The 57,671-nt window shown below is 36.9% G+C and carries 42 protein-coding genes, 1 tRNA gene, 1 pseudogene and 1 other annotated feature (1 of these 45 running past the window's edge); of the genes and pseudogenes, 20 read left to right on the top strand and 24 right to left on the bottom strand.

Translation table 11 applies throughout. The features are described from left to right. Nucleotides 1-823: the 5' portion of a diguanylate cyclase gene (locus tag XM47_RS09540; protein ID WP_048692007.1), read on the bottom strand. 122 nt of this gene lie to the left of the window's left edge; only the first 823 of its 945 coding nucleotides appear in the window; the start codon lies at nt 821-823; its stop codon lies off the left edge, out of view. Beyond that, nucleotides 813-5,261 carry a response regulator gene (locus XM47_RS09535; RefSeq protein WP_172656516.1) on the bottom strand — a complete coding sequence of 1,483 codons (4,449 nt, stop codon included), beginning with the start codon at nt 5,259-5,261 and terminating at the stop codon, nt 813-815. Before XM47_RS09535 ends, XM47_RS09540 begins: the two co-directional genes overlap by 11 nt. Nucleotides 5,262-5,562: 301 nt before the next feature. Here XM47_RS09535 and XM47_RS09530 point away from each other — a divergent pair, with 301 nt between their 5' ends. The 4 genes from XM47_RS09530 to XM47_RS09515 all read left to right on the top strand — a co-directional run bounded on the left by XM47_RS09530 (nt 5,563) and on the right by XM47_RS09515 (nt 14,566). Continuing rightward, nucleotides 5,563-8,589: an ATP-binding protein gene (locus XM47_RS09530; protein ID WP_048691995.1), complete on the top strand. Its 3,027-nt coding sequence runs from the start codon at nt 5,563-5,565 to the stop codon at nt 8,587-8,589. A 205-nt stretch (nt 8,590-8,794) separates the two neighbouring features. Next, nucleotides 8,795-10,891, top strand: coding sequence for an endonuclease/exonuclease/phosphatase family protein (locus XM47_RS09525; protein ID WP_048691993.1), 2,097 nt, complete (start codon nt 8,795-8,797; stop codon nt 10,889-10,891). Nucleotides 10,892-10,928: 37 nt separating this feature from the next. Continuing rightward, on the top strand, nt 10,929-12,776 hold the full coding sequence (locus tag XM47_RS09520) for a PhoX family protein (protein ID WP_048691990.1): 1,848 nt from the start codon (nt 10,929-10,931) through the stop codon (nt 12,774-12,776). 77 nt (nt 12,777-12,853) lie between these two features. After that, on the top strand, nt 12,854-14,566 hold the full coding sequence (locus XM47_RS09515; RefSeq protein WP_053084536.1) for a hypothetical protein: 1,713 nt from the start codon (nt 12,854-12,856) through the stop codon (nt 14,564-14,566). A 130-nt stretch (nt 14,567-14,696) separates the two neighbouring features. On the opposite strand, the gene XM47_RS09510 is transcribed toward XM47_RS09515, so the two are convergent. Beyond that, nucleotides 14,697-16,994 carry an acyl-CoA dehydrogenase gene (locus tag XM47_RS09510; protein ID WP_048691988.1) on the bottom strand — a complete coding sequence of 766 codons (2,298 nt, stop codon included), beginning with the start codon at nt 16,992-16,994 and terminating at the stop codon, nt 14,697-14,699. Nucleotide 16,995: 1 nt separating this feature from the next. Continuing rightward, nucleotides 16,996-17,637, bottom strand: a complete 642-nt coding sequence (locus XM47_RS09505; protein ID WP_048692205.1) for a TetR/AcrR family transcriptional regulator — start codon at nt 17,635-17,637, stop codon at nt 16,996-16,998. 362 nt (nt 17,638-17,999) lie between these two features. On the opposite strand from XM47_RS09505, the gene XM47_RS09500 reads away from it, so the two are divergent. The 5 genes from XM47_RS09500 (at nt 18,000) to XM47_RS09480 (ending at nt 23,384) form a co-directional block, all read left to right on the top strand. Continuing rightward, nucleotides 18,000-20,177, top strand: coding sequence for a putative bifunctional diguanylate cyclase/phosphodiesterase (locus XM47_RS09500; protein WP_048691986.1), 2,178 nt, complete (start codon nt 18,000-18,002; stop codon nt 20,175-20,177). A 135-nt stretch (nt 20,178-20,312) separates the two neighbouring features. Beyond that, a complete protein-coding gene (locus tag XM47_RS09495; protein ID WP_048691985.1) occupies nt 20,313-21,536 on the top strand; it encodes an aminotransferase class V-fold PLP-dependent enzyme in 1,224 nt (407 codons plus the stop codon). Continuing rightward, nucleotides 21,533-21,943 carry a SufE family protein gene (locus XM47_RS09490; protein ID WP_048691982.1) on the top strand — a complete coding sequence of 137 codons (411 nt, stop codon included), beginning with the start codon at nt 21,533-21,535 and terminating at the stop codon, nt 21,941-21,943. Before XM47_RS09495 ends, XM47_RS09490 begins: the two co-directional genes overlap by 4 nt. Before the next feature lie 90 nt (nt 21,944-22,033). After that, nucleotides 22,034-22,897 carry a fructosamine kinase family protein gene (locus tag XM47_RS09485; RefSeq protein WP_048691980.1) on the top strand — a complete coding sequence of 288 codons (864 nt, stop codon included), beginning with the start codon at nt 22,034-22,036 and terminating at the stop codon, nt 22,895-22,897. A gap of 301 nt (nt 22,898-23,198) precedes the next feature. After that, on the top strand, nt 23,199-23,384 hold the full coding sequence (locus tag XM47_RS09480) for a CPXCG motif-containing cysteine-rich protein (RefSeq protein WP_048691978.1): 186 nt from the start codon (nt 23,199-23,201) through the stop codon (nt 23,382-23,384). 75 nt (nt 23,385-23,459) lie between these two features. Here XM47_RS09480 and radA read toward each other — a convergent pair whose 3' ends face one another. After that, on the bottom strand, nt 23,460-24,818 hold the full coding sequence (gene radA / locus XM47_RS09475; protein WP_048691975.1) for a DNA repair protein RadA: 1,359 nt from the start codon (nt 24,816-24,818) through the stop codon (nt 23,460-23,462). A gap of 165 nt (nt 24,819-24,983) precedes the next feature. On the opposite strand from radA, the gene XM47_RS09470 reads away from it, so the two are divergent. Beyond that, nucleotides 24,984-27,485 carry a PilZ domain-containing protein gene (locus XM47_RS09470; protein WP_048691972.1) on the top strand — a complete coding sequence of 834 codons (2,502 nt, stop codon included), beginning with the start codon at nt 24,984-24,986 and terminating at the stop codon, nt 27,483-27,485. A 279-nt stretch (nt 27,486-27,764) separates the two neighbouring features. Here XM47_RS09470 and XM47_RS19120 read toward each other — a convergent pair whose 3' ends face one another. The 6 genes from XM47_RS19120 to XM47_RS09445 form a co-directional block, all read right to left on the bottom strand. Continuing rightward, complete coding sequence (locus XM47_RS19120) at nt 27,765-27,935, bottom strand: hypothetical protein (protein WP_154665750.1); 171 nt, start codon at nt 27,933-27,935, stop codon at nt 27,765-27,767. 76 nt (nt 27,936-28,011) lie between these two features. Continuing rightward, entirely contained in the window at nt 28,012-28,407 is a 396-nt protein-coding gene (locus XM47_RS09465; RefSeq protein ID WP_048691967.1) for a hypothetical protein, read from the bottom strand. Nucleotides 28,408-28,466: 59 nt separating this feature from the next. Further along, nucleotides 28,467-29,516: a 23S rRNA (cytidine(2498)-2'-O)-methyltransferase RlmM gene (gene rlmM / locus XM47_RS09460; protein ID WP_048691966.1), complete on the bottom strand. Its 1,050-nt coding sequence runs from the start codon at nt 29,514-29,516 to the stop codon at nt 28,467-28,469. A gap of 12 nt (nt 29,517-29,528) precedes the next feature. Then, a complete protein-coding gene (locus XM47_RS09455) occupies nt 29,529-29,915 on the bottom strand; it encodes a DUF423 domain-containing protein (protein ID WP_048692204.1) in 387 nt (128 codons plus the stop codon). Next, nucleotides 29,902-30,516, bottom strand: a complete 615-nt coding sequence (locus XM47_RS09450) for an alpha/beta family hydrolase (protein WP_048691962.1) — start codon at nt 30,514-30,516, stop codon at nt 29,902-29,904. Before XM47_RS09450 ends, XM47_RS09455 begins: the two co-directional genes overlap by 14 nt. Beyond that, nucleotides 30,513-31,406 (bottom strand): transcriptional regulator GcvA, encoded by an 894-nt coding sequence (locus tag XM47_RS09445; protein WP_048691959.1) that lies wholly within the window; start codon nt 31,404-31,406, stop codon nt 30,513-30,515. The genes XM47_RS09450 and XM47_RS09445 overlap by 4 nt, the downstream gene beginning before the upstream one ends. Before the next feature lie 200 nt (nt 31,407-31,606). Here XM47_RS09445 and XM47_RS09440 point away from each other — a divergent pair, with 200 nt between their 5' ends. Beyond that, nucleotides 31,607-31,858, top strand: a complete 252-nt coding sequence (locus tag XM47_RS09440; protein WP_048691957.1) for a hypothetical protein — start codon at nt 31,607-31,609, stop codon at nt 31,856-31,858. Nucleotides 31,859-31,876: 18 nt separating this feature from the next. Here XM47_RS09440 and kdsA read toward each other — a convergent pair whose 3' ends face one another. The 9 genes from kdsA to XM47_RS09395 form a co-directional block, all read right to left on the bottom strand. Continuing rightward, complete coding sequence (gene kdsA, locus XM47_RS09435; protein WP_216595980.1) at nt 31,877-32,731, bottom strand: 3-deoxy-8-phosphooctulonate synthase; 855 nt, start codon at nt 32,729-32,731, stop codon at nt 31,877-31,879. Nucleotides 32,732-32,838: 107 nt separating this feature from the next. Further along, nucleotides 32,839-33,627, bottom strand: a complete 789-nt coding sequence (locus XM47_RS09430; RefSeq protein ID WP_048691952.1) for a tetratricopeptide repeat protein — start codon at nt 33,625-33,627, stop codon at nt 32,839-32,841. A 108-nt stretch (nt 33,628-33,735) separates the two neighbouring features. Further along, complete coding sequence (locus XM47_RS09425) at nt 33,736-35,271, bottom strand: DUF3369 domain-containing protein (protein ID WP_048691950.1); 1,536 nt, start codon at nt 35,269-35,271, stop codon at nt 33,736-33,738. 167 nt (nt 35,272-35,438) lie between these two features. After that, the gene (gene csrA, locus XM47_RS09420; protein WP_035013353.1) at nt 35,439-35,633 is read right to left on the bottom strand and encodes a carbon storage regulator CsrA; all 195 of its coding nucleotides are present in this window, start codon (nt 35,631-35,633) and stop codon (nt 35,439-35,441) included. Nucleotides 35,634-35,787: 154 nt separating this feature from the next. Further along, nucleotides 35,788-38,412 (bottom strand): alanine--tRNA ligase, encoded by a 2,625-nt coding sequence (alaS, locus tag XM47_RS09415; protein ID WP_048691944.1) that lies wholly within the window; start codon nt 38,410-38,412, stop codon nt 35,788-35,790. A gap of 124 nt (nt 38,413-38,536) precedes the next feature. After that, the gene (locus tag XM47_RS09410) at nt 38,537-39,025 is read right to left on the bottom strand and encodes a regulatory protein RecX (protein ID WP_048691942.1); all 489 of its coding nucleotides are present in this window, start codon (nt 39,023-39,025) and stop codon (nt 38,537-38,539) included. Nucleotides 39,026-39,086: 61 nt separating this feature from the next. After that, nucleotides 39,087-39,971: a segregation and condensation protein A gene (locus XM47_RS09405; protein WP_342669142.1), complete on the bottom strand. Its 885-nt coding sequence runs from the start codon at nt 39,969-39,971 to the stop codon at nt 39,087-39,089. A 2-nt stretch (nt 39,972-39,973) separates the two neighbouring features. Continuing rightward, nucleotides 39,974-40,594, bottom strand: a complete 621-nt coding sequence (locus tag XM47_RS09400; protein WP_048691939.1) for an L-threonylcarbamoyladenylate synthase — start codon at nt 40,592-40,594, stop codon at nt 39,974-39,976. Nucleotides 40,595-40,664: 70 nt separating this feature from the next. Further along, nucleotides 40,665-41,513 carry a PHP domain-containing protein gene (locus XM47_RS09395; protein ID WP_048691938.1) on the bottom strand — a complete coding sequence of 283 codons (849 nt, stop codon included), beginning with the start codon at nt 41,511-41,513 and terminating at the stop codon, nt 40,665-40,667. Between the two features lie 138 nt (nt 41,514-41,651). Beyond that, nucleotides 41,652-41,745: a sequence feature (Trp leader region), on the top strand. A 289-nt stretch (nt 41,746-42,034) separates the two neighbouring features. Here XM47_RS09395 and XM47_RS09390 point away from each other — a divergent pair. Genes XM47_RS09390 through XM47_RS09355 form a run of 8 tightly spaced genes read left to right on the top strand, consistent with a single transcriptional unit; the run spans nt 42,035 to nt 49,539 of the window. After that, on the top strand, nt 42,035-43,582 hold the full coding sequence (locus XM47_RS09390) for an anthranilate synthase component 1 (RefSeq protein ID WP_048691935.1): 1,548 nt from the start codon (nt 42,035-42,037) through the stop codon (nt 43,580-43,582). Beyond that, complete coding sequence (locus XM47_RS09385; protein WP_048691933.1) at nt 43,582-44,211, top strand: aminodeoxychorismate/anthranilate synthase component II; 630 nt, start codon at nt 43,582-43,584, stop codon at nt 44,209-44,211. Before XM47_RS09390 ends, XM47_RS09385 begins: the two co-directional genes overlap by 1 nt. Before the next feature lie 2 nt (nt 44,212-44,213). Next, nucleotides 44,214-45,236: an anthranilate phosphoribosyltransferase gene (gene trpD, locus XM47_RS09380; RefSeq protein WP_078061876.1), complete on the top strand. Its 1,023-nt coding sequence runs from the start codon at nt 44,214-44,216 to the stop codon at nt 45,234-45,236. Next, nucleotides 45,229-46,614: a bifunctional indole-3-glycerol-phosphate synthase TrpC/phosphoribosylanthranilate isomerase TrpF gene (gene trpCF, locus XM47_RS09375; RefSeq protein WP_048691931.1), complete on the top strand. Its 1,386-nt coding sequence runs from the start codon at nt 45,229-45,231 to the stop codon at nt 46,612-46,614. Before trpD ends, trpCF begins: the two co-directional genes overlap by 8 nt. 38 nt (nt 46,615-46,652) lie before the next feature. Next, on the top strand, nt 46,653-47,849 hold the full coding sequence (gene trpB / locus XM47_RS09370) for a tryptophan synthase subunit beta (RefSeq protein WP_048692199.1): 1,197 nt from the start codon (nt 46,653-46,655) through the stop codon (nt 47,847-47,849). Further along, nucleotides 47,842-48,651, top strand: a complete 810-nt coding sequence (trpA, locus tag XM47_RS09365) for a tryptophan synthase subunit alpha (RefSeq protein ID WP_048691929.1) — start codon at nt 47,842-47,844, stop codon at nt 48,649-48,651. The genes trpB and trpA overlap by 8 nt, the downstream gene beginning before the upstream one ends. Before the next feature lie 37 nt (nt 48,652-48,688). Beyond that, a complete protein-coding gene (locus XM47_RS09360; RefSeq protein ID WP_048691927.1) occupies nt 48,689-49,243 on the top strand; it encodes a septation protein A in 555 nt (184 codons plus the stop codon). Continuing rightward, a complete protein-coding gene (locus XM47_RS09355) occupies nt 49,243-49,539 on the top strand; it encodes a YciI family protein (RefSeq protein ID WP_048691925.1) in 297 nt (98 codons plus the stop codon). Before XM47_RS09360 ends, XM47_RS09355 begins: the two co-directional genes overlap by 1 nt. A 150-nt stretch (nt 49,540-49,689) precedes the next feature. Here the strand turns inward: XM47_RS09355 and XM47_RS09350 are convergent, their stop codons facing one another. Then, nucleotides 49,690-50,406 carry a tRNA1(Val) (adenine(37)-N6)-methyltransferase gene (locus XM47_RS09350; RefSeq protein ID WP_048691921.1) on the bottom strand — a complete coding sequence of 239 codons (717 nt, stop codon included), beginning with the start codon at nt 50,404-50,406 and terminating at the stop codon, nt 49,690-49,692. A 4-nt stretch (nt 50,407-50,410) separates the two neighbouring features. After that, complete coding sequence (locus XM47_RS09345) at nt 50,411-54,013, bottom strand: hydantoinase B/oxoprolinase family protein (RefSeq protein ID WP_048691920.1); 3,603 nt, start codon at nt 54,011-54,013, stop codon at nt 50,411-50,413. Between the two features lie 196 nt (nt 54,014-54,209). Between XM47_RS09345 and XM47_RS09340 the strand changes: the two genes are divergently transcribed. Beyond that, a tRNA-Val gene (locus XM47_RS09340) sits at nt 54,210-54,286 on the top strand. Between the two features lie 764 nt (nt 54,287-55,050). Here the strand turns inward: XM47_RS09340 and XM47_RS09330 are convergent. Together XM47_RS09330 and XM47_RS09325 are read right to left on the bottom strand one after the other, a co-directional pair. After that, nucleotides 55,051-55,977 (bottom strand): annotated as a pseudogene (locus tag XM47_RS09330) (reverse transcriptase domain-containing protein); the annotation flags it as partial. Nucleotides 55,978-56,582: 605 nt separating this feature from the next. Continuing rightward, a complete protein-coding gene (locus XM47_RS09325; protein WP_077066525.1) occupies nt 56,583-57,647 on the bottom strand; it encodes a transposase in 1,065 nt (354 codons plus the stop codon). Nucleotides 57,648-57,671: the final 24 nt, after the last annotated feature.

The raw sequence follows: 57,671 nt of genomic DNA, 5'->3' as shown, positions 1-57,671 counted from the left end.
AAATACCAATACTCAGGCTTAATACTTTTTCTTTCGATTTGATGTGCTCAATATTTGCTAATTTAATATTTTCTTGTATCCGTTTAGCAACATAAAAGGCACCATCTAAATATGTTTCGGGTAACAAAATAACAAACTCTTCGCCGCCATATCTAGCAACAAAATCTGTCGGCCTTTTTAAGGCAGATTTGAGAATATTGGCGACTATTTTTAAAGCTTTATCCCCTGCTATATGACCATATGTATCATTGTATTGCTTGAAATGATCTATATCCATAATCAACAAAGCACTATCAGTGTGGGTTCGATTAATATGCTCTATTTCTTTAATTAAATGTTCATCAAAATAGCGACGATTATAAATACCTGTTAAACCGTCTATATAAGCCATATTCGCTAAAATGTCGGTTTGATATTTTAAGGTTAGATGCGCTTTAACCCGATTTTTTAAGGTTATAGGATTAACTGGTTTGGTTATAAAGTCTATACCACCATTTTCCCAACAAGCAGTTTCATCTTCTTGTTCCATGACAGAAGTTAAAAAGATAATTGGAATCCGTCTTGTTCCTTCATTTTGTTTTAAAATTCGGCAGGTTTCTAAACCACTCAACCCAGGCATAATCACATCTAATAAGATTAAATCGGGTGGCGTATCGTAGCAAAGGTCAATCGCATCCTCACCACTCGTAGTTGCTAGTATTTCATAATCATCCGACAGTAAGTTGTAAATTGTTTGAATGTGAACAGGCTTATCATCGACAACCAGTATTTGAGCTCTGCTCAAATCTAACTCGGCATTATCTAATAATAAATTAATCGGCATATTCTTTATTCCTAATGCTGACTAGAAATTCATCTACTATGACTTTAGCTTTTTTAAACTCTAATTTATTCAAACACTCTAGTAATACATCTGTCTGCGACATAGAAATCAATCTCAAATTAATACTCACTTGTTTATAAGTATCAATCGCGTGCATTTTTGAGTGGGATAATTCATCGGATAATATCTCCAATAACATTTGGAATTCTTCATTTGGCAAAGCAGGCTGTTCAGAGCTATCAGTTTCAATATTTTTAAGGCTCTCGACTAAGTGCTCAACTGCAGAGATTGACGCATTCAAAATAGGTAAAAATTGACTAAATTTGGCATCATTATCAAGTTCAACTAATCGAGTTTTGGATTTTTCAAACAATTCAGATTTTTCTGATAATTGAGTAAGGCCGAATGAAGCGGACGTGCCTTTTAATGTATGGAAAAACATTTTTAGTTCCGTTTCATCCCAAACTTTATTTTTATCTTGTATTTCATCTAAGCAAATATACAAATCAGTTAAAAATATCAGTAATGATTTTAATAATAATGGGTATGAATGATTAAAGCGTTCTAATGTTGTATCTAGATCTATTTGATATTTAGCCGCAATATCAGCTATGTGTCCCACTTTATTATGACGTTTATCTAAGGTATTTTCTGTGAATTGTAAAATCATAGAAACCAGCGTATTTAATTCATATGGTTTTGCTATATGACCATTCATACCAACTTCAAAACATTTTATTTTATCTGAATTCAATACATTAGAGGTTAAAGCTAAAATAGGTAAATCATAAAATTTGTAATTACTTCTAATTTTACGTGTTGTCTCATAGCCGTCCATATCAGGCATTTGTATATCCATTAGTACGAGATCAAATTCTATAATTGAGTTTTCGAGTTCCTCTATTGCTTGCAGACCACCAGATGAAACAACAACATGTGCACCCTCACTGCTAAGTAGGTTTTGTGCAATGGTTTGATTTATTGGGTTGTCTTCAACTAATAAAATTCGTTTATCAACCAGTCTTAAACCTAAATTCAAATCCGTAGGCTGAGTTATATTTTGTGCAAAAACAGCATCGCTCACTGCATCTAATAAACTCAGCTTAGTCACAGGCTTAGTTAAAAAACCATTTAACAACTTCTCCGGTTCTTGGGTATGTTTTTGCGCTAACATTTGTCGTGTATATGCCGTAATCATAATAACGAGTGGGATATCTGCCTGTAAGGCGTCTGAGCTTCTAAGCTGTTTGGCCAGTTGCCAGCCATCAGTTTCTGGCATATTCCAGTCAATCAGGGCAAGATCAAAATGCTTACCTGATTCTAATATTTGCATTGCTTCTGTTGCTGAGTTAGCCGTCGTCGCAACCCAATTTAATTGTTCAGCTAAAGTAGATATGATGCTTAAACAAGTTTTATTATCGTCTACGACTAGCACATTTAAATTTTTGTTATTTTTTAAGTTAATTAGGCTATCAGCATCGTCTTTAATTTTATTTATAATAATCGAGAAGCTAAATGTAGAACCTTCACCCTCTATGCTATCCGCTCTAATTTTGCCATGCATTAAATTAACCAACTCATTTGATAAGGTTAATCCGACACCCGAGTAATTACTACGATTTGATAATTGGTTTTGTGCGAAAAACTTATTAATTTGTTCCAATTTTTCGGGCGAAAGACCAACACCCGTATCCTGTATATCAAAACCTAATTCTAAAACATCCTCATATTCATTTAAGATTTTACACTTAATGACAATTTCGCCAGCTTCAGTAAATTTAATTGCATTTCCTGCAATATTTAGTAGAACCTGTTTTATTCTTTTTTCATCGCCACTGAGCTTTATAGGTAATTTTTCATCTATGTCATAATGAACTTCAACTTGCTTGCCCTCGGCCATAATGGTCAATACAGAGCCCAATTCAGAAAACAATTCAAAAATATCAAACTCCTTGGGTAATATTTCTAGATGGCCTTTTTCTGCTTGAGTCAAATCAAGTATGTCATCAATAATGTAAGTTACATTTTGCAGCGAATGTTTCGCATCGGTAACATAATTAAGCTGTTCAGGATCTAGCTCCGTCAACTCGATTAATTGCATCATGCCTGATGCTGCATGCAGTGGTGTTCTGATTTGATGGCTCATATTGGCCAAAAATTGAATTTTAGCTTCATTCGCATAAGTAGCTTCCGCTAATGCTTTATTTAGTAACGCTTCTTTTTCTATCCTATCTGCAATATTTTTAGCTGAAATATAAACGATCTCTTCAGCATTTATATTTAAGTAACAAATTGCCAACAGCATAGGTATTTTGTCAAGATTCGCCAGCTTGTAATTACACTCTATGCTAGCTCTATTTTTTAACGACAAGTTCAGCCATATCTTGTTCCAGTCTGATTCAGATATATCAATGATATCCCTAACACTTATGTTTTTAAGTTGGGCATCTGTATAACCTAATTTGACTAACGCATAAGGATTATACTTAAGGATTTGTCCAGCTCGACTGATCCAAAATAGAATATCTTCAGAATTATCGACTGAAGCTTGGATCATATTAAAACTTTGTTCTAACAGCTTATCTTTAGTTAAATCCTTAAGCTTGAAGACATAGCCTAGCAAATTTAAATTATCATCTTTAACTTCTGCCGAAGTTAAAATCAGCTCAATCGAATTGCCAGCTTTGTTTAGTAATTGCCACTCTGCTTGCCCATTAGTTTCATGATCAAAGACGGTCAGTAAAACATCAAATTTTGACTTAAAGCTGAGATTATACTGTTTTACAACACTGTCTTGTTTCATCAAAAAATAACTTGAATCAAATAGTGTTTCCACGATTGATTCCCCTAAGACTTCTTCGTGGTGATAACCTAAAATGTCTTCTGAACGTTTATTGAATAAATTAATATGACCCTGTGCGTTAGTGACTATTATGGCTTCTTCACTATTATTTAAAATGCAATGTTTTAAACTTAAAGCATGGCTTAATTGACTTGCTTGTTCATCAAATGAAGCTTCAAGCTTTTTATTTTTACACTGTAGCTCACTTTGCAACCCGACTAATTTGGTAACATCCACAATACTTAAGGTTGCGCCAATAAACTTACCATTTTGATTTAATGGCATAAAGTTAAGCTCTAAATGTAAGATTTTTTCTGCTAAGTTCATTTCAATAGAGAAATGCTGAACGGCTTCACCAGCCGTTACCTTTTTAAAAATATTTAATAGGTTTTCAGTTGAAGAGTTAGTTTTGATTAAATTTAAAATAGGTTTGTTGCGATCGCTAGTTTTGAGACCAATCAAACTAGCAGCTCTATCGTTCCAATTTTTAACACAAAAACTAGAATCCAAACCTATGATGCCTTCCATCGCATTTTTAACTATCGCGGCGAGCTCAATTTTGTCCCGATAGGTTTTATATTGTTTAATGAGATAAATACCGACAATGGTTACAAATAAGCAAATCAATACAGCAAAAGCCTGCATTTCGATAAATTTAGTATGGGGATTATTAAGATATAAGCTATCTATATAAGCTTGATTTGGATGAGCTGTCACTTGCCAAGAACGGCCAAAAAGTTCAAATTGTATCTTTTGTAGTGACTGATTATTGGTTGCTGATAAGTTCTTGGGGTTATAAAAATTAACCTTATCATCAGGGGCAATGTCTTCGATAGTGAATTCGAAGTTGGGCGATTTTTTTTGAATACTACTAATTATTTCATCTATTAGTAATGGCGCATAAACCCAACCAGCTAACTCACCTTGGGAGACAGACTCTTGTTGGTCATAAAAGACCGGCTTTAATAATAAAAAACCGTGTTTAATTTTTTCTTCAGCTTGCACTAAAGTAATAGGTGCTGTTAGTTGAACTGTTTTAGAAATAGCAGCATGAATGGCAGCTAAGCGGCGGTTTTCTTCAGAAGCAATATCAAGCCCCACTGCCTGTTTGTTGTTATCTTCTGGTTCGATAAATTGAATAATGAAATGATTGTCCCAAGTCTCGTCTATTGTTTTAATGGCAAAATCGCCATTTTTTGAAAGTTTCATTTCTTCAACAAAGCTATCCACTTGGTCTAAATCTATCTTTTTGATAAAACCAAACCCTCGAGCACCAGGAAATTCTTCAGGATAGTTTCTGTGCTTAAAATAACTTAGATTATGCTGATAACTAAAATTATCAGCACCGACAGATTTTATTGCGCCATGGAGCCCATTTAAACCGTAAACGTATAATTCGAGACTTGATTTAATATCTAGGCTGGTATCGGTTAAATGTTTAGATATTTCCGCTTTAATACGATTTAGATTTTTACTTTCGACGCTATTTTCTACAAAGCGAGCAAAATTGTAGCCTGATATAAGAATTATAATTGGGATAAGATAAACGCATAAAAACAGTAATCGAATCAGATCACGTTTAAAATTTACAGCCATTTTTGCATCAAGCACCACAAATATCCTTTTGTATTTTTGCCTAGAAAAAACCAATTGTGTAAACGTCATTTTTAATATAGCACTATATAAGTTTTTGTACTGATTAAATGGATAAAAATATTGGAAAATAAATAGATAAAATTTGCATTCATGAATTTTTAGTCATACTTAACTGACAGGATTATCCAAATTGAAATTAATTTTGGTGCATGCGATGACATTTAAAGGAAGACAGCCCCTGTTTAAACGTTACTTTCCCATCTTCAGCATCATAACAATTATCATACTTGGCGCATTTTTTATGTTGTTAAGTAAGGAGTATATCTATCAAGAAGCAGCGCAATCAGGTACAGATAAATTAATAAAAAGTGTCAATAATCAAGTTAATATTCTAGAACAAGAATTTAATTTGAGCAGAAATGATGCTGCTTTTTTACATGCACTGCCGCCTATTTCAGGCCTAGCCAGATCAATAAACAATAATGACTTAGACCCATATGATGGTACTCAAACTGAACAGTGGAAATTAAGGTTACAAAAAATATTTGTGGCTTTTATCGAAAAAAACCCAAGCATTCGTCAAATTCGATTCATATCTAAATTAAATCAGGGTAAAGAAATTGTTAGAGTGGAACGGCGCAACGCCAATATTAATATCATTAACCAAGATTTACTCCAGCAAAAAGGTGAATCAGACTATTTCAAGCGCAGCCAAACCTTAATACCTAACGAAATTTATATCTCAGACATAACACTCAATAAAGAATTTGGAAAAATTGAGACACCTATTTGGTCGACATATAGGGTTGTCAAACCCATTTATTATCAGCAACAATTCTTTGGCGCTGTGGTTATTAACTTTAATGCATCTGTACTCTTCAACAAACTAAAACAATACCAAACACAAGGCAATCTCGAGCACTACTTAGTCAATCAGAATGGTGAATTTTGGCTTGCTCCACAATCAGAGTATGCATTTGCTAAAGCGTTAGGCAAACCAATCTATCAATGGTCACAAATAGCTGAAGAAGCCAACTTATCCAAATTATTAACCAAGCCTGTTGCGACCAAGGTTAATGGCGAACACGCACTTGTCTTAGCTAAAAATATTGACTTAGACATCTCGCCTGATTTAACAAGAGAAATTTACATCATTTCTGTGCTTAAAGCGGATTCAATAGAAGCAGTCTGGCTTACCCAAAAAAATAAACTAGTCATTATTTATATCGTGGTTGTTATATTATTAGGCAGCATCATTTGGTTTTATCAAGTTTACGTAAATAAACTAATTTATCTTAATGATAGTCAATCTAGATACCAAGCCATAGTGACTAGCTCTTCTGATGCTATCGTCGGTATCGCTGAGAATGGAGATATTTTAAGCTGGAACCAATCCGCACAATATTTATTTGGAATAGATGAGATAGATGCGATAGGCAGGCCATTTTGGGATCTGTTTAATCTCAAGTCGAATGATGCTATACAAAAATCTGTCATCCGAAAGGCTATAGAAACTAACGAATCTAAATTTATTGAAGTAGAGAATGATTCAGGTTGCGAACAAAAAACCATACTCAGTATTTACATATCGCCAGTCAAAACACCTGACAATAAAGCAAATGAAATTTCAGCTATCATTCGCGATATAACGGAGCAAAGAATAAACGAAACAAAAATTAAAAATATGAATACTAACTTGGAGCAACAAGTACAACAAAGAACCGTACAATTAGAGCAAGCTAAGGAACAAGCTTTAAGTGCCAGTGTCGCAAAAAGTGAGTTTGTAGCCAACATTAGCCATGAAATAAGAACCCCATTAAATGGCATATCAGGCATGATTGAATTGCTAAAAAAGGACACATTATCGACCAAACAGCAACATTATTTAAGCATGGCTAGCTGTAGCGTTAATACCTTATCAGTCTTGATTAATGACTTACTAGATATGTCAAAAATTGAATCAGGCAAACTTGATATTGAATGCATAGAATATGATTTAATTGAAATAGTTAACACAGTTATCAGTAGTTTATACATTAAAGCAAGTGAGAAAGGGCTGGAACTTATATTGGATCAGCTTAACTTGCAACATAGATTCTTAATGGGTGACCCAACGCGATTAAAACAATCTTTGACCAATTTAATTGGCAATGCGATTAAATTTACCAGTGAAGGTGAAATAACCATAACACTCTCAACCAGTCTCTTGCCAACCAATCAAATCGACTTAAAACTGGAAGTAAAGGATACCGGAATTGGTATTAACCAAGCACAGCAAGATAAATTATTTAAACCTTTTACCCAAGCTGACTCTAGTATTTCAAGGAAATTTGGTGGGACTGGCCTAGGCTTATCCATCACTAAGCAATTAGTGGAACTAATGAATGGAAAAATATCAGTAGAGAGCAGATTTAATCAAGGCTCCAACTTTACCATTAATATCACAACAGAATTAGCTCAAACGCAAAGCCAGAATGAATTATTACAACCGCTGCTGTTAGGTATCAAGATTGCCCTCTTTATAAAGAATAATAGTTTACAAAATTACCTCATTAAGCAATTTAATTTCTGGAAAGCTGAAATCACTAATCTAAGTGATATCGACAAACTAAATTTAACCTCAGATAAAATGGCGAGACTACCTGATATCATTATTGTTGAAGAAGAATTTATGACAGATAGTTTATTTCGTTTTATTCAAGCGAAAAGCAACACCTTATGTATTTTAATTTCAGTTAACTTAGACATTAGTACAGAATACACATCCCCAAATATACGGCACTATCCAAAGCCTATATTGATTGACAGCTTAATTGATGAAATTAAAACGCGTAAACAAAGACATGTTAGCAGCGCAAATAAATCAATTAACTTCAATCATTTTTCGACAAAAACCTTAGACACCATTAGTAACAAACATGTACTCATTGTCGATGATAATGAAGTAAACCGGATTGTTGCCGCGGGCTTACTAGAAGAGTTGAATCTAAAAATAAGCATGGCGATAAATGGACAGGAAGCAATCAATGTTTTATCCAAGGTCCAAGATAAAAATCAACTACCATTAGTGTTAATGGACTGCCAGATGCCTGTTATGGACGGGCTAACTGCAACCAGTTTAATTCGGCAAGGAAAAGCAGGTCAACTTGCATTAAATACGACCATCATAGCAATGACAGCCGGCGCTATGGATAGTGAACAAAAAGCTTGTATCAATGCGGGTATGAATGACTTTGTATCTAAACCCATAGACACCAAGAACTTTGTAAAGAAAATCATTCATTGGTTAGCAGAAAAAGATGAAGTTGAAGTTGAATTTATCGACTAGACTAAAATTTCCCCCCTCACCAAACAGACATCTTTCACCCAAATAAAACCAAAACAATCAACTCAAATTATAATCTGGCCTAGTTCCTGTTTTATATCTTTCATCAAATTTAATAAAAAGTGTCATCGCATTTTCACCCGAATTTAACTTACTAAAGCTAGTGTACTGCCGAATTTATTTAAATTTAACAATTTCGGGGAACACTATGCTTCAAACAAAGACAATCGTCTTTTTGTCATTAATTTCGGCATTACCTCAAGTAGCAGCTGAAACTATTTTTAAAGAAGACTTCTCGATAGGTCTTTACGGTCAGTTCACAGCTTTTAGTGCAAGCAGTGACAAAGATTGGTACTACGATACCTATAATGGCACTAGTTCAGCAGCTATGAATGGTTATGCAGGTTCGGCCGATAGTAGCGACTGGTTAATTTCGAAAACCATAGATTTAACTTCGACCAAAATCCAAGCCGCAAGCTTGTCTTTCACCTCTAGAGTCCGTTTTGATGGACAAAATATTAGCGTAAAAGTCGCAACTGATTATCAACAAGATCTAACGCCTGATTTAGCAACTTGGCAAACATTATCAACTGTATTACCCAATGATGGACAAGGTTCATCTGGTTCTAATTTTGAACCTTCTGGCAATATTGACTTAACTCAGTTTGTCGGCCAAGAAATTAACATTGCATTTCATTACCAAACCGCAGCTGATGTGAATGGCAATAACGGTAGCTGGTATATAGATGACATCATTGTTGATGTGCAAGGTAACGAACTTGAGTTACCGCTAACAGCAGCTATGGCAGTTAATAACACTGAGCTTCAGTTATATCAAGAGATTGAATTCAAAGCGCTTGCTTACAATGGTTTAGGCGAACCTTATTCGTATCTTTGGGATTTAGGAGATGGTACTCAAAAGTCGGGGTCAGAAATCACTCATAGTTACGCTCAAGGGGGTAACTTTACAGTCAAGCTAACCGTTACAGATAACTCAGGTACAGAATCATCTGTCCAACTTAGCAAACAAATCATAGTTGAAGCACCAAATCCATACAAAGTTAAAACTAAACAATCCGATCAAAGCATTCGCTTTGCCAGCTTTAATGTCAGTATGGAAGCTGAAAACTATACCTCAGAAGATATTGAAACTAAGCAATCACAAATTTTAGAAAATGAACTTGCTAGTGGTAATAACTCGCAAATTAAAAACATAGCTGAAATCATTCAACTCGTTAGGCCTGATGTTTTACTGTTAAACGAGTTTGATTACATAGCTGATGAAAATCTTGGTGTAAAAATGTTTATTAGCCAATATTTAAACATTCCACAGTCTGACCAAGCTCAATCAATCGACTATCCCTATTATTATCTAGCCACTTCTAACACTGGAGAAGCAACAGAATTTGATTTAAATAACGATGGTAACTTTGATTCAATCAAAGACGATGCATACGGATATGGTCGCTTTCCGGGTCATTACGGCATGGTTTTACTTTCTCGTTACCCGATAGAGGCATCCGAAGTAAGAAGCTTTCAAAAATTTTTATGGAAGGATATGCCGAATAACTTAATGCCGATTGACCCAAGCACACAAGAAGCTTGGTACAACCAAGCGGAAACAGAGGTTTTTAGACTTTCTTCTAAATCTCATTGGGACGTACCAGTCAAAATTAACGACAAAACCATTCATATTTTAGCCAGCCACCCGACTCCACCGACTTTCGATGGTGACGAAGACAGAAACGGTAGGCGCAATCATGACGAAATTAGACTCTGGGCTGATTATGTATCGGCTGACAATTCTAGTTATATCTATGATGACAATGGCCAATACGGCGGCCTTAAACAAAACGAAAGATTTGTCATTTTAGGCGATTTAAATGCCTCAATCGAAGGTGATGCTTACCCTGGCACGATAAACCAATTGCTACTTCATCCAAATGTATATGGTGAATATGCACCATCATCTGAAGGTGGCGTAGCCAATACCCCATCCAACCCAATATCTGCTCATCACACTGCAAGCTGGAGAATGAGAGCTGATTACGTACTAGCCGCAAGAGCTGGCTTAAACGTAACCCAAGGTTCTGTATTTTGGCCAACATCCGACCAGGACTTATACAGACTTGTTGAATCAAGAGCTGCAAGTTCAGACCACAGGCTAGTTTGGTTGGATATAGAAATAACCGAAACAGATTCAACACAAGATGACGCTGATACAGGAGGTTCTATCAATATATTTTTAATCTTCCTTACGCTCGCTGCGGCAAGATTTAGACAGACAAACCATAGATCACAATAAAATAAATCCATAAAACACTTATCTGCGGAGATAAAAAATGAAGACAACAAATTTATTTAAATTAAGTCTAATTTCAACAGGTTTAACACTGGCACTATCTGCCTGTTCTATAGATTTTGGTTCAGATAATGATGATAAAAAACCAGAGCCACAAAATCTAACTTTATCATTTGCTGAAATTTCGGTACCCGTTACTTTAGATGCTCAGCAAGCTGTAAGAGCAAGTCGTGAAGTCAGCATTAATGGTAAATTACAAACCATAGGTTACCAAAAAATAATGTCGACTGGTAAAGAAGACACTATTACCAAAGAAGTCTTTGGTTTATCAAAAGATTACATGGATCAAGCTATTAGTTTTGAAGATGGTAGTCCATATATTTGTAATGGCACAAATGCAGGTGTTGGCTCAGGTTTAGATTACAACAGCTTGATTCAAAAAAACGACAAGCTGTATATGGTTTCTCAATTTGAGTGTCAAATTGGCTCTTTATACGTACAAGAAATAGCACAAGACGCTGCGGGTAAACTAACTCCAGTTGAAGGCACGCTTGAGTTTATCAGTCAAAAAGATGATTTTGGCGGTTGGGTTCACTGTGCAGGACAAACAACACCTTGGCAATCTCACCTTGGCTCGGAAGAATATGAACCACCAGGTGACTTAACAGTTGGTGATGACGGCAAAACGGGTAATTTTTACTATGATGCAATTGCGCCATATTGGGGTGATGATCTCACACAGGCAAATCCATACTATTATGGCTGGACGCCAGAAGTTGAAATTAATGCGCAAGGTAAAGCAGAGTTTACCAAGCACTATAGTATGGGACGTTTTGCGCATGAACTTGCTTATGTAATGCCAGACAATAAAACGGTTTATTTAAGTGATGACGGCACGAATGGTGGCCTGTACATGTTTATTGCTGATCAAGCTGAAGATTTAAGCTCAGGCACCTTGTATGCAGTAAAATGGAATCAAACATCAGCAGAAAATTTTGGTGTAGCAGATTTAGAGTGGGTTAATTTAGGCCACGCAACCAATGCTGAAATTAAAGCTGAAGTATCTAAAAAATTACATTTATCAGACATATTTGACATGGTTTCACCAGCTGACGATGCGTCATGTGCATCGGGTTTCACTTCTATCAATACAGCGGCTGGCCATGAATGTATCAAGCTAAAAGATATTAACAACGACACTATGATAGATGCTAAAGATGAAATGATAGCTTCTCGCTTAGAGACTCGTCGTTTTGCATCTTATAAAGGCGCAACCACTGAATTCAGAAAAGAAGAAGGCATTAGTTATAACGCCAGAGATAAAAAATTATATCTCGCTATGTCTGAAGTCGCTCGCGGTATGGAAAACTTCCAAAGAGGTGGTTCAGATAGAGACTCTTATGATATTGGCGGCCATAACGACATCCAAGTGCAATACAATCCATGCGGCGTAGTTTACGAAATGGACGTGAGTGAAAATACTCAAGTTGGCTCTATGTATGTGGCGAATAAGATACAAACATTAGTTGCGGGTATTCCTAAAATTTATGAAGATGGCCACGAGTTTGCTGGTAACTCATGTGATGTTAATGGCATAGCTTCACCAGATAACGTTTCTTATTTAGCTGATTCAAACACTTTAATCATAGGTGAAGATACCTCTAAGCATCTAAACAATATGATTTGGTCATATGACTTAGAAACAGCTAGCTTAACTCGCATCTACACTTCGCCGTTAAAAGCAGAGACAACCTCACCATTTTGGTATAAAGATATTAATGGGTTTGGTTACTTAACTGCTGTGGCTCAGCATCCTTCTGGTCGAGCAAGCGATATGGAAAGCGAAGTTGGTTATGTGGGACCATTTAGATTTATGTCTAATAAATAATCAATTTTGATCTTTAGTAAAAAGAGAAGCCTAGGCTTCTCTTTTTGTCTTTTGTTAATTTATTCAAGTTGTGAAAAATGAAATTGCAAAGTTTAATTCCCTACTCTTTTTGTCTATTCAGTTTAATTTTAACTGGTTGTAATACAGAGCAAGACCAACAAACACAAGCCGTGTTTTCCGAGTTAAAACAAGCCTTAGCAAATCAAACATATCGCCCTGCAAAAGTGATGTTTAATGAAGCCGCTTATGTGCCTGCTCAGTGCTACACCAAAACTCAAGATGAAGCCAATAATACCTACAACCCCTGCTATGTTTGTCACGCAAATGGTAAAAGACCGAATTACATCAATGGTACGGATCTACAAACAGAATATGGATTCACAGCTGAATATCTTCAAACTAACAGATGGAAAAATCTATTTCGTGATTTTTCCAAACCAATCGCCGCGCAAAGCGATCAAGAAATTACTCAATACATAAGAAGCTCCAATTACTTTAATGCGGACAATCAAATAACCCTAGCTGCAGAATTAGCTAAACCAAATAAAAATTGGGACGTAAATAACAATGGCAAATGGGATGGCTATACACCTGATGTGTACTTCAATTTTGACGCAAAAGGTTTTGATAAAACCCCGAATGGTCAGTATACCGGATGGCGAGTTTTTGCTTACGCACCTTTCCCTGGCGCATTTTTACCGACCAATGGTTCCACTGATGATGTGTTAATTCGATTACCCGAGATATACCGTCAAGACAAAGACAAAAAGTTTGACCTAAAAGTATACGAATTAAATTTAGCCATAGTCGAAAGTTTGTTAAAAGAAGAAAACATTCAAATTCCAAGCACAGATGAAGCCCTATACCAAGTAGATTTAAACAAAGATGGTAAGCTCAACCTAGCCTCCCAAATTGTCTATCGATGGGCACCTAAACAAAATATTTACATGTCTTATGTCGGGTTAGCAAATTCACTTTTTGACCAGCAAGCAATAAAAATGGCTGCCGGTTTATATCCTGAAGGCACCGAGTTTTTACATACGGTCAGATATATAGACCATAACGATAAAGGCCAAATGCAAATGTCAGCAAGAATCAAAGAAGTTAGACATAGCATAAAAACCAGCTGGAATACTTATGCACAACTACAAAACGCAGCGCTCAGCGAAATTAAAGAAAAGCATGATTTTCCAGAGCGTTTACGACAATTTTCAGGTAACGCTGAAACTGGCCTATACACAGGTTTTGGTTGGCGCTACCAAGGCTTTATTGAAGATAAGATCGGAAAATTAAGACCACAGACCTATGAAGAAACCGTCGCTTGCATGGGCTGCCATTCAGGTATCAGTGCAACGCTAGATAGCAGCTTTGCTATGCCAAGAAAATACAATCAAGATCAGTTTAAACTAGGCTGGTATCACTGGTCAGAAAAAGGCTTAAAAGCATTACCAGAATATCAATACTCAGATGGCAGAGGCGAATACACAACTTACTTAAAACATAACCCTTGGGGAGATGAGTTTCGATCTAATGCACAAATCTTTAATAAATTTAATCCCGTAAACGAATCTGCTAAAGCCAGTTTAACTGCGCAAATAAAACAAGATATAAGTATTTTGCTTGAACCTTCTCAGGAAAGAGCACTGTTGCTGAATAAAGCTTATCGCGCCATAGTGCAAGAACAAAGCTATATATGGGGCCGCCAAGCTGTATTAAACCCAGCAAAAAATATCCATCAATTTATTGAGTCCGGTACAGCAACAGGCATAGAAACTGCTATTTTAAAATAGCGCTTTCTAACCATAGATTGCGACAGCTCACGCCAACTTTCTAAACCCACAAACCAAAAGACCAGACCAAAATCATTGATTTTGGTCTGGTCTTTTTAAATTAATGAACAAAGCTTTAAACCAAGTTTAATTACCTAACTGTGTTTGGGTAGTCCTCTGGTGCAAAACTATCCACTGCGATAGCCGCTTGTCTCAGCTCGTCGGCTCGTTTAATTTTCGCAGCTTCCTCAGCTGTAATTAATTCGATTTCTAATGCTTTTTCAATTGCTTTCGCGAGCGGCACTCGACGTGGTAATTTACCTGTTTTTTGCGCACCGTGGATCTTAAGCTCAATAGACTGACACTCGTGCATGGCATTAAATGCAGCTTCAATACTACCAACCGCGTCTTTCTCATCTGTTCCCATATAACAAAGGTGTGTAATTCTATCCCGTGCAGGAGACGATTTTAGCAATGTGCGACAGATAGCTCGCGCTAAACTATCACTTGGCTTGCGATACGATATACCATATGGAAAAACGACTCGTCTTAAAATCGAGCTCAGCCATTTAGGTTTAAAGTTTTCGAAGTAGCCATCGAAGGCTTGTCCCATTTCATACAAAGCGTTTTGGATAGAATAATGGACTAGCGGTAAATCAGATACCTGACGACCATCAGCTTCGTAACGCTTTAATACAGCAGAAGCTAAATATAATTGGCTAAAAACATCCCCTAGCCTAGCCGATATCATTTCTTTGCGTTTTAACGCACCGCCTAATACCAACATAGAAACATCAGAACAAACCGCTAATGCCGAGCTCATTCGGTTAAGCTGTTTGTAGTAATCAGCCGTTTCACCTGCCACAGGAGACTGAGCAAATTTAGAAGCGGTTAAACCACTCAATAATGTGTAGCCAAAGTTTCTCGCGCTAAACGCAATATGCTTAACTAATAAAGCGTCAAAGTCTTTTAATCCTTGCTTAAAGTCTGAGTTTGCTGCAGCTTCCATTTCTTTAAATACATATGGATGACATCGAGTCGCACCTTGGCCAAAAATCATTAGATTACGAGTTAAAATATTCGCGCCCTCTACGGTGATCGCAATCGGAACGCCTAAATATAAATTCCCTAAATAATTTTGCGGGCCAAACTGAATCGCTTTGCCAGCATGAATATCCATAGCATCATTTAAAACCGTACGTCCAAGCTCTGTCATATGATATTTTGAAATCGCAGTGACAACAGAAGGTTTAGCCCCCATATCTAGCGCTGAAGTAGTAAATCGTCTTGTCGCTTCTAATACATAAGTGTGTGCGCCTATTCTCGCCAACGGCTCTTGAATACCTTCAAATTTACCGATAGATAAGCCAAACTGTTTTCTCACATAAGCATAAGCTGAAGTTGTTTTAGTACTAATGTGACCAATCGCGGTTGCTAAAGCAGGTAGAGAAATACCACGCCCAGCAGATAAACACTCAACCAGCATTCGCCAACCTTTACCAGCATAATCAGCACCACCAATCACCCAATCCATCGGAATAAATACCTCTTTACCTGAGGTGGTACCATTCATAAAGGCCAAGCCCATTGGCATATGACGATCGCCAATTTCGACGCCAGGATGATCGGCCGGAATTAACGCACAAGTGATACCTATATCTTCGGTTTCACCTAATAATTTGTCTGGATCATATAATTTAAATGCAAGCCCTAACACAGTAGCAACAGGTGCTAAAGTTATGTAGCGTTTATCCCACGTCAGTTTTATACCTAAAGTTTTAACCCCATTAAATTCTTCTTCACACACAATACCTTTATCTGGGATGGCGCCAGCGTCTGATCCGGCTTCTGGCCCAGTTAAAGCAAAACAAGGTACTTCTGTACCGTTAGATAAACCCGGTAACCATCTATCTTTTTGTTCTTGGGTGCCGTAATGCATTAACAATTCGCCTGGGCCTAGGCTATTAGGCACCATAACGCAGACAGCTGCACTGGTACTTCGAGTTGCTATTTTGGCGACTATTGTGGAATTAGCGGTTGCCGAAAACTCCAAACCGCCGTACGACTTTGGAATTATCATGGCAAAAAAGCCTTCACTTTTCATGTAATCCCAAACTTCTTTTGGTAAGTCATGCGCTTCATGAACAATTTTAAAATCGTCAATCATAGCTAATAAAGTATTAACTTGGTTATCTAGGAAATCTTGTTCTTCCTTAGATAAGCTGGCATCTGGGTAGTCATGCAGTTTTTGCCAATCGGGTTTGCCACAAAATATTTCGCCATCCCACCAAACATCACCTGCTTCCATCGCAGTTTTTTCAGTTGTTGACATAGGGGGTAATATTTTCTTAAAAGCGACAAATATTGGTTTTGTTAGATACTTAGTTCTAATTTCTGTAATCGTAAATAACAAAACAATAACTAAGATAATTAAGAGTAAAAACGTCATGTTACACCTCACCTTGAGTTAGGTTTATTTGGGTTTGAGTAGCTAAACTTGCATTAATAAATGGAACGAGCTTTTGCATTAAATGGTTTACATTTATGCTAGCGCCCCAGTCAGATTCTGATATTTCAGATAAGGCAGAACTTGAGGACATAGTAAATACCATGGCACCTAGACAAAAATGTAAACGCCAAAATAGCGCTTCTTTGTTTAAGTGAGGCGTTACCCGGTTAAAGTGTTCAAAAATTTGGTTAAGTTCTTGGGCATAACTTGATTGTATGTAACGCCGTAAATGGCCTTGAGATTCTGAGTATCCTCTGCCAACTAACATCAAAAAATTTTTAGCACTGTCAGAGTTTATTGTGTCCAATATTCTTAGCGCGTTAAAAAAGCAATTAACTGTAGAGGCTAGGTTGTTTTCGGCTTGATCGAGCTCTTTAATAAGTTGCGGCATAAAAAGCGCTAAATATCGAGAAAGAACAGCCTGAATTAATGTTTTTTTTGAACCAAAATGATAGTTAACCGAAGCTAAATTAACCTCTGCTTCGGTTGTAATTTCGCGAAGCGATGTCGAATTAAATCCCTGCTTAGCAAACAGCTTCTCAGCGTGTATCAAGATTTTGGTTTTGGTATCAAGTTTTGCCAAATGCTCACCTATCATAAATTCAAACAAGCGTTTTAAATTTATGTTTAAAACTGGCAATAGTCAAATTTAGCTTATCATTTTATTAACAAATTTATTAAACATAAACTGTATGTAGGAACAGCCGCATAAATTTGAGGTTAATTACAGCTTTTAATGACAATACACGGTTTAATTTTAGCTTAAACTTTAAGAATATTCGTAACGAATAATAGATAAAAATGAATTGATACAAACTCAAACAAAAATAAGCAAAGATTTGATTATTAAAAACTAAATATTTATCCTAGAATAAAAGTAATCGTTTTTGCTACATTCAATCCCGTTGGATTAAATGTTACTTATCAAGGCTCTATTTATTTTCAATGAAAAGATTCTCTGAATTTAAATCATCTATTTATGCTTTTATAGCCTGCATATTATTAACCTTGATAACTTCTCACCTGCTCAACAAAAAAAATGATCAAACTATCTTCTTCGAAAAAAGTGCAAAACTTAAACAAATTGAAGAACAGTTTAAATTCAATTTAGAACAACAACTTTTTTTGTACCAATGGATGTCGAACATTTGGATAAGTTCTGATTTAACTCAAGCCCATAAATGGCAACAGCAAGCAGCACAAATAAGCCAACAATATGACTTTATAGATGGTTTATATTGGGTAAATAATAAGTTTGTGATTGAATGGGTTCAACCATTAATTAGCAACCAAAATTTGATTGGTTACGAGTTTGAAAATTCATCTAGCTTACTGCAAAAATTTAAAAAGTTAGAATCTGAGAAATCTTGGTTTAGTTATCCCTTACCAAATTTAAAAACAATTCAGGACACACTGCTAATTTCGGTATCCGTTAAAGATCAAGACAAATTTTTAGGTTCGATGAGCGCTTTAATCAATCTCAAAAAACTGAATGCGTCTCTTATTTCTTCAGCCTATGACGATGGTTTTATCGTCTCTATATCAGTCAAACCCATATCTACTGCACCACACCAAATCATTTTTGAGCGCGTTATTTTAGATAATCAGTGGTATTTTTCGATTATGCCAACCCCTAAAAAGTTATCTAATAAAGCAAATACTGAAGCAAATTGGGTACTTTTAGTCGGTTTCATTTTGTCATTATTTTTTGCAAGCTTTGTTAGGTTTAATAAGCTAACTCGCCGTTACAGTAAACATTTGAATAAAGTAAACCAAAATTTAAAACTTCAAATACACAAAACCCAACAAACAGAAGAAGCTTTAATAAAAAACGCGAAAACAGACGTGTTAACTACCTTGCCTAATCGTTTTGCTTTTGAAGAATTATTAATCGAAAAACTAGCAAATAAAATTAACCGAGATGTTGCGGTTATTTTAATTGGTTTAGACAATTTTTCCGATATCAATACCCTACTCGGACATAAGGTAGGCGACCAATTGCTATTAAAAGCAACATCGAGAATCCAGAAATTATGTACATCTGACAGTTTTTTATGCCGCTTTGGTGGTGACGAATTTGCTATATTTATTGATGATGCTGATTGCAACATCACGATTAGTCGTTTAGTTAATCGATTGCTGTGTTTACTGGAAGTTAAATTTAAAATTGATGGTTATGAGTTTCACACCAGTGCGAGTATAGGTTTCACCATTGAAAACATTGCTACCACATCAGAAATGTTACTACTTCAGCATGTTGATAGCGCATTAACACAAGCTAAGAGAGAAGGAAAAAATCAGATATGTCGTTACAACTCTCACCTAGATAGTTTAATCGCGGACAGAATTTCATTATTAAAATCACTCAGAAACGCCATTCAAAACCAAGAGTTTGTGCTCTACTACCAGCCTAAAATAAACTATAAAACAAAAAAATATATTGGTGTTGAAGCTCTCATTCGTTGGATAAATCCAACTACAGGTGAAATTAAAACACCTGATGAATTTATTCCGTTAGCTGAAGAGTCTGGCATTATCATTAATTTAGGTAAATGGATTATTGAAACGGCTTGCCAGCAATTAAAATTATGGCACGAAATGGGCTTTAATCATTTAACCATGGCGATTAACATTTCAGGACGCCAAATTGAGTCTGATGATTTGTATCAAACGATTAGAACGGAATACCTAAAACAAAATTTTTCAGCTGCATGTTTACAGCTAGAATTAACCGAACAAGTATTTATTGAAAATGTGAAACATAATGAAAGTGTTATGCGACAAATCGTTGATTTAGGTTGCTCACTTGCGATTGACGATTTTGGTGTTGGTTACTCATCTTTAACTTATTTAAAGCAGTTCCCTGTCGATACATTAAAAATTGATAAATCATTTGTCCAACAATTACCTAGTTCAGCTGATGATCTCGCAATTGTTGAAGCCGTGATAGATTTAGCCCACAACTTAGGCATAGATATCATAGCTGAGGGTGTTGAAAGCCAAGCCCAAGCTGAATTTTTATTAGCTAAAGACTGCAAAATTCTACAGGGCTATTTATTCTCCAAACCTGTATCTGCAGATACACTAACCCAAGCATTTTTAAATGATGAAAACTGGTCATAGCTATATTGATTTAGCCCTAGCTAAGACTTTTTATTCCTAAGCTTTATTTAGCTCTATTATATATTTAACTGTGATTTTTACGCTTCTGATTCAATTTTATATTAGAATACAGCCCAAGTACTTTAGTAGTGGGTCTTGGCATTGCAAAACGACAAAATAAATACGGCTAACTTAAAATCATTTTTCCCTTTTTTTAAACATAACCCTGATTTAACTTATTTGGATAATGCCGCCACAACTCAAATTTGTCAGCCCGCATTAACCGCAATAAATGAGTATTATTGTCGATCGCACTCAAATGTTCATAGATCGAGTCACACAACCGCAAAAGCCAATACCAATCAATTTGAACAAGTAAGGCAGAAACTTGCTCACTGGCTCAATGCCGATTCGAGTAAAGAAATCATTTGGACTAAAGGGGCAACAGAAGCCGCTAATTTACTTGCTTACTCATTATCTAATCAATTTAGTTCTGGCGATGAAGTTATTACCTCAATCACCGAGCACCATGCTAACTTTGTTACTTGGCAACAAATGTGTATTAAACTCAATTTGAAGTTAAAAATCGTCAGGTTAACGGATGATCTCAAAATTGATTTAACCCACCTTGAAAGCTTAATAACCCCTAAAACGAAAGTGCTTGCTTTAGCGCATGTCGCGAATGCCACAGGCGTTAAACAACCAATTGAAGAAGCCATTAGCATAGCTAGAGAAATTAACCCTGAAACACTGTGCGTCATTGATGGTTCACAAGCAGTTTGCCACTTAAACCTAGATGTAAAACAAATAGATGCAGATTTCTATTTTTTCTCTGGTCACAAAATGTTTGCCGGTACTGGCATAGGGGTTTTATATGGTAAGCAGATTAGATTAGAACAGCTTAATCCATTTCATTTCGGCGGCGAAATGGTTAATCAAGTGAGTGTTGAGGCAACAAGCTTCAATCAACTTCCGTACAAATTTGAAGCAGGTACGCCCAATATTGCAGCTGTTTTCGCCTTAGGTGCCACTGTCGATTTCCTATCTGAAATACAGACAGATACAGTCAGGCAACGAGAATCTCAATTAATAGACTATTTGCTACACCAACTGCAACAAGTGCCAAACCTTAGTATTTTAGCTAAGCATGATTTAGTTGGTGCTGTATCATTTAATATTTCAAATTGGCATCCGAGTGATGTGTCTGAAATTTTAAGCCAAATGAATATCGCACTTAGAGTTGGAAAGCACTGTGCTATGCCATTATTTAATGAAATTAATCAAGATGGCAGTGTTCGGGTATCAATTTCTCTTTATAATGACAAACAAGATATAGATAAATTAATCGCAGCACTTTTAGATTTAGAAAACTTTTTATGACCCAATTATATTCAGAGCAAGCACAAAGCCTTATTGATTTTTTCCAGCAGCAAAATGGTTGGGAATACCGTTATCGACATTTAATGAAATTGGCAGCAAAACTCGAAAAAATAGCTCCTGAAAATCTGTCGGATGATAAAAAGATTGATGGCTGCGAAACCAATGTCTGGATGCAGTTTGATTGTTCAAATACGTTTAATTTTACTGCAAATTGTGAAGCACGAATTATGAGCGGGATTTTATACTTACTTCAAGCTGCATTAAACCAACAAACTTTACAGTATGTCAGCGAATTCAATCTATCTATTTATTTAAATCAACTAGGTTTAGCTAACCATTTCAGTGAATCCAGAACCAATGGACTTAAGTCAATTGAGGCTCAAATAAAAAAACACGCTATTAGATAGAAATTAACTTGCATTGATTTGATCTAGCACTAGTCTTAGTAATGTAGAAAACACTATGCTTGAGCTAGGCTTTAGCAATTAGGACTGACTATGTGGCATCAACTCGAAGCAACTTTATCCGATAGTTTAAACCTCAATTTTGTTATTAAAGACAAGCGAAGTATATCAGGTGGCGACATAAGCCAAGCCTATCTAATTTCTGATGGGACATTTCAGTTTTTTGTTAAAGTTAATAAGACTCAATTTATTGATAACTTTAATTGTGAAGCCCATGCCCTATCAACAATTGAACATACAGACTCAATTTCCTGCCCTAAAGTAATCTGCGTTGAGCAATCTAAAGCCCATTCATTTTTAGTTTTAAATTATTTAAATTTTGATGACCAACAAGGTTGCGACTGGGAAAAAGCCGGAAAGAAGTTAGCCAAGATGCATCTAAATTCTGCACAGGCTATGTTTGGTTTTGAAGACGATAATTACATAGGAAATACATTACAGCCGAATAAATGGCATAAAAACTGGGCTAGTTTTTTTTCCGAACAAAGAATAGGTTATCAATTAAAACTATTAGCAGATAAAGGCATTCGTCTGGGTGACATAGATGAAATAGTTGCCGTTATTCATAATTTATTAAAACCAAGAAAAGCTCAAGCTTGTTTACTACATGGTGACCTTTGGCGAGGCAATATAGGTTTTCATCAACAACAACCTTTTATTTATGACCCCACTAGTTACTATGGTGATAACGAAGTTGATCTAGCAATGACTGAACTATTTGGTACTTTTCCGGATGAATTTTATCTAGGCTATTATTCTAAAATACCAGAATCCGCTGGGTACCATCAACGTAAAGAGATATATAACTTTTACCATATTCTTAATCATGTGAATTTATTTGGGGATAGCTACCTAAATCAGGCAAAATCTATGCTTAAATGTATTGCTCAGTTCTAAGCTTTACGTCTGTATTTCACCTTTAGCTTAGTTATTTTGTTTCCGCTTAAAACCGCTTGATTGTCTTACACCCTCCAATTAATTGTGTAAATTATGCTGCACAAAAATCAGCTTTAAAACCTATCAAAGTTTGTAACAAAGTATCAAATCTCAAATCAGCAGCTATGATATAAATATAAGGTTTTTGGTTGGAGCATCTAAAACTATAGTTAATAATTTCATAAAGTTAACTTACCTACATTCGGGTTTATAAATATAGTTTTTAGCTAAATTTATTTCATTCATTAATAGGAATATAAAGATGAACTTAAAAGATCAATCGACTGAATGCCCGCACTGCGGCCATCATATTCATGTGATTTTAGATGATTCAAATGGAGACCAAGACTATTTCGAAGATTGTCCCGCTTGCTGCAATGCAATACACATTATGTTCCATCTTAACGAGAGCGCCGAAAAGTTGGAATTCCAAATCCAAGCTGAGTAAAGTTAAAATTGAGTGAATGCTTGTTTGCACAAGTTGATTCACTCAAGTAAAGCACCTCTACTCATAAATTGCCGATTAAATTGCTTCTAAAGCTTGGACCAGTTTGGTTACAGGTATAATTTCCATGCCTTCAATTTTTTGCTTTGGTACATTTTGCTTAGGCACAATCGCTTTTTTAAATCCGTGCTTAGCAGCCTCTTTTAGCCGCTCAACCCCATTCGGCACTGGGCGAATTTCACCAGATAAGCCGACTTCGCCAAATGCGATTAATTCTTGAGGTAACGTTGTATTTTTAAAGCTAGAAACAAGTGCCAGCAATAAAGCTAAATCGGCGCCGGTTTCAGTCACACGAACACCACCAACAACGTTAATAAACACATCTTGATCACCTAGTTGAAGTCCACCATGGCGATGCAGAATAGCTAACAGCATAGATAAGCGATTTTGATCCATACCAACTGCGACTCGCCTTGGATTACCCAACTGAGAAGTGTCAGCCAGTGCTTGAATCTCAACTAATAAAGGCCGAGTCCCTTCCCAAACTACCATAACAATACTGCCGGATGATACGGATTCGTCTCGAGTTAAAAAGATAGCAGATGGGTTAGTAACTTCACGCATGCCTTTGTCTGTCATGGCAAAAACGCCTAGCTCATTAACCGCACCAAATCTATTTTTATGACTTCTTAACGTTCGGTATCTATTATCTTCTGAGCCATCGAGTAAAATTGAACAATCGATACAATGCTCCAGTACTTTAGGTCCAGCTAAACTGCCATCTTTAGTGACATGACCAACCATAAAAATCGATACGTGATTTTGTTTAGCATAGCGAGTTAATACTGCCGCGGATTCTCGAACTTGGGCAACACTCCCTGGTGCAGATTGTATATCAGGTAAATGCATTACTTGAATAGAGTCGATCACCATCACACTGGGTTTAACTTCTTTAGCAAGTACACAGATATTTTCAATATTTGTCTCTGATAATAACTGCAATTTATCTTTAGGTAGACCAAGCCTTTCCGCTCTCATGGCAACTTGTTGTAAGGATTCCTCACCCGTAATATAAAGTACTGACATATTCTGCGCTAAAAAACACATAGTTTGCAGTAACATAGTACTTTTCCCGGCGCCAGGTGACCCACCAATTAAAATTGCAGAACCGGGCACTATACCCCCACCTAACACTCGATCAAGCTCAGTTAAACCACTTGAAAACCTTGGTAGGTCTTTTACTTCTATACTAGATAAGGTTTCGATTTTGGCGTGTGTTTGTCCAGCATAGCCTGCATATTTTTCTGCCTTAGTGTCTTTAGCAATACGCATTTCAATAACGCTATTCCAAGCTTTACATTCCATGCACTGACCCATCCATCTAGAATAATCAGCGCCACACTCATTACATACCCATGCCGACTTACTTTTTGCCATTTATCTCTACCAAATTAATTTTCTTTCTTGCTACTAGTTTACATTAAACTTATATTTTATCTGACCGATAATTATGTTTAATAATGGATTACTATTATAATTATATAAATCAGCGTTTTATCAAAAAACCTCCAGAATTGGAAAATAGGTTAAAACTGGCAAGAAATGAGAAAATTAGACCCAGCATTACAAGATTACGCATCCATAATTGAAAAATTAAAACCAGTGTCTAAATCGGAAGATTTAGACAGCGTACTTAATTCTATTGCGTCAGACATACCAAAACCCAAACGATTCTTAATCAAGATGGAGCTCAAACGATTATCATCGCCATGTAAAATCAGGCTAGACCTGAGAGGTCATGTAGATGGCATTTGTCGCGAATATGACTACCAAGGTATCACTCATTATCTAGATGATGTTGGCGTTAAAAAGTTCGAAAAGGGAATTAAAATTTTTGGCTTATATTCTACTGGTGTTTATGAAGACGTTTTAAATGCTGAAAATAATTACCGGGTGATGCAACAAAGGCAAAAAAATCCATCCCGTCCACTAAAAGCATCTACTTTTACAGAAGAAGCAACTAGTTCAGTTCAATATCCAGCGAAAGCCGTACTCTTTGGTAATAGAGGTGTCAGAGTTGAAGAGCGTATGATTTACGCAATTGCTGTTGATATAGAATTAGGCATTTCAACTATTGTTCGAGCGGTTACCACAGATTTGTCTGTAAGTGGTTGCCGTTTAAAAATAAATGATAAATACCCGTTAGAGAAAAAACAGTTAATTTATCTTCAATATACAGGGCTCGAAAAAGATTTTGCTTTAGGACTTAAAGACAAAATTCAATATGAAGTGGTTGGAATAGAAAAAAAACAAGGCTTCATTTATGCCCGCTGTAAACGAACTTATGATGTTACTACAGACTCTTTTGATGACTTTTTAGACAATTTTATCAATGGCAACAAACGTAGATATAAATTAAATCTAGATAACACAGTAGACGCTGTGATTACTAAAGGCTACGAGCAATTCTATTTACCTCGGATCAATTCTTTACCTATCTTCATTAACGAAAATGAGCAAGGTGAATACAATGCAGCTATGATGCTGTCTAACGACAACAACAAGCACATAATCCGGCACTGGCTGAACGAATCTAATGTCAATTGCTTAGGTCAATTACTGACAGATAAAAGAATTAAAGACTTAAAGCAAAAACCAGGTCGAATTAAAGAAGGTCTTTTATATTGCTTTACTCACATTGCTAAAGGCAGAATCTTTTTTTATTCCGCCACGATTGACGAATTAAACCAATCACCCGAGTTAAAAACCCTATATTTAGGTTTTGGCGCAAATAAACCCAATTGGATGGTCTATAAAATACAACTGATAGATATCGATCCAAACTTATCATTCTTGCCACTTACCTTGCCCGATAATGCATCTGAAGAAGCAAAAAAATGGAATAAGCCGCCTTCGGCTAGAGTAATGAAACACATTAGTCAGTTAAGATATGTTGCATTACTATCTGACTTTAGTGACGAAGAGGGACAAAATGCCTACAAAAACACTGAAATAGATCTTTCTCAAGTAAACAAGTTGCAAGTATTTGGCCATAGTAAATCAGAGGAAATACCGCTAGTTGAAGATATTGCGATAAAATATGTGAATTTAAGATCTGAGACCCGCTTTATCTATAAAACTCAAGTTGTCATTAGCTCTGATTTATTTGATAAAACCGGTATTACCAGAGATTTTTCTTCAAGTGGCATGCAAATCGAGTTTCCTGAATCATTAAATCTAGAAAAATCTAAAATTATAAAAATAGCTTTACCTGAGTTACAGAAGATATCTTCTAAATTTAAGTTAAAAAATTTAGAGTATGAAGTGGTTGGCTTAAATAAAGCCAAAACAGTCGTCAATCTTCGCTTATACGAACAAAGAGGCACAAATCATATAGGCAAGCAATTCTTCGATGAACTAATAGATAAAAATATTAGTCGCTTAAAAACCACAAACTTAGGCCATGTGATACCTGGCTTGGCTGAAGCACTCAGAAACATTTATGCTCAAAGAGTCTTAAATACTGGGTTTTTCGTTCACAAACAAGGTATTAGACACGATCTTAAAACGATAGGTTATTCTCACATCCCTAACCCAGTTGTCGATTTATTGTCGACCGAAAGTAGTGAGACTGAACATAGTCTTTATATTCTACTCAGACAAAACTATTTAAATAGCTTCATCATCAATATGCTTCGCCGCTTACAGCGGCACTCTAAACCCCTGTACCAAGATTTATATGTCCGTTGCAAGCTAAGTGAAAGTAATGAAAAAGACAGGTTTGAATCGATACTTGCTCATGAAATTCGTAATGAAGCGGCAAGAAAAATCTTCATACAAAAATCGATTCAGCCCAAAATGATGTTTTTCAGTTTAAGGGTTTATTTGTCTAGAACAGGTCGACCAGACACTGAGTTTATCGCTAAAGAGCTTGCTTATGTTAGTCAGTACGCAATTCATAAAGCTAAGAGTTTAGAAGAAGAACTCTGGTCAGTAACAGGTGTCGGTGACATTATCGATAATACTGAAGAAACCATGACTCGATTCAACTTCCCTGCTGACAAAATTGAACAACAATTAAAGCTTAGACATGAGCATAGTTAAATAACATTTTAATTGTAGTACTTGAGAGACTTACTAGTGAACTAGACAAACCTTAGTGTAAGTGTGACATTACGAAAAACGCATAAGTATTTAATAAGCACCCGTACTTTGTAATTTAGAGCAAGTCCTTCAAGATAGTATTGTTTTGTGTCAGTGGATGATTAATAGAAGTGTATATAAGTCGCCTAGCTCAAGTAGAAGCCTAGGTTAACTTAGGCTTCTACTAAGGATCTAAAGACTAAACAAGGCTGACTACCGAATCAATAGCCTTACTTGTGGTTAAACATTGAATTGAGTTTTTTGCTGATCTTTATAAAAATTTTTTAATTTAGAGATATCACCTTCTAAATCCTGAAGCTGGCCAATAACTGAGGAAATCATTTTTACATCATCTTCCGGACGTTCTGGCAAATCAAATTGATTATTATCTAGCACAATGACACTTTTCATTTTCTTAGCCTTTATAGATATACTCTATATTTATATCGTTAAGGCTAATAAAAACTTAAGCAGTAATTAGCATAATTTAACGCGAATAATTACTCGGGCACCTAGCCTCAATATAGTTACGATCGACATAATTGTAGGTTCGGATAAACAAATCATAACGAGTTAATTTTTGCCAAAACTCATCATGGTCACGGTCCGGACAAATCGTTTGTATAATATAATCTTTGTGCTGAGAAGCAGATATATCTAGTCTGTCAGGAATTTGAATATAAATGGCGATTCCTTTGTCAATTGCCCTAGCTCCACGATAACGCCAAACCCCTTTAACAAACTGTGGCGCCATTTCACGATCTACATCTTTTAATAGTGCAACAGAAGCATAGTTTCTTTCGTCTGTGCACATGATCAACAATGGACATAAACAAAATAAACTTAAAGTTCTTGTTAATTTTTTAAAAGATGTAGAAATCATAATTATGTCTGTCTTGCTAACGGATACTTATATATCGACAAGCTTTATAATAGCTAAAGCTATACCATTCTTAATAAACAAGTTACTTCTTCTCTGTCATGGTAAAGATGTTTGATTTCTAACCTGAACTGCTTACCAGATGTATAGAGTGTTTCTAGCATAGCATTTCGAACCGTTTCTAAATTTTGAAACCTTTGCTTCATCGGTAATTTGAGGTTAAATATAGCTTCTTTACACCAAGAGTTCATAACCCATTTACACATGAGCTGTCCTACCCGATCTGGTTTTTCAACCATATCGCAGACTAACCAATAAATCTGGTTTTTCTTAGGTTCAAATTTAAAACCATCTTCTCTGTAATGTCTAACTTGGCCTGTTTCCATCAAGCTTTCAGCCATAGGACCATTATCAATAGCAATGACCATCATGCTCTGCTGCACAAGTTGATATGTCCAGCCACCTGGCGCTGCTCCTAAATCAACAGCTTGTAAACCAGAAGCCAATCGTGTTTGCCATTCATCTTTAGGAATAAAATGATGAAATGCTTCTTCTAGCTTTAAAGTGGAACGACTAGGTGCTTTAGAAGGAAACCTAAGCCTTTGAATGCCCATATTCCATGGACTATTATTTGACTGGTAGCTTATGCCAATCCAGATATTGGACGAATCAAATAAGAATAAATGTAAGATTTTTGAATGTTTATCTTTTAATTGATTTTTTTGCTTTAAAGCTTGCCTCAAAGGCACAGTAAATTTTTTCGCAAAGTTAGCAATTTCTTTGCCTGAATTAGTATCAGGATATTCAAGTCTTAGATCACCATATTTATTATCTGCGATCACATCAAGAATTGGCGATAGCCTATTTTTCTCGGGTAAATCAGTCAGCTTTTCGATCAAGCGAATCCATTGTCGAGTAAAAACTAAATCTCTAAGTTTAATTTTTTTAAATAATAAACCTGCTTCAGGTTCAGACACTTCAAATTCAACAAAACCTTGATTATCTTTAAGTCGGCAAAAGCCAAACATTTCAACATCTGTTGATCTTGCTTGAATTTCTGCAGCACAGTCTTTTTCAAAGCCTGCACGGCAATATAATACGTATATACTCATTAGCATCTTCTATTATTTATTTGGGCGGTATTTAAAGGCAAAAATAATTAGTAAAACCCAACCCATTATTAAAAAACTACCACCTAGTGGTGTTAGCATGGCTAACCATTTCTTACCTGTCAGCACCCATAAGTATAGTGTGCCTGAAAACCCTAGAATACCTAAACAGAAAACAATTGCAGCAAGCTTAAGTTGTTTATATTGAGTTAATCTATAGCAAATTGCGACGGAGATTAATGCAAATGCGTGGGTAAATTGGTAATTAACGGCAGTATCAAAAACTTCCATCTCTTTGGTTGTTAACATAGGTTTCAGCGCATGCGCACCAAAAGCACCTAAAATAACAGCGGTTAACCCAAAGAAAAAACCAGCGAAGAGTATTCGATTAAATATTGGCATAAATAAACTCAATTATTTTAGCTGCTGTCGTGTTAAGTGCTTCGTCATGACTAATACCTGTCGATTTCAAAGGCTTTAAACTATGATCTGCTTTCTCAATCCAACAAAGCTCTATATCAGATGAAAGTGAATAAGTTTGAACTTGATCAAAATTTCCAAAGCTATCTCTTTCACCTTGAATGATTAAACCTCTACCTGAAAAATCGTCTAATCCTTCCAGCCTTAACTTATCTAATTTACCAACAGGATGAAACGGATAACCTAAAGCAATATAGCCCGAAATTTTATCGCTTAGATTATGTACCTGTAATGCAACACGGGCACCCATAGATTTACCCGCAACAAACACTGGGATGTTAGAATTAAGCTGTGCAACTTGAGCTTGAAAGCTTTCCAATAATTTTGGCATACGATCTGGCGGTCGTTTTTTACCAGTTTGTGCTATTTGTTGCATATATGGAAAATCAAATAACCTAACTTTGATCTCAAAGTTAGAAATTTCTGTAATTTTATTACATATTTGTTGCATGAATTCGGATTGACTCCCCGCACCTGCACCATGGGCCAATACTAATATAGCTTTAGCCTGTTCTTGATTCATATCACTTCTTCTTGTTTTATTAAGTCTAAAATCCAATTTGTAAAAGCAATCACCTTAGGATCTGCTTGGTCTTGGTCTCTGCTCACTAAGTAATAAGCATCTTTTGAATAAACTCTATCTTTAAATGGTTCGATAAGACGGCCTGATTCTATTTCAGGTCTAACCAATACACTTTGCCCAAGTGCGACCCCTTGACCTAACACAGCCGCTTGAATCACCATGGAAGAATGACTAAAGATGGGGCCATGACTAACATCTAAGTTCTTAGGTCCTATCTTTCTGCCCCATAAACGCCAATATTTACGGCTTTTATCATGCAGCAAAGTATGTTTTCTTAAATCCTCTAAAGAATTTAAAGGCTTGTTATTATCTAACAAATAAGGTGAGCAGACTGGCGTCGAATACTCTGTATGAAGTTGTTTTGAAACTAGGCCAGACCATTGCCCCTGGCCAAAATAAACAGCAATATCAACACCTTCTGTTAGTGACCCTTCATCCATATCAACCGCATTTATCCTAACATCGATATCAGGATATATTTGAGAAAATAAAGACAACCTTGGTACTAACCATTGAATCGCAAAGCTAGGGGGTACACCAACCGTCAAATTACCCGATTCTGCATTAAAAGATAGCCTTTCAGTCGCATCTTGAATTAATTGAAACACCTCATGTATATCAGCAAAGTAGCTTTCACCGGCTTCTGTTAACACTAAACTGCGATTACGACGCTGAAATAACTTTAAACCTAGGTGTTCTTCTAGTGACTTAATTTGATGTGACACAGCAGCTTGGGTAACAAACAACTCATTTGCCGCACTGGTAAAACTTAAATGCCTAGCCGCAGCTTCAAAACTACGCAACGCATTAAGGGGTGGCATTCGTTTCATAACTATCACTAACTCAAAAATTCACATTAGTTTTTCTAATGCGAGACTTAATAATTTTCTAAATTGTAATTTAATTACACAAATATATACTATCAAACGTCAAGTAAATGAAGAGATACAGAGAACTTGGCGAATTGTTAAATAATTATGAAATTAAATTTCAAAAATATATTAGCTGTTAAAACAGCGTAGGAGTAAATATGTTTAAAAGTAAAATCAAAACAGTCTTATTAACAAGTTTAATATTTTCAACAAATCTTGTAGCAGATGAATTCACTAAAAAAGAATTAGCAAGTAAAGCAAAATCTGAGTTGTTCACTCAATCAGAAGGTGCAATCAAAGAAATTGCTGTAGACTTAAATTCTAAAAACACATTCAAATTAAATTTAGATAAAGCTGTTATTCAAAAAACCAAAACAGCGACGCCAGCCGAAACTATCATCGCTGAATAAAAGCTTTGATAGTTTCGCTTAACGCGGAATATCAATTACCTCAAAGCTTTTAACCAAGTCATCTACAGCCTTAATTTGACTTAAGAATGCTTCTAGCTTAGCTAATGGGAAAGCAGATGGTCCGTCACACTTAGCTGTATCTGGATCAGGATGCGCTTCCATAAACAAACCTGCAATTTTAGTTGCCATACCCGCACGAGCTAATTCAACTGTTTGATGTCTTCGACCACTAGATGCTGCCCCACCCGGCTCACGACATTGTAGCGAATGAGTTACGTCGAAAATAATTGGACTACCATTAGTGACTTCTTTCATCACTGGAAAACCTAACATATCAACAACTAAGTTGTCGTAACCTAAGCAGCTTCCGCGTTCGCATAATATAACTTTTTCATTCCCACTTTCGGCAAACTTCTCAACTACGTTTTTAACTTGCTCTGGAGACATGAACTGTGGTTTTTTGACATTGATAACCGAACCTGTTGCAGCCATAGCTTTAACTAAATCTGTTTGACGAGCTAAAAATGCTGGTAATTGGATAACATCTGCAACTTCAGAAACTGGTTGGCACTGATCAATTTCATGCACATCAGTTATTACAGGCACATTGAAAGTTTTTTTGATTTCTTCAAATATTTTTAAGCCTTCTTCCATACCTGGCCCTCGGTATGAATTAATTGAAGAGCGATTAGCTTTATCAAAAGAAGCTTTGAAGACGTATGGAATATTTAGTTTAGAAGTTACTTCGACATAAGACTCGGCTATTTTCATCGCTAGATCACGAGACTCTAGCACGTTCATACCGCCAAATAATACAAATGGCTTGTCATTGTTAACTTCAATAGAGCTAACTTGAATAGATTTTTGACTCATTATTTATTCTCATTTATAAATATGCGCTAATGATAACTAAATTAACGAAACAAAGAAAATTTGATGAGTTAAATATCTAATAAAATGATAAAAAATGAGATTAGAATTTAATGCTCTGCCTGATAAGTGTTCAGCATATTTTCGATTTGTAATTTCAATAAGCCAGCAACCGGATCCTGGGGACATTTCTCAATAAAAAATTCAAAATCGGCTTTCGCAAATTTATCACATTCTAATTGTTGTAATATGAAACCGCGATCTCTTCTTTCATATGGATTGTCTGGATCTTCAGCCAATAAAATCTCGATATAGTTAAACGCTTCTAGATATTGGCCATTATCAATTAACTCAGATTTTCTCAAGCTAATAAGGCTTACAATCAAATCTTCTTGAGTAAAACCTTCGCAATCTTCTGGGCTAGTAAAATCATGGTCTTGACCGATAAAACTAATTACCTCTTCCCAATCCAGGCTAGTACCGCAATCCGGATTAATAAATATATACTCCCCACTTGCAAGCCTAATCTTAACCAAGATTTTTTGATTTTCGTAGATGGCACAAGCTTCAATGTCAAATTGATTACAGAGATCAATTAATAAAAAACCGAGTAAGAACTCAGAACCTGAATGAGTATCGAATAACCTAGAGATATCATAAGCAAGTAGTTGCTCTGATTTACTAGGTAAACTATATATTTGCTCTAAATAGTAGAAATCTAATAGTGCTTGAACTTTTGCCAAATCATCCATATCTTCGACTAATTTAAGTTCAAACTGGGTTAATAAATCATGATATTTATTAATTATTGATGAGTACTTTTCAGAAGAAATATAGGCTTGGATCTTTTCTAAATAATTTAAAATTAAATTATGCTCTGGTAACTGCAACTGACTCAAAATAAAGCCCTAAAATAACTAACAAACTCCTGCTATATATTGAGGCTAATCGTCATTTATCAAGAGCCAGTGCAAACTAATTTTTATAGTCTTTTTTTATCTAAAATCTTAATCCGGGTAATCATTTAATACAGCTTCAAACTTATCAAAGTTTTTAACAAAGACATCGACTAATTTGGGATCAAAATGTTTACCCGATTCGGATTTAATGAGATCTAGTGTATCGTCAGCGCTCCATGATTCCTTGTAGCACCTTTTATTTCTCAAAGCGTCATATACATCTGCAATGGCAACTATTCGCCCGTAAAGGTGTATATCTTCACCTTTTTTACCATCAGGATAACCTGCTCCATCCCATCTTTCATGATGGTCTCTTGAAATCAAAGCGCCGGCTTTAATTATAGGCCTTTTGCTACCTTGTAATATCTCATAGCCAAGATCAGCATGAGTTTGCATAATTTTCCACTCAAGCTCATCTAATTTAGCAGGTTTATTAAGTATATTATCCGGTATACCTATTTTACCAATGTCATGTAACGGTGAAGCCAGTACGATGTTTTCAACTTCTTCTTCACTCAAACCTAAGGCCTCAGCAAACAACTGACAGTACATAGCAACCCTTTTTACATGGTTACCTGTTTCTTTAGAACGACATTCAACGGCTTCGCTCAATCGCATAACAATTTCTTTTTGCGTATTCTCTATATCTTGGGTTAGTAAAACATTATCAAACGCGATTTGAACATTCTGAGTAAATAATTCGATTAAATGCCTATCGGTTTCCGATAATTGCTCAGATATATCTGAAATATACAATAATGCTCCATGCTCACAATGGCTTTCACAAAATGCGACGACAAAATCTTTACCATAAACGATAGATTTTTCTGCAATTGCTTGGTTAAATGCGGCTCTCATATCTTCTTGGATAACATCAAAAACCGGCTTTCCGACAAATTCAGAAAAATCGCCTTGACCCGATACGATAACTAATTCTCCAGCTTCACCATGATCATCTGCAACTAGTGATGTCACATACATAGCCTCATCTGAGCAGTTAATAATTGAAGTGAGCTGCTGAATGATGCCATTGATAAAGCTTTCCATTGAATGGTTTGAAAATAGATCGGCTGAGGCTTTAATAATAGTTTCTAAGCCCTTTCTATTTTTTTCCAACGCCATTATGTCACGATACGACCTTAGGCTAGCCATAGTAACAGTGAAGAGTTTCTGAGCTGTTAACTCAGTTTTAGATTTATAGTCGTTAATATCGTAATTAACTATAACTTGTCGCTCAGGAGCTTGACCCGGTTGACCAGTTCTAAGAATAATTCTGACAAATTGGTTTTGAGCTTCATTTCGGATAAATTCGGCGACTTGCAAACCTGCATCGTCCGTTTCCATCACGACATCTAATAATATAATTGCAGCATCTGGATGTTCCAACATCACTTCTTTTGCTTCCGCGCCTGAATAGGCACTAATGAACTGCAAACTTTTATGTTGAAACACAAAGTCACTTAAGGCTAGCTTGGTAACCGCGTGGACTTCTGGCTCGTCATCAACAATTATGACTTTCCATTGCGATTCGTATTCAATTTCGTCTTCAGCTTCCTCGTCCGAAAACAAAAAGTCATTTGGCATATTCAACGTCCTCAATTATAAGCATTTATCTAAAGCTTTTAATTAAAATTAGTCGATTCAAACTAAACTGCCAATAAAAAGCTTAATTTAATTAACATAGTTTTTTTACCAAAAAAAATGCCGCTTAAAAAAGCGGCATTTTATAATTTAATCATTCAAACTTATTACTAGTACTCGGTGTTACCCGAAGACTGGTTTTTTTCAGCTTGAATTCTCATGTAAATCTCTTCTCGGTGAACCGAAATCTCTTTAGGCGCGTTAACACCAATTCGAACTTGATTACCTTTTACGCCTAGAACAGTGACAGTAACTTCATCACCAATCATAAGTGTTTCACCAACACGTCGTGTTAATATAAGCATATTGTGCAGCTCCTTTCCTAATCCTATACCGTCAACAGCGGTTAAACCCACTTGCTAAAATTTAGCTCAAAATTGATTAATAACCAGTAATTTACAAAAAAATATCAAAAGTTATTAAAAGTAAGGTTTAAACCAAACAATGTATACTACTATTTTAAGCTTTTGTTGCAAGCCAAGATGATACACTTTCAAGCGCTTTTGCAAGATTTTCAGGTTGAGAACCACCCGCTTGAGCCATATCAGGTCGACCACCACCTTTACCACCAACTTGTTGTGCTAGGTTACTAACTAATTCACCTGCTTTAACTTTAGCAGTTAAGTCGGCTGTTACCCCTGCAATCAAGTTGACTTTATCTTCACCTTTAAGGCCGAGTACAATCACCCCTGAACCCACTTTTTGCTTCAGCTGATCTAAAGTGCCTCTTAATGCTTTCGCTTCAACGCCAGATATTTCCGCGGCCAGTAGCTTAACGCCATTCACTTCAACGACTTTACTTAATAAATCACTTCCAGCTTGGCTTGATAATTTATCTTGTAATTGTTGGTTGGCTTTCTCTAAACTCTTATTCTTATCAATTAAAGCTCTTAACTTATCGGCAATACTTGCTGAATCAGATTTAAGTAGAGCCGCTAGCTCACCAATTGATTGTTCAGCTTGTTTTACCGCGTTATAAGCCGCTTGACCAGTTACCGCTTCAATTCTTCTAACGCCTGCAGCAATACCAGCTTCTGATGTAATCTTGAAGAAACCTATATCACCTGTTCTTTGTACGTGCGTACCGCCACAAAGTTCAGTTGAAAATTCACCCATAGAAACAACACGAACTTCATCGTCGTATTTTTCACCAAATAATGCCATTGCGCCAGCAGATTTAGCTTCGTCTATATTCATTAACTTAGTTGTTAACTCATTATTTTGACGGATTTTTTCATTCACTAATGACTCAACTTTTTCTAACTCTGCTGCAGTCATGCCTTCAAAATGCGAAAAATCAAATCGTAATTTGTCTGGCTGAACTAAAGAGCCTTTTTGGCTAACATGTTCGCCGAGTACCAATCTAAGCGCAGAATGAAGTAAATGCGTCGCTGAGTGATTTAATTTAATTGCTTGACGACGGTCTGAATCGACTTCTGCGCCTAAAGTTGAACCGATAGATAGTTTTAACTTAGTTTGACCTTTATGCGCAAAAGCATCACCAATTTTAACTGTATCTGAAACTTCAAAAGCATCTTGGCCATCAAGTGTTAAGCGTCCAGTGTCACCAACTTGACCACCTGATTCAGCATAAAATGGTGTGTTTTCTAAAATCACTAAAGCATCGGTTCCAGCTTCAACAGAATCAACTTGCTTACCATCAAGGATAATTTCGCTAACTTTACTTTGATCCTGCTCTAACTCATAGCCTGTGAAGCTTGATTGTGTATCCGTACTAATCGCATCATTATAATCAACGCCGAAGTTACTTGCTTGCTGCGCGCGTTTTCTTTGCTCAGCCATGCAAGCTTCGAAACCAGCTTCATCTATGCTGTAGTTATTTTCACGTGCAACATCATTGGTTAAATCGACAGGGAAACCGTAAGTGTCATAAAGCTTAAATACTAAATCACCTGGAATGACTTCGCCATCCAGTGTTTTGAGTGCATCGTTAAGAATATTTAATCCACGATCTAATGTTTTTAAGAATTGTTCTTCTTCAGATTTAAGCACTCGCTCAACCACAACTTTTTGCTGTTCTAGGTATGGATATGCTTGACCCATTTGCTCAATTAAAGCTTGATAAACTTTATAAAAGAAAACTTCATTAGCACCCAATTGATTACCGTGACGAATCGCGCGACGTATAATGCGGCGCAATACATAACCTCGACCTTCATTTGACGGCATCACACCATCAGCAATCAAGAAACCACAAGAACGAATATGGTCGGCAATAACGCGAAGAGACTTATTATCTAAATCCGTAACGTTAAGTAATTGAGCAACATATTTAATTAAATTTTGGAAAATGTCGATTTCGTAATTACTGTGAACGCCTTGCATAATCGCAGAAATACGTTCAATCCCCATGCCTGTATCAACAGAAGGCTTAGGCAATGGCTCCATAGTGCCATCTGCGTAACGATTGAATTGCATGAAAACAACGTTCCAGATCTCGATAAATCTATCACCATCTTCTTCAGGCGTGCCAGGTCGACCACCCCAGTGAGATTCACCATGATCATAGAAGATTTCAGTACAAGGTCCACAAGGGCCGGTATCGCCCATCGCCCAGAAATTATCTGATTCATACTTTTTATCTGGTGATTTATCACCAATGCGAATGATATCTTCCGCTGCTACACCGATTTTTTTATTCCAAATTTCGAATGCTTCTTCATCATTGTGATAGATAGTTACACATAACTTTTCTTTTGGTAATTTCAACTCTTGGGTTAAAAACTGCCAAGCAAAGCTGATAGCTTCTTCTTTAAAATAATCACCAAAACTAAAATTACCCAACATTTCAAAAAACGTATGATGACGAGCTGTGTAACCTACATTTTCTAAATCATTATGCTTACCACCAGCACGGACGCATTTCTGACTTGTAGTTGCGCGTGTATAACTTCGCTTTTCTGCGCCTAGGAAACAATCTTTAAACTGATTCATACCGGCATTAGTGAATAACAAAGTAGGATCATCTGCAGGCACAAGTGAACTACTATCAACAATTTGGTGATTTTGTTGTGCAAAGAAATTTAAAAAAGTCTGCCTAAGTTCCGCAGTTGTCATTGTCATGTTGGCTTCCTGTAATTCTAGATAGGTCTGGAATAATGGGATTTGAGATAACTCTTACAAAAAGAGCCCTAATTATTGGAGGCGAAATGTATCATATTACACACTGATAAGTTAAGCCCTGAGTTTAATTTTGTTCGCTTTGTTGCTGCCAAAAGTCTTGAATTTGCTCGCTGGTGTAGCCTCTTTGATAAAAGAAACGAAAACGTTTTTGTTTTTCTTTAAAATCAGTAACTGGCGTCCGATATTTTCGCTCGTTTAAATCTATTAATGCTGAGAGCCAACAAATCTCTAATTCTAACTCTAGGGCGTAAAAGTCGACTTTAATTTGGTGCTGTTGGAAGATTTGTTTGATTTTATTTGGGCCATAGCCAGATTGCGCTTTAGTGCGCATCAGTAATCTGGCATACCTTAAATCTGATTGCCAACCGTTTTCTTCAATCAGTAGCAAAACCGCCTCTATAATTTGACTTGGGTACTGTTTTTGTTGAAGCTTTTGCTTAAGGTCAAACTGAGAATAATCACGTCTAGCTAACAGCCAAGTTAAATAATTAATGGCTTTTTGTTTTATTTCAGCTTCGGTTAAATTTGAAAAATCTAGGTTAGGTTTCTTCATGCACACACTACTTTGCTCATAAACTGATATTTTATCTCGACACATAGATTGGTTAATTGGATTAAATAGTCTCGATATTAGGATTGAACCATGTCGAATCACCACTGGTTTTCTTAATAAAAATATCAGCAAAACTCTGATTTTGATTGAGTATAACTAACTGCTCTTTGACGAGTTCTAAAATGGCTAAAAAGGTAACAACAGCACCTGCCCGTCCTTCAGAAACAGTAAAAAAATCATTAAACGCTATGTAATTAATATCATCTAGCTGAGCTAAAATTTTACTCATTCTTTCACGGGTAGATAAAGCCTCTGCTTGTATTTGATGATGTTTAAAATTATCAACCCGTTTTAAAACTTGACTGAAAGCCAATACTAAATCATTTAAATCCACATGAGTTTCAGTTTCTAGCTTCTTAGCTTGCGCTGGAATATGTGTTGTCACAGAAAAAAAGTCACGCTCTTCTCTTGGTATTTGATCTATTTCATGTGCTGCATTTTTAAAAACTTCATATTCTTTAAGCCGTTTTATCAACTCCACTCTAGGGTCAGTTTCATCATCCGTTTCGATATGGATTTTAGGTAAGAGTAATTTAGATTTAATCTCCGCTAGCATAGCCGCCATGACTAGATATTCAGCAGCCAATTCCAGATTAACGACCTTCATCACTTCCACATAGCTCATATATTGCTCTGTGATTTGAAAGATAGGCAAATCTAAAATTTCAAATTTTTGTTTTTTTATCAGATATAAAAGCAGGTCAAGTGGACCCTCGAAACTTTCTAATATAACTTCAAGCGCTTCAGGCGGAATAAACAAGTCTTCTGGCTTAACAACACGCTCGCCTTTTACATAAGCGAAAGCCAATTCTTGTTGAATTGGCTGTTGGGTTGCCTCTGTAGCTTGAACCATACTAGTCGATTTTCTTTGTTTAGCGCTATTCAAGGCTAAGCAAAAGCTGAAATATCACCATTACCTTCTCGGATAATTTCAGGCGTGTCTTCGGTCAAATCAATCACACTTGTCGGTGTTTCACCTAAATAACCACCGTGTAAAATCAAATCAACTTGGTTTTCGAGTTTATCGCGAATTTCATCTGGATCGGATTCCGTAAAATCTTGCCCAGGTAAAATCAAAGATGAGGAGAGTAAAGGCTCACCATATGCTTCTAGTAAATCTAACGCAATTTGATTATTTGGAATTCGAATACCTAAGGTTTTCTTTTTAGGGTTTTGCAATCGCTTAGGCGCTTCACGTGTTGCTTGAAAAACAAAAGTGTAAGCACCTGGTGTGTTATTCTTTAGCATTCTAAATGCTTGATTGCCAACTTTGGCATAATTAGATAATTCTGACACATCTTTACACATCAGAGTAAAGTCATGGTCTAAATCTAATTGACGAATACGACAAATCCGCTCTAATGCGGCTTTATTGCCGACGCCACAACCTATCGCATAGCCAGAGTCTGTCGGGTAAATTATAACGCCGCCGTCTTTAATAATATCAGCGGCCTGACTTAATAGTCTTTTTTGCGGGTTTTCAGGGTGGATATAAAAAAATTGACTCATCACTCACTCCTAGTGGATAAATTCATCTATTTATCTGAGTACCTAAAAATAGATGTCGCATTATATATTCTTAAGAGAAACGCTGGATTTCTTGCCAACTTGACCATACTGGGTCGACATTTTCGGGCATAGGTGCATATCGCCCTAATTCAGTATAGGGTGAAACACGGTGAAAGTCAGAGCCTGCAGAGGCTTTTAAACCTGCACTGTTAGCATATTGCGCAAGTTGGATGGTTTCATTTTTACTTTGACGAGGCAGAGCCACTTCAATTGCGTCACCGCCTAAAGCTGAAAACTCATCCACTAAGCGTCTGATCCATTTATTATTTAGCTCATATCGAGATGGGTGCGCTAGCACAGCTTGGCCACCCGCCTCTTTAATCCAATTAACTGCTTCTTCTATACTGATCCAATTCGGCGACACATAAGCTTTTTGTTTGCGACCTAAATATTTGTCAAACGCCTTTTGAATCGTATTCACTTCACCTAAGCTTAGCAAATACTTAGCAAAATGAACTCGGCTAATACATTGACCATTCGCTATTTTTTTAACTTCTTTCAAGCAATCTTTAAAACCAAACTTTTCTAATTTTTCTGCAATTCGGTGCGCTCGGTTTTCACGTGTTTCAAGTTGCTGTGAGAGTCTTTGTTGAAACTGGGCATCAGCTCGATTTACGTTCAAGCCTAAAATATGAATTTCAAAGCCATGCCACCAAGTGGATATTTCAACGCCATCAATAAGGTTTAACTTTAAACTATATTTTTCAATTGCTTGATGCGCGCTGTCTAAACCATCAATAGTATCGTGATCGGTAATAGCTAAAACATCAATATTACGGTTAGCGGCGCGAAGGACAATTTCCTCCGGCGTTAATTCGCCATCAGAGAATTTTGTATGGCAGTGTAAATCTATTATCACTTGGTATATCTTACAGAAAGGTTTAAAAACCAGTTGACTTTAACATAGATATGCGTTTCATTAGGCATACTATTTTGACAAAAACGACAAAAGAACTGAAACAAGATGAAATTGAATAACTTTTATACAATTTTAAACAACATTTGGTGGTGGCCTTCGCATTTGCGTGGCTGACTTGTATATTTTTGTCAAATCTAATACAAAAAAGCCCGCAAATAGCGGGCTTTTTTGTTGGTTTTTCGGGTAGAATATAGACCCTCTTTATATAACAAAGATAAAGAATAGAGATTAATAATAGTGAACTTTGAGTATAAAAATTTAGGCAATTGGCGATGGCGAAGCTAGTCAGCACAGAAACGCTATAAATCGAACTAAAGCGTAAGCGTTAAAACCCAAGTGTTTGATTGATTACGAGTTTAAATCGTAACCGACCAATAATTTAAGCCTGCTATCGGATGCGTAAATATTATTTAACCGCGCACAAATAAAAAGCAGCAGCCAAAACACGGTAGAGCCAAACCATGAATATAAATGTTAATACAACAAAAGTATCAACCCCGTACATAGCCGATCCTTTATCGGTTTATTCTGCCTTAGCAGATGATCACGTCAATACCCTACTGCTCGAATCTGCAGAGATAGACAGCAAGGATAATTTAAAAAGTATTTTATTACTGGATGCCAGTTTACGTATTGAATGTAATGGCAGAAGTGTTGAGTTAGTTTCACAAAATCAAAACGGCTTACAAGCATTAGCTTACATTAACCACAAACTTGCCGACTACATCAGCCAGCAAGATGAAGCCAGAACTACTTTCACTTTCCCGCATAGCGCGAATGATTTAACCGAAGATGAAAGGCTAAAGGTTGCAAACCCATTTGAAGTATTAAGAACCCTTACCGCTATGCCAAATACAGATAAAGAACATGCTGTATTTTTAGGTGGAGCCTTAGGTTACGATTTAATCGCTGTAGTAGAAGATTTACCTCAGGTTAAAGATGGCGAAAATGCCTGCCCTGATTTCTTATTCTATTTAGCAGAAACTTTACTCATTTGTGACCACCAAACACAAACAGCTGAATTAGTTCACTTTAATTATGATGAAGCGGCTAAAGACAACAACCAAGCAAATCAAGTATTGGCTAGCTACCAAGCAAAACTAAAACAAGTCAAATCTGTTGAAGATAAAACCATTACACCTGTACTGCAACAGTCGGATATTCAGGTCGATATGTCTGATGAAGATTTCTGTAATGCCGTGGTTAAGTTAAAAGAAAATATTAAACTCGGTGATATCTTTCAAGTTGTTCCATCTCGTAGTTTCAGCTTACCTTGTCCAAAGCCAATTGCAGCTTATCGCAAATTAAAGATACAAAACCCAAGTCCTTACATGTTCTATCTCAGAGATGAGAAATTTGAAATGTTCGGCGCATCACCAGAATCTGCAGTTAAATACACTAAAGATACGGATGAACTCGAAATCTATCCAATAGCAGGCACTCGCCGTAGAGGCTTTAACCCTGATGGTAGTATTAATCTTGATTTAGACAGCAGAATTGAGCAAGAGCTAAGAAGCGACAAAAAAGAGTTATCTGAGCATATGATGCTAGTGGATTTAGCCAGAAATGACGTCGCTAGAGTTTGTGAACCAGGAACTCGCTATGTATCTGATTTACAAAAAGTCGACAGATACTCATTTGTTATGCATTTGGTATCTCGAGTAAAAGGTAAATTAAGAAAAGATTTAGATGCGTTACACGCCTATCAAGCTTGTTTAAATATGGGCACCCTAGTAGGCGCGCCAAAAGTAAAAGCAGCAAGTTTGATTCGACAAGTCGAACAAAAACGTCGTGGTAGCTATGGCGGGGCTGTTGGCTATGTAACAGGTAAAGGGGATATGGATACCTGCATTGTCATTAGAAGTGCTTTTGTGCAAAACCAAAAGGCTTATATTCAAGCTGGTGCTGGCGTTGTTTATGACTCAATTCCTCAATCAGAAGCAGACGAAACTCGAAGCAAAGCACAAGCTGTATTAAATGCGATTATTAGCTCACAGGAGGTTATCTAATGTCAGTTTTAAGCCAAGCGAAACAAACCACTATTTTCTTATTAGATAATTTCGACTCTTTCACTTACAACCTAGTAGATGAATTAAAAACCCTAGGTTATGAGCTAATTGTTTACCGTAACAGTGTGGCAGCTAAAGTGATTTTTGATAAAATGCAAGCTTGTCCAAACAATACAATATTAATGTTATCACCTGGTCCAGGTAATCCTCAGCAAGCAGGCTGCATGCTTGAACTGATTCAACTGGCTAAAGGCAAATACCCAATAATAGGCATTTGCTTAGGGCATCAAGCCATAGTTGAAGCTTATGGCGGTGAAGTTGGCGGCACAGGTGAAATCGTTCATGGAAAAGCCTCTTTAGTCGATCACACAAACCACAGGGTTTTTGATGGTTTATCTAATCCACTTTCAGTTGCACGTTACCATTCACTGATGGCAACAAAAGTGCCTGACTCATTAGAAGTGATTGCTGAAGTGAATGATATTCCTATGGCGGTTGTCCACGAAGCAGATAAAGTAATTGGTTTCCAATTTCATCCTGAAAGTATATTAACTACCTTCGGCTCAAAATTATTAAAACAAAGCTTAGACTTTTTAAGCGAAGCAGTCTCAGATTCAGCAAGGAAATAATCATGACGACAAATGCCCCTAATGAATTTATTAATAACGTATTAGCTGCAAAAGATTCAGACCAAGGCGTTAGCTTTGAGTTTTTTAACCAAGTCATGCTAGGTCAAGTCGATCCACTTGTGCTAGCTGCGGTACTAGGCGGTCTAAAAGTTAAAGGTGAGAAGCCAGAAGAAGTAGCTGGCGCGGCCCAAGCCATGCGTGAAAATGCATTAGCATTTAATCGACCTGATTACTCGATTGCAGATAGTTGCGGTACAGGTGGTGATGGTGCAGATACCATAAATATCAGTACCACAGCGGCAATCGTAGCCGCAAGCTGTGGTATCAAAATGACTAAACACGGTAACCGTAGCGTTTCTAGTAAATCTGGATCATCTGATTTGCTTGAAGGATTAGGTATTAATTTAACCCCAAGTCCAGAGCAAGCTCGTAAATGTTTAGATGACGCTGGTATTTGCTTCTTTTTTGCACCTCAATACCATGCTGGTGTCAAGCATGCTATGCCGGTTCGTCAAGCACTTAAAACCCGAACCATATTCAATATTTTGGGTCCATTAGCGAACCCTGCAGCGCCAGATATTCAATTGCTTGGCGTTTATAGCCCAGAGTTAATGCGCCCCGTTGCAGAAACTCTCAATAAGTTAGGGACTCAACGCGCCATGATAGTTCATGGTTCGGGCTTAGATGAAATTGCGATTCATGGTGAAACGCTAGTTTGCGAAGTGAACCAAGGACAAATTTCTGAGTATAAACTCACTCCTGCTGATTTTGGTTTTAATACTAGAAGCCTAATCGACATTAAAGGTGATACACCTGAAGTTAATAAACAAATTTGCCTTGATATGTTATCTGGTAATGGTCAACAAGCTCATTTAGAAGCGGTTGCTGTTAACGTATCTGCATTATTAGTTATGTCAGGTAAAGCAGATAACTTTGAGCAAGGTGCTCAAATTGCACTCGATGCGATGAATTCAGGCAAAGCAAAATCAACATTAGAAAAATTTGTGGAGTTGTCAAATGGCTAATGTCTTAGAGAAAATTTGTGCAGATAAAGCACAGGAATTAATCCAGCAAAAATTAGACATGCCACTTGATACTTTTATAGATGGCTTAACTAAGTCGGATAGAAGTTTATTTGATAACCTTTCTAAACCAGAAGCCGGATTTATTTTAGAGTGTAAAAAAGCGAGTCCATCTAAAGGGTTAATTCGCCCTGTCTTTGATTTAGATGAGATTATTTCAGCTTATCAACCTTATGCAGCTGGCATTTCGGTATTAACCGATAAAAAGTACTTCCAAGGAGATCATAAATATTTACAGTACGTGCGTGAACGCGTGACTCAGCCTTGTATCTGTAAAGATTTCTTTATCGAGCCTTATCAAGTTCACCTTGCCCGCTATTACGGTGCTGATGTTATCTTATTGATGTTGTCCGTATTAAATGACGAGCAATACATAGAGCTTGCTGAACTTGCTAATTTTTATGCGTTAGATATTTTAACTGAAGTATCTAACCAAGAAGAATTAGATAGAGCAATAACATTAAAAGCGAAGATCATAGGCATCAATAATCGTAACCTAAGGGATTTATCAACCAACTTAGAAACGACTAAACAACTAGCACCTCTGATCCGCGAAAAATGCCCTAAAGATACAGTTGTTGTTTCGGAATCAGGTATCTACACTCATGACCATGTTTCTGAGTTATCAAACTTTGCGGATGGTTTTCTCGTTGGTAGTTCCATTATGGCGCAAGCCGATTTACCAAAAGCCGTTCATAAACTCATAGTTGGTGAAAATAAAGTTTGTGGTTTAAAAACGCCACAAAGTGCGCAGCTTGCTAAACAAGCAGGCGCTGTATATGGCGGCCTGATTTTTGTTGAAAAATCACCTCGCTGTGTCGACGAAGCCAGCGCAAAAACAATAATAGAAGCAGAGCCTGAGCTTGAATACGTTGGTGTGTTTGTAAATGCGCCTGTACTAAAAATAGCAGATACAGTGAAAGCACTAAATCTTGCAGCGGTTCAGCTTCACGGTGATGAAGACCAAGGCTATATAGACAAGCTTAAAACTAAATTAGCCGATTCAGTGCAAATCTGGAAAGCGCATAATATTGCTGAATCTGCTTTGTCTCAATTAGATAAAATCGATCGCTGGTTACTTGACTCTGGCAACAGCCAAAATCGAGGCGGCACTGGTGAAGCTTTTGATTGGCAATTAATTAAAACTTGTAATAACAAGATCCCTTTTATGTTGGCAGGTGGCATAACGCCGGACAATGCTAAACAAGCGGCTAAATTAGGCGCGATAGGTTTAGATTTAAATTCAGGGGTGGAAGACTCACCCGGCATCAAATCAGCAAGTAAACTCTCTGCTGCATTTGCCGCACTCAGAAAATATTAGAATTATTCGAGGAAATTATGACAACACAGCCTGAAGAGATGCAAAAACCGCATCTAGATGCTTACTTTGGTGAATTTGGCGGTATGTTTGTGCCAGAATTACTCGTGCCTGCACTTGAGCAATTAGAGCAAGAGTTTATCAAATCACAAAATGATCCTGAGTTTCAAAAAGAATTCGAAAAGTTATTAAATGAATACGCAGGTCGACCAACGCCTTTAACCCTAACCCGTAATTTTTCACCAAACCCCTTGGCTAAAATTTACTTAAAACGTGAAGATTTACTCCATGGTGGTGCGCATAAAACTAACCAAGTTTTAGGCCAAGCCTTATTAACTAAACGTATGGGCAAAAAGCGAGTAATTGCTGAAACTGGTGCTGGTCAACACGGTGTAGCGACTGCCCTAGCCTGTGCTTTACTTGGCTTAGAATGCCGAATTTATATGGGTGCAAAAGATTGCGAGCGCCAACAGCCAAACGTTTTCAGAATGAAACTTATGGGGGCAGAAATTATCCCAGTGACAGCCGGCTCAGGTACTTTAAAAGATGCAGTTAACGAAGCACTTCGTGATTGGTCTGCAACTTACGAAGACAGCCATTATTTACTTGGCACAGCAGCAGGCCCGCATCCATTCCCGACACTAGTACGTGAATTTCAAAAAATGATCGGTGAAGAAGCAAAAGAACAAATTGTTAAAGCCGAAGGTAGATTACCTGATTATGTATTAGCTTGTGTTGGCGGTGGTTCAAATGCAATTGGTATGTTTAATGACTTTATTAAAGAAGAAAGCGTTAAATTAGTCGGGGTTGAACCTGGCGGCCATGGTTTACATACACTAAAACACGGTGCAACTATCTGTAAAGGGACTAAAGGTATTTTACACGGTGCAGTCACCTACATAATGCAAGATGAATTTGGTCAAATAGAAGAATCTTATTCTGTCTCTGCTGGCCTAGACTACCCTGCTGTTGGGCCTCAACATGCGTATTTACATGCAACAGGTCGAGCTGAATATGTTGCAGCAACAGATAAAGAAGCATTAGATGCATTCCAAAAACTATGCCGCAGCGAAGGGATTATACCTGCGTTAGAATCTTCGCACGCATTAGCTCACGCGCATAAATTAGCTGAAGCCGCAACAGAAGAAACCATTATAGTGGTTAACTTATCTGGCCGAGGTGATAAAGATTTAGCACACGTATCAAAAGTATTAGAACAAGGTGGTCATTATGAGTAGTAGATACCAAAAGCTATTCCAAGATTTAACAGCTAAAAAGCAAGGGGCTTTTGTACCATTTGTTACCATTGGCGATCCTAACTTAGAACTCTCGTTTGAGATTATTAAAGCACTGATAGATAACGGAGCAGACGCACTTGAATTAGGGATCCCTTATTCAGATCCGGTTGCGGATGGACCAACGATTCAAAGTGCGAATATTCGTGCAATTGCAGCTAACGTAATGCCACCAGATTGTATGGATATACTCAAACGAATTCGAGAATATAACGCAGATATTCCAATTGGCTTATTACTCTACAGCAACATAGTTTTTGCTAAGGGGATTAATCAGTTCTACCAAACTGCCAATGAAATTGGAATAGATTCAGTATTAATTGCAGATGTGCCAGTAAGAGAAAGTGCGCCATTTGTTAAAGCGGCTAATGATAATAATGTAGATGCTATTTTCATCGCGCCACCGAATGGTAGTGAAACCTTATTAAAGCATGTTGCTGAACAAGGTTCTGGCTATACCTACTTACTCAGCCGAGCTGGTGTAACAGGCACAGAAACAGTTGCTTCTATGCCAATTGATAGCGTGATAAATGCACTTAAATCTTACAATGCGCCACCAACATTATTAGGCTTTGGTATATCTAAACCTGAGCATGTTAGTGAAGCCATTAAAAATGGTGCCGATGGTGCAATAAGCGGCTCTGCAACGGTCAAAATTATTGAAAATAATTTAGATAATCCAGCTAAATTATTGGCTGAAATCGCAGAGTTTACTAAATCAATGAAAGCAGCGACGCAATACTAGTCGCTGCAATTTTAAACTGACTGAAAGCAGATAAATTATGCAAAATATGTTCGACCTATTTCACCTGATCGTATTTTTCGCCGTTTACAAAACGGTTGATATATATGCGGCGACTGGGGCATTAATTGCTTCAACAGCAGTCCATGTCGGTTATGAATGGTTCAAAACCAAGCAACTCCCTAAAAAACAATTTTATTTATTTTTAATTGTATTAGTGATGGGTGGTATGACGATTTACTTCCAAGATGATGCTTTTATTAAATGGAAAGTGACTGTAGTAAATCTAATTTTTGCGGTTGGTATTTTTGTCAGTCAAGCCTTCTTTAAAGTAAGTCCAATGCAGAAAATGCTAGGCAAAGAAATGAAATTAACCGATCAATTATGGGCAAAGATTTCATATGCTTGGGCTGCATTTTTCGCGGCTATCGCTGCGCTTAATTTATATATTGCTTACAACTTTTCACAAGATTTTTGGGTCAACTTTAAAATGTTTGGCTTAATGGGTCTAACCTTTGTCTTTGGTATTTTAACCGTGTTGTATATCTACCCGCACTTGCCAAAAGATGAAGAAAAACAAGAGGAAAAATCATAGTGTTATACGTTATTTCTGGCCAAGATGTAGAAAACAGCTTGCCACTACGTAAAAAATCAAGAGCTGCACACATAGATAGATTACAAGCATTAAGAGACGCTGGTAAACTCATTCTTGCTGGACCAAATCCAGCGATTGATGCTGAAGACCCAGCAGAAGCTGGCTTTACAGGTTCAACTATAGTTGCTGAATTTGATTCGTTAGAAGCTGCAAAAGCATGGGCTGATGCCGATCCTTATATTGAAGCTGGTGTTTATAAAGAAGTGTCAGTTAAACCATTCAAACGCGCCTTTTAATACAAAGGCGTAATACTTATATAGCCGGAATTCAGGCTAAATAAATGGCAGACTCAATTTATATGCGCTGCCATTTATTTTTTCCAAATTTGAAGCAATATAGGTTTCTAAAACAAAACGACGGATAAGGTAAATACAAAGACACAGAAATTAAAACTTTAGGTAGTAATCTCGGCAAAGTGTTTTATATTCACTTGTATATTGATTTTGCTCATCATAAATCACAAGCGATTCAATTATAGGCTTAGTGATTTCCATCCGACTAAACCTGAGACAAACTCTTTTTACCTCTTGCTCTATCATTTTAGGTTTTATTTTAACTAGATGGCTTAAAAACAAATTTGATTGGAGAGCCGCCTGTTTAATTTCAGATAAACAAGTGTATGGCGCGACCATTTCAAACACACCATGCGAGTTTAACAACCTAGACGCATTTAAAAACAAAGCTTGCCAGCTTAAATGCTGCGTATGGCGGGCATAAGATTTGTTTTTATTGTCAGGTTTAATGCCCGAGAAATAAGGCGGATTCGAAATAATCCAATCATAAAAATTGTCTGGGTTAAACTGGTTAATATCTTGCTGCTTAGCTTGGATCCTGTGTGAAAACTTTGACGCTTGAATATTTTCCAATGTTTGCAAATAGGCGACTTCAGCAATATCAATCGCATCAAGCATTACCGTTTCATCTGTTTTTTGTGCCAGCATTAAAGATAAAATGCCGCTACCACTGCCGATATCAAGTATCTGAGCCTGTTTACCTAACTGATTTGCTTGGCTCCAACTGCCCAAAATCAAGCTATCTGTATTGACTCTAAGCCCAACATTATCCTGTCGAATGATAAATTGCTTACAACGAAAAGAAGACATAAAACTAGTGTTTAGCCTTAAGCTTATATCCCCCACCACCTGGGGTTAATATTTTAAGTCTATCGCCATTTGATACAGAGAAATGACAATTGCTAGCTAAATTGATCTCTTCGCCTGTTTTCTTAAAGAGTATATTTGAACCAGTAGAGCCATTAGCTGCACCATTTAACCCAGCTGGTGCCACAATGCGACTATTGCTTAATATGTTAACTTCTAAATCGGTTAAAAATTCTAATTCGCGAATTAAGCCATTGCCGCCATTAACTTGGCCTTGACCACCTGACTTTTCACGGATTAAAAAATTACGAATAACCACAGGCATGCGCTGTTCAATAATTTCAGGATCTGTAAGTCTAGAGTTCGTCATATGGCTATGTACGGCATCTGTGCCTGAGTACAGTTCACCATTTAGAAGCTTACCAGCCCCAGTACCACCTGCTATGGTTTCATAATATTGATAGGTTTGATTACCAAATGATAAGTTATTCATAGTGGTTTGTGAGCCTGACTGTACGTCCAGTGCCAATAATAAAGAAGTCACAATAGCTTGTGAAACCTCAACATTACCCGCAACAACAGCCGCCGGATAAACAGGCGATAACATGCTAGCTTGCTCAACAATCACGTCTAACGGCCTCATACAACCCGCATTTAACGGCATAGGTTTATCGACTAAACACCTAAATACATAAATCACTGCAGCATCGACGACAGATCTAGGAGCGTTGAAATTAGAAGCTTGCTGCGCTGAGGTGCCCGTAAAATCGATGACAGCTTTAGGTCGCTTTAATTCTGATTGTATCAATTTAATTGATACCTTAATTTGAGATTGATTGTCTAGTGCTAAACAATATTCTCCATCTTTTAATTGGTTCAACGCATTTTCAACCGCTAACTCACCATTGTCTAAAATAGCATTCATAAGCGCTTGTATATAAGCTTCTGAATGTGCTTGAGTTAAACTAATTAGAGCTTGTTCACCGGTTAGGTTAGCCGCTAATTGTGCCGCTAAATCTGCGATATTTTGTTCAATATTTCTGGCGGGAAATTCTCCCTGTTGAAATAATTGCTTAATTTTTTGTAAATCTAGCTGATGATTTTCAGCAACTATTTCACCTGAAAATAAAATCCCTTCTTGATTAATATTTTGACTATTTGCAGGCATAGAACCTGGCGTTATGCCACCAACATCTGCATGGTGTGCTCGCGAGGCAATATAATAACTAGGCGTGGTAAACTCAGGTAAAAAAACAGGCGTCACTAAGGTCAAATCAGGTAAATGCGTGCCGCCAGCATATGGTGAATTAATTAAAAAGCTCTGACCTGCTTGCATATTTGTGTTCTGCTCAATCACAGATAAAACAGAATGTGACATTGAACCTAAATGAACTGGGACATGTGGTGCATTAGCAATCAGCTCACCCGATTTATTAAATAAAGCGCAGGAAAAATCAAGCCTTTCTTTTATGTTAACCGAGTGTGCTGTTTTTGCTAGTTTCAGTCCCATTTGCTCTGCTATCGACATAAATAAATTATTAAACATCTCAAGCTTAATAGGATTAATTTGCATACTAGACTGCTGCTCTTGAACCAGATCATGAGTCTTTGTACTGGTATGCTTTGTTAACCTGAGCACAAGGTTATCAATTACTTCGGCCTGCCATCCTTGCTCTATATAATTAGTACCCGTTTTTTCTACAATTAGAGCTGGGCCCGAAATTGTTTGACCAACTGTAAGTTCATCTCTGTAATAGACAAATTCAGCGTTAATGTCTGGTTTGGTAAATGATTCAACACTAGAGATTTTAGTTAGCTTTTGCCCTTCATCTAATCTATGTTCAATCGAAATGGCATCGAGCACTAGATCTGCATGACTTAGATAACCGAACTCTTTTAAATGTGCTTGTTCGAAATCAGCTTTCATTTGCTCAAACTGAGAAAATGGCACTTCTAATCTAACTTCAGCGCCTTGGTATTTCACAAGTGCAATTAAATGTTCAGATAAAGGGTTAGCTTGTTGTGAAGTATTAAACTGGGTTAATTTTTGTTTATGTGTTTTTCTAATTGGCTCTAAATAAGGCTCAATGCGCTCGTAGCTTGCATCAATCAGCGGTAACTGAATACTTATTTCACTCATCAGCCCTTGTTCAGCTAAGCCAATACCAAACGCTGACAACACACCAGCATAAGGATGAATTAAAATAGTGTTCATTTCTAACGAATCGGCAATTAGGCATGCGTGCTGCCCGCCTGCTCCACCGAAGCTGGATAACGCATAATCAGCTAAATCATAGCCACGTTGGGTAGAAATTTTTCTCACCGCATTCGCCATATTCTCTACTGCGAGCTCTATAAACCCTTGCGCAATTTGCTCGACTGACATGTCTAACTTATCAGCTTTTAACGCCTGTTGAATTTCAATAATTCTCTGCAATGAGGCTTGTGGATCTATGGCTAAATTGGCATTTTTACCAAATACTTTGGGGAAAATTTCTGGCTGAAGCTTTCCAATCACCAAATTACAATCTGTAACTGTGAGTGGACCGCCATTTCGATAACAAGCAGGTCCAGGTGACGCCCCCGCAGATTCAGGTCCAACTTGAAAGCGACCATCTAGGTACTGGCAAATTGAGCCACCACCCGCTGCTACTGTGTGAATATCCATTACAGGGGCAGAAATTCTAACGCCCGCTATCTCGTTGTGATAACTGCGCTCTAATTCCCCAGCATAGTGAGAAACATCAGTTGAAGTGCCTCCCATATCAAACCCAATAATTTTGTTGTAACCGGCTTGGTGGCATGTTTTAACCGCGCCAACAATGCCCCCTGCGGGTCCGGATAAAATAGCATCTTTACCATTAAATTGATTCGCAACGGCTAATGCGCCATTTGATTGCATAAAAAATAAAGGAACATCTTCCAACGCCTGCGCTATTTGTTGCACATATGCCTGCATCACAGGTGTTAAATAGGCATCAACAACGGCTGTATCGCCTCTAGGGATTAGCTTGATCGTTTGACTTGCTTGATGCGATAACGAAATTTGCTCAAACCCAACTTGCCTAGCAATCAGTTCAAGCGCTTGTTCATGTTGAGGGTTTTTCCATGAATGGATTAAGACAATCGCGATAGAGCGATAACCTTGATGGTATAGGTTTTCGAATTGAACTCTAGCTTGGCTAACATCTAAAGCTTGTTCAATCTCGCCTGAGACTAATATTCGTTCGTTAATTTCAACAACATCAGAATAAAGTAATTCGGGTAAATCGATTTTTAGAGCAAATATATCTGGTCTATTTTGATTCGCAATTCTAAGCGCATCTTTAAAGCCTTTAGTGATAGCTAATGCAGTCGTCTCACCTTTACGTTCGAGTAAAGCGTTGGTTGCAACTGTTGTTCCGACTTTTACAGATTCAATCTCGCCAGTTGGTATAGCTTGCTCATATGACAAGCCGAGTATATCTCGAATACCTTGAATTGCAGAGTTAGTATACTGCTCTGGAATGACAGATAATAACTTATGAGTGACCTGCTGACCACTCGGTGACAGCGCTACTATATCCGTAAATGTGCCACCCCTATCAACCCAAAATTGCCAACCAGTCAAAATTAACTCCAATTACTTAATATTAAACTGATTTAATTATACCAATTTAGCTGTAACTAATTCAGAATTAATTCTAAATATCCACTTTCAACTTCATAACGAGTAAAAAAACAGCAAACGATTCAAAACATTAAAAAAATACTTGATTAGAGACTATCGAGTCTATATTATCACCGCCGTTCCACAAAATCTAAATGCGTCCTTAGCTCAGTTGGTTAGAGCACCACCTTGACATGGTGGGGGTCGGTAGTTCGAGTCTACTAGGACGCACCATTCTTAAAGGCTTTCAGTCGAAGTACTTAATATCAAAACTCTCATACAATATAATTTGTGGTCGTTCTGTGGCAACAAAAATCGATTCGGTTTAATAAAATCTCGTATATTCACCACATATTCAATTTAGTTTTAATAGCTGGTTTCTAAGTTACCAAACCTTAAATAGCTCACTACTTCTTGTTAGTTACTGTTCGTTTAAACGTAGAAATAACCTCTGATTTTTGTACAGGATTTTAATGTCGTCCTACATAATCAAAAATAGCGGACGTTGCCGCTATTTTTTACTTCATCTGCTAGGTTGTGAATAAGTGGTTGGCATTAATAGGTTTTTTAAATTAGAATTATCCTAATTTAAAAAAGAACGGACGGATTAGAGTTGGTTTAGCCGTTCAATATAATGTTATGTGGTTAAGGAGAGTTACGAGTGATATTGAAAGTTTTATTTCCAATTGTGATGTTAATAGCATTAAGTATTGAGTCGTATAAAGCCTTTAAAAATGATGCTGTAGACAAATTTTTTAATTTTTCTATGATTTGGACAGGTATTGCTTTAGTTAGTTTCTGCTTCAGCGTAATGATGTTTACAGTATTAGAGGTGATTTTGGGGTTAGTTCTAGGATTAATCTGTTTTGCTTCAATTTACATCTCAATGAAGTTTAAGAATGCTGTAAAAACCACATAATCGGGTAGCCGAGGGTATCTAGCCCTCAGCCCCCACAACACCCTGCATGCGGCTCCGCACAGGGCGTTTCATCTAACAATTACCCGTTAGGATAATTGACTTTGATCCACCCATCTCTAAGTGAATATAGACCTTCAGATTTTAGATACTTCAATCCTAAAGCCTGTTGAATACCAGGTGTTTTTGAACTGCGCCAAGGCCCCTTACTTGTGATCCCACAAGCAACGGCTGCTTGCACATGCACACCCCGTTTCATCAAATTTCTGACTTTGGTTCTGGGTTTTCGCCATTGTCGCCAGTAACACATTCTAACCCTGCGCCTGATCCAGTGATCTAAGTCAACACACTGCTGGTATGCATTTGCAATTCCGTAGTAGTTGATCCAACCTCTTAAATATTGGCTTAATTTGAACAGCTGATAGTGCATACTCACGCCCCAGTTTCGGTTTGTTAAGATACGCACTTGTTGTTTAAATTTATGCAGTGTTTTGTCATGCCATTTGATTAATCCACGTTTAAAGGTAAATCCTAAAAATTTACTCTGTGTGGTTTTAACCACCTGACTTTTATCTGTGTTGACTAACAATTTGAGCTTGGTTTCAAGGAATCGAGTGACACTGGCAAGGACGCGTTCACCCGCACGTTTTGATTTTACTAAAATGATAAAATCATCTGCATAGCGGGCGAATTTATGGCCTCGTTTTTCCAATTCTTTGTCTAAATCGTCCAACATAATATTGGATAATAAAGGCGAAAGTGGACCACCTTGTGGCACACCTTCTAAACTTGGAACTAAAGTGCCATTGTCGTCAATTCCAGCTCTCAAATAGCAACCAACGAGTTTAAGCAAGCGTTTATCTTTGATATGACGTGATAAATTTCTCATCAGTAAGTCGTGATTGACTCTATCAAAGAACTTCGACAAATCGACATCTACCGCAATATTGCGTTTAGATTTAATGATTTGTTGTACTTGTCTTACTGCTTGTTGGCCGTTACGATATGGCAGCAAACTATCTAGACAGGCACTGATAGAAAACAATTAAATCAATAGGTTATGGTTTATCTTGTTTCTATTCTTATCATTTGCATATTCACTTTGAACGATTTGTCGGTGAAGCTACCCCTTATCACTGAGATTGTGTATTTAGCTCAAATTTTAGGTGTTTTAGAGATGCTACAGACGGTTAATCCTGAATTACAGGTACGACTCATTCTCAAATTGATTTGATTGCTTGTTGCTTTAGAGCAGCCTGTTTATTAGATAATAGCTAGGTGGGCGTTGCGCTTCACTGTCTTAAGCCTTTAACCCGTTTTAATTGATGACACACAAACTATCTAGACAGGCACTGATAGAAAACAATTAAATCAATAGGTTATGGTTTATCTTGTTTCTATTCTTATCATTTGGCTTATTCACTTTTAACGATTTGTCGGTGAAGCTACTACTTATCACTGAGATTGTGTATTTAGCTCAATTAATAAGTGTTTTAGAGGTGCTATCGGTTGTTAATTCTGAATTACAGGTACTGAGCATTCTCAAATTGATTTGATTGATTGTTGCTTTAGAGCAGCCTGTTTATTAGATAATAGCTAGGTGGGCGTGGCGCTTCACTGTCTTAAGCCTTTAACCCGTTTTAATTGATGGTTTTTAGCGTAAGTTTGCAACTGAAACCTTTGACCAACTGAATGGCTATATTGATTTTCTATTCCGGTTGAAAAGGCTAACCAATCTTCATCTGTTAATCCGAGTCTTTGGATTATTGAAGGAGTATTTAGTGAGATAAAGCCTCGTTTATCTTGTCTGATTTGTCGACCAGTCCAATCGACGAGTTCTAAATAATCAATTAATGAAAATGGAATATGACTGTTACTGCGCTTAAAGTTGGGTACAGACTCATTATTGGCTTTAACAAAAGGTAATAACTGAGCTGGTGCGATAGCGGTTAAATTGTCATTAGGTGTAGCTGTTTTATGTTTTTGAGAACCGTCTTTATTTTGATGATTATCGGTTTCTACTGCTTTTGGTAAAATGCCTAACCTTTGTTGAATAGAAGTGAAATCAGAGTTTTCTGGTGTATCTGCCATTTTGGCTCTAATTGGGTTTAAATCAACATAAGCCATACAGGCTAAAACAGTGACATCATCTAATAAAGCTTGAGACTTAAACCGACCTTCCCAAAAGTGACCTTTACACTTGTCTTCTAAATTAGCTTGTCTGGCAATAAACTCATTTAAAAAACGCATAAACCAAGAAATACTCGTTAAACGCTGGCGATAATCTTTAACACAATCATTCACGACCATTAATTCGCTTTCGGTTAAAGTTTTACCTTGCTGCTTAGCCTGTAAATAACGGACCACAATAGGTTTAGGCTGACACAAGGTATGCCAACGAGATAAAACCTCATTAGGACTTAAAGCATCCGCGGCATCTGTATTGACTCTTAAAACTATGTGATAGTGATTACTCATAACGGCATAAGCAGCTACATCTATGGTGAAAATAGCAGCAAGCTTTTGAATACGTTCAACTAACCAAACTTTTCTATGTTCAAAGCTCTTTTTAGTGGTTTTATCATAGCCACACAAATAACTACGCCTGACACAGCGCGCAATGCAATGATAATAAGGGGTATCAGATAATGATATTAAACTGCTTCTGGGTTTGGCCATAAGATAACTGTGTTTATAGGGCTA

Origin of the sequence: Catenovulum maritimum, from assembly GCF_001050375.1 — a bacterium.
In the GTDB taxonomy this organism is placed as follows: domain Bacteria; phylum Pseudomonadota; class Gammaproteobacteria; order Enterobacterales; family Alteromonadaceae; genus Catenovulum; species Catenovulum maritimum.
The sequence above is the reverse complement of the archived record's forward strand: the minus strand, read 5'-3'. Positions and strand labels throughout refer to the sequence as shown.

Excerpts from the sequence above, each read along its gene's own strand:
- XM47_RS09520 (WP_048691990.1), top strand. The coding sequence starts at position 10,929 with ATGAAGACAACAAATTTATTTAAATTAAGTCTAATTTCAACAGGTTTA.
- XM47_RS09400 (WP_048691939.1), bottom strand. The coding sequence starts at position 40,594 with ATGAGTCAATTTTTTTATATCCACCCTGAAAACCCGCAAAAAAGACTA.
- trpB (WP_048692199.1), top strand. The coding sequence starts at position 46,653 with ATGCAAAAACCGCATCTAGATGCTTACTTTGGTGAATTTGGCGGTATG.
- XM47_RS09465 (WP_048691967.1), bottom strand. The coding sequence starts at position 28,407 with ATGATTTCTACATCTTTTAAAAAATTAACAAGAACTTTAAGTTTATTT.
- XM47_RS09470 (WP_048691972.1), top strand. The coding sequence starts at position 24,984 with ATGAGAAAATTAGACCCAGCATTACAAGATTACGCATCCATAATTGAA.
- trpCF (WP_048691931.1), top strand. The coding sequence starts at position 45,229 with ATGGCTAATGTCTTAGAGAAAATTTGTGCAGATAAAGCACAGGAATTA.
- XM47_RS09385 (WP_048691933.1), top strand. The coding sequence starts at position 43,582 with ATGTCAGTTTTAAGCCAAGCGAAACAAACCACTATTTTCTTATTAGAT.
- rlmM (WP_048691966.1), bottom strand. The coding sequence starts at position 29,516 with ATGAGTATATACGTATTATATTGCCGTGCAGGCTTTGAAAAAGACTGT.
- XM47_RS09350 (WP_048691921.1), bottom strand. The coding sequence starts at position 50,406 with ATGTCTTCTTTTCGTTGTAAGCAATTTATCATTCGACAGGATAATGTT.
- XM47_RS09510 (WP_048691988.1), bottom strand. The coding sequence starts at position 16,994 with ATGACGTTTTTACTCTTAATTATCTTAGTTATTGTTTTGTTATTTACG.
- XM47_RS09445 (WP_048691959.1), bottom strand. The coding sequence starts at position 31,406 with ATGAAACGAATGCCACCCCTTAATGCGTTGCGTAGTTTTGAAGCTGCG.
- kdsA (WP_216595980.1), bottom strand. The coding sequence starts at position 32,731 with ATGAGTCAAAAATCTATTCAAGTTAGCTCTATTGAAGTTAACAATGAC.
- XM47_RS09490 (WP_048691982.1), top strand. The coding sequence starts at position 21,533 with ATGACCCAATTATATTCAGAGCAAGCACAAAGCCTTATTGATTTTTTC.
- XM47_RS09515 (WP_053084536.1), top strand. The coding sequence starts at position 12,854 with ATGAAATTGCAAAGTTTAATTCCCTACTCTTTTTGTCTATTCAGTTTA.
- trpA (WP_048691929.1), top strand. The coding sequence starts at position 47,842 with ATGAGTAGTAGATACCAAAAGCTATTCCAAGATTTAACAGCTAAAAAG.
- XM47_RS09425 (WP_048691950.1), bottom strand. The coding sequence starts at position 35,271 with ATGCCAAATGACTTTTTGTTTTCGGACGAGGAAGCTGAAGACGAAATT.
- XM47_RS09440 (WP_048691957.1), top strand. The coding sequence starts at position 31,607 with ATGTTTAAAAGTAAAATCAAAACAGTCTTATTAACAAGTTTAATATTT.
- XM47_RS09450 (WP_048691962.1), bottom strand. The coding sequence starts at position 30,516 with ATGAATCAAGAACAGGCTAAAGCTATATTAGTATTGGCCCATGGTGCA.
- XM47_RS09485 (WP_048691980.1), top strand. The coding sequence starts at position 22,034 with ATGTGGCATCAACTCGAAGCAACTTTATCCGATAGTTTAAACCTCAAT.
- alaS (WP_048691944.1), bottom strand. The coding sequence starts at position 38,412 with ATGACAATGACAACTGCGGAACTTAGGCAGACTTTTTTAAATTTCTTT.
- XM47_RS09500 (WP_048691986.1), top strand. The coding sequence starts at position 18,000 with ATGAAAAGATTCTCTGAATTTAAATCATCTATTTATGCTTTTATAGCC.
- XM47_RS09535 (WP_172656516.1), bottom strand. The coding sequence starts at position 5,261 with ATGGCTGTAAATTTTAAACGTGATCTGATTCGATTACTGTTTTTATGC.
- XM47_RS09480 (WP_048691978.1), top strand. The coding sequence starts at position 23,199 with ATGAACTTAAAAGATCAATCGACTGAATGCCCGCACTGCGGCCATCAT.
- XM47_RS09455 (WP_048692204.1), bottom strand. The coding sequence starts at position 29,915 with ATGCCAATATTTAATCGAATACTCTTCGCTGGTTTTTTCTTTGGGTTA.
- XM47_RS19120 (WP_154665750.1), bottom strand. The coding sequence starts at position 27,935 with ATGAAAAGTGTCATTGTGCTAGATAATAATCAATTTGATTTGCCAGAA.
- XM47_RS09360 (WP_048691927.1), top strand. The coding sequence starts at position 48,689 with ATGCAAAATATGTTCGACCTATTTCACCTGATCGTATTTTTCGCCGTT.
- XM47_RS09410 (WP_048691942.1), bottom strand. The coding sequence starts at position 39,025 with ATGAAGAAACCTAACCTAGATTTTTCAAATTTAACCGAAGCTGAAATA.
- XM47_RS09325 (WP_077066525.1), bottom strand. The coding sequence starts at position 57,647 with ATGGCCAAACCCAGAAGCAGTTTAATATCATTATCTGATACCCCTTAT.
- XM47_RS09525 (WP_048691993.1), top strand. The coding sequence starts at position 8,795 with ATGCTTCAAACAAAGACAATCGTCTTTTTGTCATTAATTTCGGCATTA.
- trpD (WP_078061876.1), top strand. The coding sequence starts at position 44,214 with ATGACGACAAATGCCCCTAATGAATTTATTAATAACGTATTAGCTGCA.
- XM47_RS09530 (WP_048691995.1), top strand. The coding sequence starts at position 5,563 with ATGTTGTTAAGTAAGGAGTATATCTATCAAGAAGCAGCGCAATCAGGT.
- radA (WP_048691975.1), bottom strand. The coding sequence starts at position 24,818 with ATGGCAAAAAGTAAGTCGGCATGGGTATGTAATGAGTGTGGCGCTGAT.
- XM47_RS09390 (WP_048691935.1), top strand. The coding sequence starts at position 42,035 with ATGAATATAAATGTTAATACAACAAAAGTATCAACCCCGTACATAGCC.
- csrA (WP_035013353.1), bottom strand. The coding sequence starts at position 35,633 with ATGCTTATATTAACACGACGTGTTGGTGAAACACTTATGATTGGTGAT.